The sequence below is a fragment of the Pseudomonas sp. McL0111 genome (assembly GCF_052567255.1).
On sequence record NZ_CP199585.1, the window covers coordinates 5,036,769 to 5,094,439 of the forward strand.

Here is a 57,671-nt window from a genome sequence, read left to right on the forward strand (position 1 = left end):
ATCGGCCATCACCCGCACCAGTCGCCCATCAGCGATGTACGGCGCAGCGCTCCACAACGGCGTGTGCAGCAAACCGCGCCCGGCCAGCGCACTGGCCAGCAGCAAGTCGTAATTGTCGCTGCGCAATCGTGGCGCCGAAGGTTGCGTCAGGCTCAGGCGTTGACCGTCACGCTCGGCCCACCAGAATTCGCGGCTGAGCAACGGATGCCGATACAACAGCCATTCATGTTGTTCGAGGGTTTGCGGCGTCACCGGAAAGCCCTTGCGCGCCAGATATTCCGGGCTGCCGCACAACGCCAGTCGATTGCTGCCGACCACCCGCGCGATCAGCCCCGGCAAGTTGTCGTGGCCCTCGCGCAACGCCAGGTCGTAGCCGCTTTCCAGCAGATTGACGAACTCGTCGCACAAATCCACTTGCAGGCTGATCTGCGGATACTGCTGTAAAAAACCGTCACACACCTGATCGAGAAACGCCCGCCCATACGCCAGCGGCGCGGTGATTTTCAGGCTGCCGCGCAGACCATGCTGCAGTTGCTCGACTTCCTCGCTGGCTTCATCCAGCCGTTGCAACACCTGCCGCGCGGTTTCCAGATACAGCCGACCGATTTCGGTCAGCAAAATCCGCCGCGTGCTGCGCTCGAACAGCCGCGCACCCAGCTCGGACTCCAGATGATTGACCGCTTTGGTCAACGCCGACGGGGTCTTGCCCAGTTGCTCGGCGGCGCGGCTGAAACTACCGAGCTGCGCGGTGACCACGAACATTTTCAGTGCACCCAGCTTGTCCATGCTTTTTCCATTCAGGCAAAAACGTTTTTCGTGAGGGAGGCGTTCTGTCAGGCGCTGACAGTCACTAATCTCGCCATCAGACGCAATAACAAGGAAATCTTCAATGAAAAGATTCATCCCGAGTCTGTTGGTAGTCGCTGTAAGTTTTGCCTCGATGGAAGCCATGGCCGCCACCGATCTGGTGCTGCTCAATGGCAAGATTTTTACTGCCGACCGCGCTCACCCCAAGGTTCAAGCCCTGGCCGTGGAGAACGGCAAGGTGCTGAAAGTCGGCACCGACGCGCAGATCAAAGCCTTGATCGGCCCCGGCACTCAAGTGATCGACCTCGGCGGCAAAGCGTTGATGCCCGGCCTGATCGACAGCCATTCCCACGCGATTTTCGGCGGACTGGAAATGGTCTCGGCGAACATGGAAGACGAAGTCGTCGCCCTCGACGAGCTGGAAAAACGCCTGCGTGCCTGGCGTGAAGACGGCAAGGCCAAACATGGCGACGTGCTGAGTATCGCCGGCATGAGCTCGGCATATTGGGCCCAGGCCGAGGCCTTGGGCAAAACCTTCAACAACGGCGAATGGGCCAGCGTGCCGGTGGTGTTTATCGGCAGCGACCACCACACGGCGTGGGCCAACAACACCATGCTCAAGCGCTCGGGCGTTGATGCAGCACTTCTGAAAAACCTGCCGGACGCTGAAAAAGACACCATCGGCAAACTGGCCAACGGCGAACCCAATGGCTTTGTAGTGGATGCAGGCTGGGATCGCGTCGCCTCGAAAATGCCGGTACCGAGCCCCGCCGACATGTTGAAAGCCGCGCAATCGGCGGTGCGTTACAACAACAGCCTGGGCATCACGGCGTGGATGGACCCCGCCGCCAACGCCGCGCCGGGCGAACCGGTATTCGCCCTCAAACCCACCGAGAAAACCGTCGGCGTGCTGCCGGCCTACAAGGCGCTGTCGGAAAGCGGCCAGATGAGCGTCCACGTTGCGGCGCTGCTGGTGGCCAATTCGAAAAGCGTGCCCGCCGACCTCGATACCCTCGACAAAGTGCGCCAGCAGTTTCAGGGCATTCCCAATCTGACGCTGCCGGGGATCAAGATCTTCGCCGACGGTGTGATTGAATTCCCGGCGCAGAGCGCAGCGATGATCGATCCGTACAGCAACTCGCACAAACAGGGCGAGTTGCTGATCGATCCGGCGCATTTCGGCGAACTGGTCAGCGCCATCGACCAGCGTGGCTGGCTGGTGCACATCCACGCCATCGGCGACCGCGCGGTGCGTGAATCACTGAACGGCATCGCTCAGGCGCGCAAGGATCGGCAGAGCGGCATTACCCACTCGATCACTCACCTGCAAATGGTCAATCCGAAAGAGTTCGCCCGGTTCAAACCGCTGAACGTGATCGCGTCGATGCAACTGCTGTGGGCCAGCGCCGATGACTACACCACCGACATGATCAAGCCTTACGTCAGCGCCCTCGCCTTCCGTTATCAATATCCGGCGCATTCGCTGCTCAAACAGGGCGCGACCATTGCCGGTGCCAGTGACTGGCCGGTGTCCTCGCCGAATCCGTTCAACGCCATGGCGCAGGCCATCACCCGCGTCGGCCCGCTGGGCGTGCTCAACGCCGATGAACGTCTGGACCGCGAGACCATGTTCTACGCCTACACCGTCAACGCGGCACGAACCATTGGTCTGGACAAGCAGATCGGTTCGCTGACACCGGGCAAACAGGCTGACTTCATCGTGGTCGACCGCGACGTGTTCAGCGTCGATAACAAAGCCCTGCACGACACCCAGGTCCTGCAAACCTGGTTCGGCGGCCGTCAGGTCTACACCGCCACCCAATAACAATAATGATCCCCTTGTGGGAGCGGGCTTGCTCGCGAAAGCGGTATGACATCCAGCAGTGATGTCGACTGATCCACCGCTATCGCGAGCAGGCTCACTCCTACAGTTTTTCTTTGTGCCCAATAAAAATCACAACAACGGGACTTCACATGAAAGCCTTGCCCCTGCTCGCCCTGACTTCCTTGAGTCTGCTGCCCTTGAGCAGCTACGCCGTGCCCTTGAACGATGACTTCTCGGTGGCGGTGGACTTGACCCTGGCCAGCGATTACCGCACTCGCGGCATCTCGCAGACCCTCAACGACCCCGCCGCACAAGCCGGTTTGACCCTGGCGCATAGCAGCGGTCTGTACATCGGCGCCTGGAGTTCCAACGTCGATTTCGGCGACGATCTGAAAACCCGTCAGGAAGTCGATTACTACGCCGGCTGGCTGTGGCAGGCGACCGAGGCGGTCAGTCTCGATCTGGGCTACATCAAATACGCCTACCCCAAGGAAAGTCAGTTCAACCAGAGCGAGGTCTACGGCATTCTCGGCGCCTACGGGGTGAAACTCGGCGCGTACTATTCCAGCGATGCGCCAGGCGAAGACAGCAAGCAAAGTTCGATGTACAGCTACATCGGTTATGAAACCGAACTGCCCTTCGAATCAGGGCTGAAACTGCGTTACGGCAATATGGATTTCAAGGACCCGCGCATGTACTCGTCGTCGGGTCACGGCGATGCGTCCTATCGCGAGTGGGAAATCAAAGTCACGCACAACCTGGCCGGGGTGGTGCTGGGGTTGAGCTACATCGATACCGACGTCTCAAAAACCGAGTGCCAGAGCAACTGGGGCTACAAGGATGTGTGCAGCGCGACGCTGGTGGCGAGCATCAACAAATCCTTCTAACCCACCACAATCCCTGGTAGGAGCTGCGGCACGCTGCGATCCTTTGATCTTGTTTTTTCAAGCAGAATCAAAAGATCGCAGCGTGCCGCAGCTCCTACAAGGGCCGCATTCGGATGCGGGTGATTGTTACTGGATGTTTACAGAATTTTTACTAACGTTCTTCTACAGTTACGCGCGTAATCGTGTGTGTTTTCTATCTCAGTAGAGGAACGTTTTGAATGGCTTTGGGCAAAGGACTGCATTTACCGTCCATCACTCCTACCCGACTGGTGCTGCTGTTTTCTTTGGCATTGGTGGCGTTGTACAACCTGGCGACCTGGAAGGCGCTCGGTACGTTGATCACCCTGCAAGGCGCGCACAAACTGGCGTTTTTTGCTTCCTTTGCACTGTTTCTGTGGGCCGCCATTACCCTGCTGCTGACGCTGGTGTCGTTCAAGTGGACGCTGAAACCGGCGCTGACCGTCGTCGCCCTGCTCTCGGCCTGCGCGGCGTATTTCATGAACGAATACGGGATCACCATCGATACAGTGATGATCCAGAACGTCTTCGAAACCAACCCGGCGGAAGCCACGGCGCTGTTCAGCGGCAAACTGCTGACTTACCTGCTGCTGCTCGGCGTGCTGCCGGCGGTGTTGATCTGGCGCTGGCCGGTGAGTTATCGACCGTTCTTTCGCGGATTGCTGAACAAGGTGCTGGTGATCATCGCCTGCGTGTTGGTGATTGCCGCTTCGGTGGCTGCGTTCTATTCCACCTACGCGCCGATCTTCCGTCAGGAAGACAAGCTCACCCACTTCATCAACCCGACCAACTACATCTACGCGATCAGCAAATACACCAAGCAGCGTCTGGGGATCAAAAAGCACTTCGTGGTGCAGGCCATCGGTGAAGACGCGGTGATGAGCGCCAAAGCCGCCAGCCGCGAGAAGAAATCGCTGATGGTCTTTGTGGTTGGCGAAACCGCCCGCGCCGATCACTTCTCGCTCAACGGTTATGAGCGCGAAACCAATCCCGAACTGAGCAAGCTCGATATTCTCAACTTCACCAAGGTGCATTCCTGCGGCACATCGACGGCGGTGTCGGTGCCGTGCATGTTCTCGATGTTCCCGCGTGAGGACTACAGCGACAAGAAAGGCAAAACCTACGAAGGCCTGCTCGACATCCTGCAACGGGCCGGCGTGCAAGTGCTGTGGCTGGACAACAACAGCGACTGCAAAGGCACCTGCCTGCGCGTGCCGCACCGTGATATCGCGAAGAATCAGCCGGGGCCGTTTTGCGACGGCAATAACTGCCTCGACGAGGCGCTGCTGGCCGATCTGCAGGCCTATATCGACAGCCTGAAAGGCCACGCGATCATCGTCCTGCACGCCGACGGCAGCCACGGCCCCGAGTATTACGAGCGCTATCCGCAAACGCTGGAGCGCTTCAAACCGATCTGCCACACCAATCAACTGGGCAGTTGCAGCCGTGATGAACTGGTGAATGTGTACGACAACACCATCCTCTATACCGACCATTTCCTGGCCAAGGTGATCGAGTTGCTCAAGCGCAATCAGGACAACCTCGACACTTCGATGGTCTACGTTTCCGATCATGGCGAATCACTGGGCGAAAACGGCCTGTACCTGCATGCCGCGCCGTATGCATTGGCGCCTGAGGCACAGACGCATGTGCCGATGGTGATGTGGTTTGGTGAAAGTACGTTGACCCATGAAGGGATTGATCGGAATTGTCTGCAAGACAAACGCGATGAGGCAGATCTGAGCCATGACAACCTGTTTCATTCGGTGTTGGGTTTGTTCGAAGTAAAAACCTCGCTGTATCAGCCGGAGCTGGACATCTTCCACGGCTGCCGCCCAGCCATGACCGCCGCGCAATAATCCAAACACCACCATCCCGAACTGTGGGAGCTAGCCTGCTAGCGAAAGCGGTATGTCAGGCAATACAGATGTCGACTGACAGGTTGCTATCGCTAGCAGGCTAGCTCCCACGGGGATTTTTGGTGGGTTCAGACAGTTAGGTCCGCCAGATAGGGCCACGGGTAGATCCCGCGTTCGTGGCCATCGCTGAATACCAGTTGCAGGCCATAACCCTGGGGGTTGAGCTCAATTATCCGCACTCGCTCATCAACCATCGGCGTCGAGCCACGCAGGCGAAATGCGCGGCACTGTGAGCACGGGCACTGACGGCGCAGTTCGGCGTGATTGAGTACCGATTCACGACCGTCCGGCCAGCTCAGGCGCAGGGTTTTCTCGCTTTGCGAGTTGGCGACCGATAGCGGGTTCATTGCAACTGACTCAGGGCGATGCGCACGGCTTTGCGCACTTCCGGATCGCCGTCATCTGCCGCAGCCTGCAACGCCGCTACTGCGCCGCGATCATTCAACTCACCCAAGGCCAGCGCCGCTTCCTTGCGCAGATTGCTGATGCGATGGCTCAGGGTTTCGATCAGCGCTTGCAATGACGGGGCGAAACGCAAACGACCGAGGCTGCGGGTGGCGCGCAAACGGACTTGCCAGTAATCATCTGCCAGTGCTTGGACCAGTGCCGGGCCCGCGTCGACATGGCCGACCTTGCCCAGCGTCGTCGCCGCTTCTTCGCGCACCTGCCATGCCGAATCCTGCAAAGCCTGCCGCAGCGCCGGCAGCACTTCGGCGCCGGACGCCAGACCCAGAGCACCGGTGGCGGCGCGACGCACTTCAGTGTCGGGGTCATCACTGGCCAGACGTGCCAGCGCCGGCAAGGCGTCGAGTTGCTTGAGCCAGCCAAGCACGCCGACAGCTTCGCGGCGCACGCTGGCATCGGTATCGTTCAACGCCAGCAGCGCAGCAGGCGCCGCATCGGCAAAGCGCAATTCACGCAAAGCCCGGAACGCAGCGATCCGCACCGCGACTTCGGCGTGCGCTGTCCACGGCAGAATCACCGCGCCCGCCGCTTCAGTCTTGAGCAGGCTTAGGCTCTGTGCGGCGGCGGCTTGTACCGCCGGGGCCGGATCAGTCAGGGCCTGACACAAAGCCTCGATCACCTGTCCGTCCTCCCAGGCCTCCAGCAACCGCGCCGCTTCGGCGCGAACTTCTTCGGCAGGATCATCCGTCAGGCGCTCTACCAGCCACAGCAAACCGTCCGGTTCTTCGAGGTCGGCCAGATCGATCAGGGCGATGCGCCGTACTCCAGCGTCCTCGGCAGTCAGGCGCGGTTGCAGGGCAAGAATCTCAGCGTTATCGGTCACAGCAAAAAATGAGGTCATAGGGCAAATCGCGGCAAAGGGTTTTCAGGAGGCAGGCCGAGCGGATTCAAGCGTGGCAGCGGCCGGTCGTTGTCGTGGCGCAGCAAGTCGAGGCAATGGCGTTTAAGGCGGGTGAACTCGGCGCTGGTGACCAGTTCGGTGGTGCGCGGACGTGGGAAATCCAGACGCAAGTCTTCGATGATTCGCCCCGGACGCGCACTCATCACCAGCAAGCGGTCGGCGAGAAACAGCGCCTCGTCGATGTCATGCGTGACGAACACCACGGTGGTGCGGATGCGCGTCCAGATGTCCAGCAGCAGTTCCTGCATGTTCAGTCGAGTCAGCGCATCCAGTGCGCCGAACGGTTCGTCCATCAGCAACAGGCGCGGACGATTGACCAGCACCCGGGCGATCTCTACCCGTTGCTGCATACCGCCGGAGAGCTGATCGGGCCAGCGTTCGGCAAAGCCGTCGAGACCGACCAGCGCGAGGATTTCATCAGCGGCGCGATGGCGTTCGGTCTTGCCTATACCGCGCATTTTCAGGCCGAATGCAACGTTGTCGCGCACCGTGCGCCACGGGAACAACGTGTGGTGCTGAAAGACCATGCCGCGCTGCGGTGACGGCCCGGACACTTCACTGCCATCAACCTTGAGGCTGCCGGCATGCGCTTGCAGATGACCGGCCAAGGCGCCGAGCAACGTCGATTTTCCGCAACCGGACGGGCCGAGAATGCACACGAACTGGCCCGGTTCGATCTGGCAATCCAGCGCTTGCAACGCTTCGAACGCTTGCTGGCCCTCGCCAAGCACGATGGACAATTGGCGGATATCGATCCGCCCTTCCGGGGTTTGCATCGCAGTCATCAGGCTTTTCCTCGTGGGCGATGCCACGGCGTGAACAGCCCGCCAAGGCGTTTGATCAATAGGCTGCTGCCCATGCCCAACACGCCGATCAGCAGCATGCCGACGACGATGTCGGCGTAGTTCTGAATGGTGTAGGACTCCCAGGTGTAGTAGCCGATGCCGAACTGGCCGGAGATCATTTCGGCGGTCACCAGACAGAACCACGAGGTGCCCATGCCGATGGCGAGGCCGGTGATGATGCTTGGCGCAGCGCCCGGCAGAATCACTTCCAGCAGAATCGCCCGCCGCCCTGCCCCGAGGCTTCTGGCCGAGGCGATCAGACGCGGGTCAACGCCTTCAACGCCGTGCACGGTGTTCAGCAGGATCGGGAACAGCGCACCGGTGAAGGTGATGAACACCATCGACAGCTCGGAGGACGGAAACATCAGGATCGCCAGTGGAATCCATGCCACGGCCGGGATCGGGCGCAGCACTTCCAGCGGCGGCAGCAGCAGGTCTTCGGCCCACTTCGAGCGGCCGATGGCCAGGCCCAGGGCGATGCCGATGATCAGTGCGGCAAGGTATCCGGCGAAGACCCGGCTGAGGCTGCTGGTCAGGTGCTGGGCGAGTTTGCCGGAGTCACCAAGGCCCAGCGCGGCTTCAATGACGGCCACGGGGGTGGGAACGTTGGCGAAGGTGACCAGGCCAAGGTTCCAGTGGTGGCTGGCGGCGAGTTGCCAGAACAGCAGGCAGAGCAGCAGCGAGGCTGTCCTTGATCCCCAACGTGTAATGGATGTGAGCATAGTTCTTCCTCAATACCAGAACCCTGTGGGAGCGGGCTTGCCCGCGATGAGGCTGGTACATCCAACATTTTTGCTGAATGTAAGTCCGCCATCGCGGGCAAGCCCGCTCCCACAGGGGAATATGGCGCGTTCAAAATCAGCGGGAGGCCACGGCCTGGGTCGTGGCGTCGGTGAAGTCGAAGACCTTGCCGCCCTGCGCCGCCGCATATTGCTGGGCCTGGCCCTTGAGCAGGAACGCACTCAACCGGCCCTTGGCATCACTGGCAAACCACGCCTGTTCCGCCAGCAACTTGATCCCGCTGTCCCCGGCCTGCGCATACACCGCACGAATGGTTTTGCCTTCCTGCTTGAGGCCGGCCAACGCGGTGAACGCCGATTCAGCCGAGGCGTACTGGCGCACCTTGTCCTCGCCACGCACCCAGATTTCAGCGACATGGCTGAAGTCGCTGATCGGCTTGCCGGTGGCCGCATCCACGGCTTTCAGAGGCGTTTGCGCGTAATCGGCCAGTTGCGCCGTGTAGTCCAGGTTGGAAGCCTTGAACGCCGCACGGATGTACTGATCGTCGATGAAGTTGTTCAAATCCAGTCCGCGATCGGCTTTCTTCAACAGCTTCAACGTATCGATAGCCGTGCCCACAGCCTGGCGGTATTCAGGTTTCCAGCTCAGATCGCGGGTCTGCACGCCGAGCGGGCCGTGGAACAGGTAATTGACCTCGGCATCAACGCCAGTGACTTTGGCGATCAGCTCGCTGTACTTCTCAGGTTCCGCCGCCAGCAATTGATTGGCCTCGATGCTCGCACGCAGATAGGCGACGACGATTTCCGGGTACTTTTTCGCGTAAGCCTGATCCACTAGCGCCCCATGAAAAGTCGGCGCATTGGCCTGGGCGCCGTCGTAGATCTTGCGAGCGAAACCACGGCTGGGAAACAGTTCGGCGAACGGCACGAAGTCGGCATGCGCGTCGATCTTGCCGGCCTGTAACGCCGAGCCGGCGACTTCGGGCGGCTGGGCGATAATGTTCACGTCCTTGAGCGGGTCCCAACCCTGCGCCGCCACCGCCCGCAACAACATGCCGTGCGCCGTGGAGGCGAACGGCACGGAAATGGTCTTGCCCTTGAGTTCGCTCAGCGACTGCACGCTCGACGCGCTCGGCACCACAATGCCGTTGCCGCTGCCCTTGATGCTGCCCGACAACACGCTGATAAACAGGCTGTGCTTGCCCGCCGTTTCAAACGCTACGCCGTTGAAGGCGCCGGGGAAATCGGCCATCGCACCGAAGTCGAGTTTGCCGGCGACCATCTCGTTGGTCAGCGGCGCGCCACTGGTGAAGTTTTTCCACTGGACGTCGTATTGGGCGTCTTTGTATTGGCCGTCGTGCGGGAGGTATTTGTCGAGCAGGCCGAGTTCACGGATCAACAGACCGCCAGCGGCGCAGTTGATGGTGGTGTCCTGGGTGCCGATGGCGATGCGGATGGTTTCGGCCGAGGCCGACAAACTGAACGATGCCAGTACCAGACCGGCGATTGCTGCACGCAACATGGTTGTTTCCCCTCGAATCATTTATTGGATGTTCGTCTCCGCCACGATCAGGGCGCGGTGGGAAACGAGGGGTGTCTTTGAATCCAGCGTCCGGGGTTCGCCGGATGGCTTTTCAAGTAGCCACAAATCCCTGTGGGAGCGAGCTTGCTCGCGAAAGCGTCCTGCCAGTCGACATCAATGCTGAATGAACCACCGCATTCGCGAGCAAGCTCGCTCCCACAGTGGGGTGGGTTTCAGCGCAGGAGATAGGGGATTTCGACTTTCACCGCGCCTGTCGGGCAATCCTTTTCACACGGCATGCAGTACCAGCATTCGTCGAACGCCATGTAGGCTTTTTGCGTGGCCGGATTGATCGCCAGCAAGTCCATCGGGCAGACGTCGACGCACACGGTGCAGCCCTTTTCGGCGATGCATTTGTCCTCGTCCACGGTGACCGGGGCGTTGGAGCGGAAGAAGATTTCCTGGGCTTGATAGGCCATGGTTCGGGCTCTCTGTCAGTGATGCATCACGCGGCGAAGGCGCCAACCCGCAAGCGGTCGTAGGCCTGCATTTCTTCGGCATCGAGCGGGATGATGTAGGGCTCGACGGCTTTCTTGAAACTGGTCATTTGACCGTCATCGCCCTTCTTCAAGTGGCAATGGCAGAACCATTCAGCGTCGTCGCGTTGCGGGTGATCGACGCGATAGTGGTACAAACCCCAGCGGCTTTCAGCGCGGAACAACGAGGCGCGGGCGGCCATTTCGGCGCAGTCGCGGATCACGCTGGTTTCCATGGCGCGCATCAGTTCGTGGGCGTTATTGGCTTTCATCTGATCAAGATCACGCTCGATATCGCTGAAGCGTTGCAGGCCGATCTGCATTTTCCTGGTCACTTTCGGCGGTTGCAGGTAGTCGTTCACGAAGCGTCGCAGCTTGTATTCGACTTGCGCGGGCGGCAGGCCGTGCTCGCGATCCAGTGGCGCGTAGACCCGGGCCTTTTCGGTTTCGACCTGCTTGGCATCCAGCGCGGAAAACTCGCGGCCAGCGACAAAATCAGCGGCGTTATGCCCGGCAAACCAGCCATAGGTGAACGCGCCGAGCATGTAGTTGTGCGGCACCGCCGCCATGTCTCCCGCCGAGTACAAGCCCTTCACCGAAGTCTCGGCGCGTTCGTTGACCCACACACCGGACGCCGAATGCCCGCTGCAAAAGCCGATTTCGGAGATGTGCATCTCGACCATCTGCGTGCGGTAATCGGTGCCACGATTGGCGTGAAACTGGCCACGGCTCGGGCGTTCGTTGCTGTGCAAAATCTCTTCGATGTTCTGGATGGTTTCCTCGGCCAAGTGATCGAGTTTGAGGAACACCGGGCCGTTGCCGCTTTCCAGCTCCTGGTGAAACTCCCACATCATCTGCCCGCTCCAGTAGTCGCACTCGATGAAGCGTTCGCCCTTGTTGTTGGCGGTGTAGCCACCCAAGGGGCCGGTGACGTAGGCGCAGGCCGGGCCGTTGTAATCCTTGATCAACGGGTTGATCTGGAAGCATTCGAGGTTCGCCAGTTCAGCCCCGGCGTGATAGGCCATGGCGTAGCCGTCGCCGGCATTGGTCGGATTTTCGTAGGTGCCCATCAGGTAACCCGAGGACGGCAAACCGAGGCGCCCGGCCGCGCCGCACGCCAGAATCACTGCCTTGGCCTTGATCACATGGAAATCGGCGGTGCGGCAATCAAAACCCATCACGCCGTTGACCGTGCCCTCCTCGTCGGTCAACAACCGCGTGCAGACCAACCGATTGGTGATGCTCACCCGAGCGCGTTTCAACTGACGATAAAGAACCTTTTTGATGTCGTGCCCTTCCGGCATCGGCAGCACGTAGGCGCCCATGTGATGGACTTTTTTCACCGCGTAATCGCCGGTTTCGTCCTTCTCGAACTTCACGCCCCAGCGGTCGAGTTGTTCGATGGTTTCGAAGCTGTGGGTCGCATAGGCATACACCGCCGCCTGATTGACGATGCCGTCGTTGGCGATGGTGATTTCCTTGGTGTACTGCTCCGGCGTCGAGTGCCCGGGAATGATCGCGTTGTTGAGGCCGTCCATGCCCATGCTGATCGCGCCGCTGCGTTTGACGTTGGCCTTGTCGACCAGCAACACGCGCAGATCGCGGTTCTTCTCTTTAGCCTTGATCGCCGCCATCGGGCCAGCGGTGCCACCGCCGATCACGACGATGTCGTATTCCTGTTCCAAGGTATTGCGGGTCATGTCACGCCCCTTTTTGCCGGTCGATCCGCAAGCGGTACTGGAACGCATCGCCACGGTAGTAAAGGTGTTCGAAGTCCAGCGGCTGGCCGTTCGCGTCGTGGGTCAGGCGTTCGATGCGCATGATCGGCGAGCCCGCCTCGACGTTCAGTGCCTGAGTCAGATCGCTGTCGGCGAGCACCGCATCGATAGCCAGATCAGCATGGCCGAGGGCGATGCCGCAGTCGTTTTCGAGGATCAGGAAGATGTCGCGGGTGACCAGATCAGCCTTCTCCAAACGCTCGCCGATGGCTTTGGGCAGGTAGGTGATTTCCAGCGAGATCGGCTCGCGATTGATCAACCGCACCCGTTTGATCTGCGCCACGATTTCACCTTCGGCGACTTGCAGACGCTCGGCGACGCGTTTGTCCGCTGCGATGAATTTGAAACTGCGCAGACGGTTGATCACCTCGTAACCGCGCCCGGTCATCGACTCGGCGAGGCCTTGCAGGCTGCTGACATTTTGAAAGGTTTTGGGTTTGGCGACGAAAGTGCCTTTGCCATGGATCTTGAAGATCAGCCCTTCTTTTTGCAGATCACCCAAGGCCTGGCGCACGGTGATGCGGCTGACTTTGAATAGCGTGCCAAGCTCGCTTTCCGAGGGCATCTGACTGTCTTGCGGGTATTCGCCGTCGAGAATCCGCGCACGCAGGACGTCGCGCAGTTGGGTGTGCAGCGGAACGCTGCTGAGGGAAAGAACGTTATCGGTCATCAGGGGATCACTTGTTATAACGAGTTATGACGTGATCTTAGAGACGTTATGACAAGTTTGAGAAATACCGAATGGGCATAACCTTAGACGCAGCTTGCGTCGGCTTTTGTGGCGAGGGGATTTATCCCCGTTGGGTTGCGAAGCAGCCCCAAACCCTGCCAATACAGCCCTTCTGAACTACCGGGTTGCCTGGATTTGCGACGGCTGCGCCGCCGAACGGGGATAAATCCCCTCGCCACAGGTTTTGGTCTGAAAGAGGGGGTTTTCAGTGACGCTTGAGAATCTGGTCCATCACCCAATCGGTTTTCAGTGCCTGTTCGGCCATCGCCGGATGCTGTGAATCACCACGGATGTGCGCATTCATGCCCAGTACGTGATGCCACTGAATGTGCTCGTGATGCGGGATTTCCAGACTGATGCTTTCATCCGCGTGCAGTTGCAACGGATGCTCATCAAACACTGAAAAACTGATGCGCCCGAGGCTGCCGATGATCTCGACCCGATCCTCGCGCCGATCCGCGACAAAGCTCCAGCAGCCCATTCCCAGCGCCCCGGAGGCAAACCGCCAACTGGCGCTGACCGCGTCTTCCGCCGCATACAACCCGGCCTGACGCGCAGTGAAGCCAGCAACTTCAACGATGTCGCCGAGCAGGTACTGGAACAGGTCGAAACCATGACTGGCCAGATCAGCGAAATAACCACCGCCCGCCACCGCCGGATCGGTACGCCAATTGTTGCTGCCGTCCAGATCCATCGGCGACGGCGCCTTGGTCAGCGTCCAGCTCAGGTGCCGCACCTCGCCGATACGCCCCTGCGCCAGCCACTGCCGCACTTGCTGGAAGCGCGGCAACGAACGGCGATAGTAGGAAACGAACAGGTGCAAACCGGCGTCGGCGAACGCCTGCTGCATCTCGCGACTTTGCCCGGCGTTGAGCGACATCGGTTTTTCCACGCAGCAATGCTTGCCGGCGGCGGCGACTTTCAGGCTGTAGGCGTGATGGCTGTCAGGCGGCGTGGCGATGTACACCGCGTCCACTTCAGGGTCGTTGATCAGCGCATCGACATCGGTGTAAACCCGGTCGATTCCGTGGCGCGCGGCGTAATCGGTCACCGCATCAAGACGTCGGCCCATCACTGCCACCAGCGCCGAACCGGGCGCCTTGTAGAAGGCCGGCCCACTCTTGCGCTCGGTGACGCTGCCACAACCGATCATGCCCCAACGGACCACGTTCATCGCCATTCCTTATGCGTTAACCCATGCGCAGAGCGCGCAGATCCAGGTGGCCGTCCTTCAGCGGCGGGCACCAGTAGTAGCCGCCAGTGATCGGCCGGCTGATGCGATACAAACCATCGGTGATGCCGTCTTCCAGACCGCTCATGCGCCGCAGTTGTGCTTCGAATGCATCGAGGGAGAAGCCGAACGCGAGGAACATCAGGCCCGCACGATCACCTTCGATCCATGGCATCGAACGACGCACGACGAACGCTTCAGGGGCGAAGCTTTCCTGCGCGGTGCGTTTGACGTGGGCGGAGATCGGCGCGTCGTCGATCTCTTCGTTGTCGCTCAGACGACGGCCCATGATGTTGTCTTTGTCTTCGGCGGACAGCGCATGGAAACCTTTGAGGTTGTGCTGCCATTGCTGGATCGCGGCAAAGCTGCCACCGACCAGACCTTCCGCGCCCTCACCCTGCAAGGCAGCGGCGATGGCGGCTTCATCGTGCGGGTTTTCGGTGCCGTCTTCGTAACCGGTCAGATCGTGGCCGTCCTTGTGGCGGAAGGCTTCCTGCATCTGCGCCAGACTGAATGCCGGCGCCAGAGCCGCCTCAAAGGCATTGCAGCGGTTGAGCAGGTCACCACGGTCGACGCCATGCAACCAGACCCACAGCGCGTGCTGGGTCGACGGGTTTTCCACGCCAACACCGGACATGGCCGGGAAGCTGCGCAGGCCTTCGATTTGCACGTTGAGGGCCTTGGCCAGGGATTTACCGAAACCGACCACCGCCGACTTGCCGTCCACCAGATTCAGCAGGTTGTCGATCGCTTGCGGCAGTGCTTCAACCGATTCAAGAGCGAAAAACAGATGACGTGCTTGTAGCGGAACGGGGGTGGCGAGAATGCCCGGCTGGTAATAACTCATGTGAACTCCTTGGGAAAGTGCGCGGAGTTTACCTGTAGCCAGACAGTTTGTGGGGTTGAAGCGTCTAAACCAATGCCGTCCCCTCACTGCGCCACGCACTCGGGCTCATCCCCGTCCAGCGTTTGAACGCCCGACGAAAACTGCGCACATCGCTGTAGCCGACTTCCTCGGTAATTCGCTCAATCGGCATGTCCGGGTTCGCCAGCAGGCTCATCGTCCGCGCCTGACGCACTTGTTCCAGCAGCACCTCAAACGTCAGTGCATGCTCAGTCAGGCGCCGGCGCAAGGTACGGCTGCTCATGTTCAGGTCGCCGGCAATCTTTTCGATGTGACTGCCGCAACTCAGATCCCGGGCAATCGCCCGCTCCACGGCCTGGATCAGGTCGAGTTTCTGATGCACTTGCGCCGCTTCCAGCTCCAGCAAGTTGACCGCCTGACGCAGCGCCAGCGAATTATGATTGGGCAGGTTGACGTCGAGCCAGCGCGCGTCGATCAGCATGCGGTTGTGCAGGCAGCCGAAGCGCACTTCGGTGCCAAGCAAACGATGATATTCACTCAGATAATCCGGCGCGGCATGCACGAAATCCACGGCAATCGGCATGAAATCGGCGCCGGCCAACGCCCGCCCATACACCAGCAGACTGGCGAAAAACTCTTCGACCGCAAACACCTGAACCTCGGCAAACGGCAGACGACATTCGGCATCAACATAGACCTGATCGCCCACCACATCGACGCTGGAGACCACGATCCCGCCGCAGGTGTGTTGATGGCGAATGCCCAAGGCAAACGCGTCGCGCAAGGTCTTGCACAGCGAGAGCACATGGCCGAGCAACCCCAACGTACCCAGCACGTTCTGCGCCCCGACCCACAAACCGAGCCCCTGATTGGGCAGCACTTTCAGCGCGCGCTGAATCATCGCCACGGCCTGACGATAGGAAATCCGCTGCGCCGGGTCCTGCAAATCGTCGAAGGTAAAACCCAGGCCACGGCACAGGCTTTCGGGCTGGATACCTTTGAGTTCAGCGACTTCGGCAAGGGTTTGCAGGAGAAACGGCGATACCAGCGCCAGTTCGTAGGTGGGATCGACGACTTTGATATTCATGGGGGTAGACATTCCGGAGCACGCTTGATTGTTATTTTTGTAACCGGTTATGTCCAAGGAAGTTAGCACAGGGTTTGCGGGCTGTCCGCAGAAGTCCCCCTATGTGTCCGCCAATACCCTGCCCCATTGGGCGCCAAGCGCTTATTTCTATAGTGCCGGGCGTTCTGCGTGCCGGCGTTGCGCCAAAAACACAATAATAATGAGGACGGATATGAACCCGAACCGCGCGACATTCCCCCTACGCCTGGCCCTGACAATGATGGGTTGCGCCGCATCCCTGCCGGCACTGGCGACCGAAGCTGGCGTCGACAATATCGGCCCCGGCACCGACGGTTTTTTCATGTTGCCGCTGGACGTCAACAGCCTTCCGGAGAACATGGTCGCGTTCAACCTCTACTACAACCATTACAAGTCGACCAAGCTCAACATCAGCTCGCTCGGCGGCAAAGTGCCAAATGTCGATATCGAGTCCACCGCGGTGATCCCGCGTCTGGACTACCTGAGCCCGGTGCGCGTGTTCGGCGGGCGGCTGGCCGGCTACATCGCCCAGCCGTGGCTGAAACAGGAAGTCTCGGTGTACGGCTTGAGTGACACCCGCGAAGGTATGGGCGATACCACCGTCGCACCGATCATTCTGTGGGACATGGGCAAGAACCTGACCCTCGGCGCCGCCCTCGAAGTCACGGTGCCCACTGGCGAATACGCCGTGGACCGGCTGGCCAACACCAGCAACAATTTCTACACCTACAAACCACTGTTCTCCTTCACCTGGCTGCCGACGGATAAAACCGAAGTGTCGATGAAGACCACCTACAGCTTCAACGCGAAGAACAAGGACACCGACTACAAGTCCGGGCAGATCTTCCACTTCGATTATTCGGCCAGCTACAAAATCACCGACGATTTGATGTTCGGTATCAACGGCTACTACCTGAAACAGACCACCGACGACAAACAATACGGGCATACCGTGCAGTTTGCCGGGCAAGATGTGGATGACGGCGTGCGTGGGCAGGTGTTCGCGATTGGTCCGGCGTTGCACCTGACTTTCCTCAAGTACGCCAGCGCGGAGATCCGCTGGGCCAAGGAATTCGACGTGGAAAACCGGCCGGAGGGCGACATGCTCTGGGCCAAGGTCAGCATCCCCTACGCCTTCTGACCCAAACCCGTAGGAGCTGCGGCACGCTGCGATCTTCTGACTTTTGTTTTTAAAGATCAAAAGATCGCAGCGTGCCGCAGCTCCTACAAGGGATTTGGTTGATAGCTACAACCTCGGTTGAAATTCCGAGCCGAGGCAAGGAAACGTCTGACAGCATTAATTTCGGCCATTCGGGATACTTCAGGCACTTCGTCTGCCAGTGACGACAGCGAGCCTTATCCCCCTTAGACTGCTTGGCATTGATCATGGAGGTCATTATGAGCGCCGAACTTTCACCCATCGTTTCAGACTTCGAAACCGACGAAGAGGCTGCGAGCTATGACCGTTGGTATCGCGCCAAAGTACAGGCCGCACTTGACGATCCGAGTCCAGGCATTCCTCACGATGAGGCCATGGTAATGCTCGATCAGATGATCGAAGAGAATCGCAAGAATCGACGCGCTGCCGGTTAAATGGAGCCAACAGGCTCTGGAAGAACTGGCTGACGTCATCAATTACATAGAACAGTACAACTTTCCTGCTGCAGTTTCGTTGCACCACAAGCTGGGAACGGCAGCACAAAAGATTTCTTCAATCCCTCATGGCTTTCGCCTCGGCCGAATATCCGGCACTCGCGAAATGGTGATTAACCCGAACTACCTGCTGGTTTATCAGGTTACCGATCACATCAGAATACTGACAGTGCTCCATGCTCGAAGGAAATACCCGTAACCTCTCCAGCCAAAAAAAGGGCGACCATAAGGCCGCCCAAACGTACTACACGAGAGTCTTTTACAGCGTCAGTTGCCCACGTTCCTCCTCGGTCAACTGCTGCTTCGCCTGTTCATCCAGCGCCCCGGCGCCCAACACCTGCACCGGGCTGTTCGGGTTGTAGCCTGGGGCCGGTGCGCGGCTGGCGCCATCGCGCGACGGCGCCAGTTGTTCACTGCCAAAACTCAACACCTGCACGGTGAACACCGACGCCTGATTCTGTCGCGATGCGGCTTGCTGCTGACGCGCCACATCTTCCGCCGCTTGCGTGGCCGAAGAGGCTGCCGAACTGGCCGAGGTGATTGCACCGGTATTCACCGCCGACACCACCGGCACCCCGCTCGCCTTGCCTTGCACCGAGATGTTGGCGGCGTTGACCACCGTCAGTGCAGCGATGTTGACGTTACCCGAGACACGAATCCCCGCCTCGCCCGCATCGATGGTGCCGAGCGGCGCGATCAGGTCGATGTCGCCCGGCGCGACTTCGGCAATCGGGTTGAGTGTGGCGATACCGGCACCCGTGCTTGGCACCGATGGCGACAACGTCACGTTGCCCCACTTGTCGTACACGCGTTTCGGCGGGGTGTAGACCACGGTGGTTTTCGAGCCACGACCGGCGTTGATATCGCCCTCGGCTGACCAGCCGAGAATCGAGCCGCCGAACGTGGTCATGATCCGGCTCTGGCCGAGCAGGATGCTGCCCTGCGAATACAGCTGAATGTTGCCCGAGCCCTGGGTGATGATCCCCGCCGTGGACGGTGGCGCTGCGCCTTCGATACCGAACACCTGACCACCGCCCGGCGTGAGCATCTGGATGTCGCCGCCGAACAGGGTCTTGACCCCGGCGCCGCCGTAAAGGGTGATATCGCCGTCATACCGCAGCTGATTACCGGCGACATCGGTCGTCGGAAACAAAGATGAAATGGCGTTGCGACCCCGCAGATAACTGCCCTTGCGTGGGCCGTCGACATCGTTGTACTCCAGACCACCGGCACGCAGTTCGGCGAAATACACCTGACGGGCAAATACCGCTTGCTCGACGTTTGGCAGCGCGGCAAAAAATGCTTGCGCCTGCTCGGCATCGCCGCTGAAGCCGTAGCCCAAGGTCAGCCAGCTCTGCAGTTCATCCAGGTAGGTTTTGGCGACTTTGCCCGGTTGGCCACTGAGCGCCAGATCCGGATTGGCAAGGTTCTGCGGATTCAGATAACGCGCGACGAATCGCAAATAATCCGGACCTTGCGCCCCCACACCCGCCTGCAACACCACGCTGGCGCCGGGCCGGTTGTCCCCCGCCACTATCGGCCCGAGGCTGGTGATACTGGAGCGATCTTCCATCAGGATGTTGCGCCCGGCATTGATGTCCAGCAGACCGGGGCCGGCGATGTCGAAGCTGCTGTAGAGGATGTCGCGTCCCGCCGAAACCCGCGACACATCGCGAGGATCGTTATGGATGAACAGGTTGCCAGAAGAGGTGATGGCTTCGTTGTTCCAGCCCATTTGCGTCGGTGCCGCCGTCGGCTGACCCAGGTTGGTGCCGGAAGCGACGATATCGCGCCCGGCCAGCATCCACACCGGCGCCGCGCCTTCATACCAGGTGCGCAACGAGGTATTGAAGTGCAAGGTTTCCCCGCTGCGAACTCCCACCAGATCACCCGTCAGTGCATAAAACCGCGCCGGCACCCGGGCACCGGTGGATGCCGAATAACTGTCGGCACCAAACGCGAACAACGGGTAACTGACATTCAGATTCGGCGCCACGCCATCGACGTTGTAATTGCTCATGACCGGCTGGCTGGAGCCAAACTGTGCGTAACCGCTGAACGCCGGCGCAAACGGTGTGGCAATGGCCGACAGGCTGGCACCCGACTGATTGATCGCGTAGCCGCCAGCGTAGATCGAATCGCCGGCCAGCAACTCGAGTTGTCCGGCATTCGAAGGCGCCAGCAACAGCGAGTAGCTGGTCGCCGGGGTGACACCACTGCCCTGACTGTACGCTGCCGAAGGGCCGGCATAGATCGAGCCCTGACCGGCGACCGCACGCAGGATGGACGGATAGACAAAACGTCCGTCGGAAGGTGAGGTATTGCGGTTGGCGACCGGCCCCTGTTCGTTGACTTCGGCCAGTTGGGTGCCCGGCGTCAGGTTGCCCCCCGCCGAGAACAGATCGATGGCCGTGTGTTCGGTCCACAACGAGAATCCGGCCAGTCCGCCGCCCGCGTGTTCGACGCCCTGCTGGTCAATGAACGGCGTGGAGTTTTGCAACCGCACGCGGCCCGGGTCCGTTGCGCCACCCAATACCAGATCGCCGCGAGTGTTCAGGCGCATGCCCGAGTCGCCGGGAATCAACACCAGACCGCCGGACGCACTGCCGAGGGTTGAGGTGAAGGCATCCAGCGCACGGGTTTCGCGAGGGTCCTGAAACACCGACGCGGCGCCGTATTGCAGATTGATTCCACCCAGGGCGCCGCCCGTGAGTTGCGCCGCACCGCGCAGGTTGATCAATGCGCCTTGCAAGTCGTGACGCGGATTGGCGCTGCCACTCTGCCCGGCCCGCGCTTGCAGTGACGGGTTGAGCGTACCGCCGATGCGAATGTCCATGTCGCCACCGCCGGTCAGTTGCAGACTGCCGTCATTGCCAACCCGACCCGTGCTGCCGACTGCCACGATCAAGCCCTGGCTGCGAGGATTGAGCTGTGTGTCGCCAAGCGCTTTGAGCATGCCGGCATCGCCACCGGCACGCAGGCTGACGTTGCCACCGCCGAGGGCGCCGAACCCGGTGAAGCCCACCAGATACGGTCCGGTATCGGTACTTTGATCGGCCAACGGTTGAGTCGCGTAGCTACCGAAGTTGATCCACCAGGCGGTCGGCACATCGCTGTTGCCGGAGCCCTGACGCCAGAGCCAGTTGCCCACCGAAACACTGGCAACCTGTTCGCGAAGGTCGGCCTGTGAATTGACGCCCCGCCGTCCCACGACATCCCCGGACACTGACCCACCGGCATTGATGGTCAGGTTGCCGCCAAGCTCTGGATACCAGGCTTGATACAGGCTTTCGCTACCGCCATTGACCCATTTTTCATAGTCGGCACCTTTGCTGCCGAGCACCGAACCGTCATCCGACAAACGTCCGCGAGGCTGGTTGTAGCGCGGATCGACATCGCGGGACTGGGTACCTGCGGTGTACACGCCGAACGGTGAATCCATGCTCAGATCACCGGCCGCGATCAGATCCAGGTCACCGGTACCGGTGCGCAATACGCTGAACATCTGCGAGTGTGGCGAAACGCTGATACCACCCTTGTTCGGCGTGCAGGACGCCGGGTCGGCATCACACCACCAGTTGTCGTCGGCGCTGACCGGCGTTCCCGGCGGCATGCCGGCCTGGTTGTCGACCGCCCACAAGAATTGGGCCGGCATCAGACAAACCCCGGGCGCGATATCGCACATGTACAGATCGTCGTCGCTGACCACGTCGCCCGGTGTATAGCCCCACGGGTTTTCCGCCCAGGTGGTCTCGAGTTTTTTCTCGGTCACGGTCAAACCGTAATGGGTATCGGCCAGACGCAGATTGCCCTCGGTGGTCAACGGTTTGACTGCACGATTGTCGGCGGCGTCCAGATCGGCCCCGGCCACTGCGCGCATCGACCACGACGCACTGCCCGACGGCAACATGCTCGCCACCGCCCAGTTACTGCCCTGTTGCGTGGTACTGGAATAGCCGCGCAGCTCGATGAATGCGCTGCCATCGGCCAACACCACGTTGGTCATCGACGGGATCAACGAGCCGCGCAACAACGCCAGCACGCCGCTCAACTTCACGCCCTCGGTGACGTTGTCAGCACCGATCGAGCCCGGCAACGGCACGCCTTTGGGCCAGAGCATCGCTTGCATGGCCGCAGCACTGTTCAAACGGGTGCCAGCGCCCAGTCGGCTGCCGGCGGGCACGATCAGGTTGTCCTTGAGCAAGGTGCCGGCGGCATACAACAGATTGCCCGAAGCATCATGTACCGCGCCCGACAACACGGTTCCCGCATTGAACGTGTAGTCGCTGGCCAAAACGCCTTCGCTTGGCAACAAGGTACCGCCAGCCAGCGTGGAAGCCTGGATCGGCAAGTCGTAATTGAGCGTGGTGCCGACCGGGAATTGTGTGCCTTCGGCAAGGCTGACACCGGCGCCGGGCACAGTCAGATCGCCGCCAAATGGCTGAACCCCCGGCAGCAGTTTCCAGCCGGCGTCGTCGACAGTTTCCGCTGGCGGGGCAAAACCGTCGTTGATGCTGCCGTAAATATCGAGGTTGCCGCCAGCACGAATGACCAGACTGCCAGCCTCGCCCGAGCCATACACCGAGGTCTTTTGCGTGTGTGGATTGAGGCTGGCATAACGGTAACGCGACAGATCGATATCACCCTCCACCAACAAGTCGCCATCGGCGGTTTTGCTGGCGATCTCAACCCCTGGGCGCAGATGGAACGCATCGGCGTAGGTCGAATTATTCAGACCGGCGAGTTTGCGTTGCAGCAGGTCAGCGTTACCCAGCGCCGCATTGATGAAGGTCTCGCTGTCGCCGCTGATACGCTCGAACATCGCCTGATCGATCACCTGATACGGCCGACCGCTGGCCGCTGGATCGACACCGTCGCGGGCATCGGTATAGCGCCGCATGCCATTCAGGCCGATTGAACGCGCCCCTTGAATGCTCAGCACGCCGCTGGCATCGATGGCGATGTCGTTTGCCCCGAGGCGCGGCGCATTCAGTTCCAGCGTGCCGCGTTGTACCCCGTCGTTCTGCCCCGGCAATTTGCCGATGGCGGCATCGGTGCCGTGGCGCAGGTCGATCCGTGCCCCGGAGGCCAGCGTCAGCAGGCCTTCACCGGAATTGAGTTCGACCATGGCGCGGTTCGGCGCGTCGATGATCTTGCCGTAACTGTCGACCCGCAACACGCGGCCATGGGCATCGAGCAGTGAGTTGCCGGCGAGGGTCAGGCCGTTTTTCGCAGACAGACGAATGTTGCCGACCCGCTCGCCACTGGCATCGATCAGACCGGTCACGGTCAGGCTGCCGTTGTCGACCGAGACATTGACTTCGCCGGCCTTGAGTCCGTCGCCGATCAGCAGATCACCCTGCTTGAGCTGGAAGCTGCGGCTGCCGAACACCTGACCGGCATTCAAGCGCTGATTGAGCGCGGCAAACTGCCCGTTCAACTCACCGCCCAATTGCTGTGCACGAATGTCTACGCCGCCGGCCTTGTACGGCACCAGCGTACCGCCGGCATCGTAGTAGCCGCTGCTGGCGCCAATAATCTCGCCTTGCAGATCAACCACCCCGGCACCTTCGGCCAGCGCCACGGCACTGAGATTGCCGGCCTGATTATTCTGCGCCGACAGGTCGATGCGCGAACCTGCCGCCTGACGAATATTGCCGTTGTTGCTGTACAGCGAAACATCGCCGCCCCAGCTGTACTTTTTCACGTCGTTGAACGGCAACGTGCGCCCGGCGAGATCCAGTTGCGCCTGACTGCCAAGGGTCAGATCGCCCTCGGACTTGACCAGCAACTTGCCGCTGGCCAGCGCAATACGGCTGTCGAGCACCACACTGCGGGCGTCGAGCGTCAGTTGCGCGCCCAGCGCATCGGCCACCGCCACCGCGCCAGCACCCGACAGGGTCAGATTATTGCCGGCCTTGAGCGTATTGACCGAGGCTGCTTCACCACTGAGCAAAGGCGTGCGCAAATTGAGATTGCCGCCGCTGTAGGCGTAACCCTTGACCGGGTCATAGACGCCCTGCTCCTGGTACACCGCGAGACTGCCTTTATGGTTGGCGGTGATGCGTTCGCTGGCCGTCAGGTTGACGTTGGCAAAGCCCAGCGCCAGCCGATCATTCTGATCCAGACCGCTCGCCTGCGGGTTCGGGCCATAACCGAATTCGATGCGCTGCGCCTGAATGTCCAGCGTGCCCTGTCCGGTACCGGCGCCATCGCTGACGACTGCGCCCGGTTTCTGCGGTGCGCCGTTCCAGATCAGATTGGCCGTGCGGATGGTCGCGACGTCGTCGGCTAAACCCTGTCCGTAAATCGCCGGAGTGGTCAGCACCAGACTCTGCAGTTTGTTTTGGCCGGTTTGCCGGTCCAGGGTATCGAGGGTCACGTTGCCGAAAAAGTTGAATGAATCGCGGGCCGTCAGGCTCAGGGTTTCCAGCGCCGGGGCACCATATTGCGTGTCGCCCTGCAGCAGACGGTCGAGCACGTTCTGGCTCAGAGTCAGGCCCGCCGGAACGCGATCACCCGCTGCCGCCAATGCATCGCTGCTGCCGGAGTTCACGGCGCCAACCGCCAGGGTCAGATGACGCGTACCGAAGCGCACCGCTTCTCCGAGTTCGAACTGCTTGTCGGTGGCCGCGGTGATGCTGCCCGCCGAGTACAGCACCGTCGGCTCTTTGCAAACCTGAGTCAGGCAGCCGCCAATATTGATACTGCCAGCGGCAAAACTGCTGCTGATCTCTGGAGCGAGAACGCTGGTCCAGCCGTTCGACGCCAGCAACAGACTGGCAGCGCCGGTCTGATAGATATAACCCGTCGAGGAATCGTAAGGCACATCGCCCCGGCCGAGGGTGTTGATCCCGGCGCCGGCTTCAACGGTGATCCCGCCGTCCTTGTTGTTGGTACGCAAGAGCACTTCCGGCGCCGACAGCACCGCGCCTTCACGCAAAGTGATGGAATTGGTCGCACCGAGAAACGAGATGATGTTGCCGGCCGAGCGATAGTCCACCGTCGGTTGCGCACCCAAGGTCAAACGGCCGGCATTCAGGCTGTTCAGCGTATCGGCATACAACGAAACACCGGTGAAGTCCGCTGTCCGCTGCTGCCCGGCGCCGAGGATTTCGAACTCCGAAGCCCCGCCACGCACCACCGCCCCACCTTTTCTGCCACCCGTTGCAGGCTGGAACAACACCTGACCATTGAAGTCGACGGCGACACGTTCGCCGCCCTGCAACAGTTCCAGGTTCAGGGTTTTCCCATCCATCGGCGCCAGTGCTCTCGGCACTCCGCGTCGGGCTGCATCGCTGTTGATGAACTGGGTGAAACTGGTTTCGTTGTACTGCGAATAGCGGCGCAAGACGTCGGCTGATGTCACGACAATCTGACTGGCGACACTGTCGCGCAGGCCAGTATTGGCAATCGACATCTGCCCGGCGCTGCTCCACGAACCATTGCGCATTTGCAGCGCGGTGCTCGTCAGGCTCTGCGGCGTCTGGCGATTGACCTCGACCCGGAACGCGCCGGGCAGCAAGGCGAAGGTCGATGGCAACAAGGTGTAAGTGCCTGGCGCCAGGCCCGGAACACCGGCACCGATGGTGATCTGTTGGCCGATACGCGGATCAACCGCGCCAGCCTCGCCAAGCATCGGCGCATAAGTGCTTTGGTTGCCGGGAACGATGGCATACACCGGGTTGCTGCTCAGCCCCGGCAAGCTGAAGGTGCCGTCGTTGGCATTGCGCACCAGCGGATTGAATCGGGCGTCCGTAGACCCACCGCGCCCGGACACAAAACCGGCGCCGCGCAAGTCGCCGCCGCCAGACAAATCGATCACTGCGCCGTTCTGCACGTCGACGTATTGCGATTTGAGCGTGACGCCTGCAGGACCGCCAGCGATCCCTTGCAACACCACTGACTTACCGTCGTAGCGATAGTCGATACCGTCAGTGGTGCCGCCATACGGCATGACCAGTCCCGCGCCGCTGACCGAGGTAACGCTGCCGGGCAACAGGTTCAGCTCGCGGGTCTTGGTGAAGATTTCATCGCCCAGACTGATGGCGCCGAGCGGCGCCCGAATCACCCCGCCCTGTTCGATTTTCCCGGCGATCAGCGACAGACTGCCGAACACCGAATAGGGCAGCGCCGCCGGAGCCGGACCATGCTGACCGACGCGCAGCGTGCGCACCGGGTCATCGGTGCCGCCCTGATAACCGACGCGCACTTCGGCAGCGGTATCGCTGGCCGGATAAATCTGCGCCGCCGTGAGGTTCAGGTCGCCCGCCGTCCACAACTGCGACTTCACCTGATTGTCGGTCGGTGCGAGAAAGCGCAAATCACCTCTGCTGTCGAGCGACACCCGATCAAAACCGCGACGACTGATGTCGGCGGCCGCTGCGTTGAGCTGCTGGATCGTGCCCTGCGCGCCGAACGACAGACTGTTGACCACGTCCAGCAAATCGGCGCTCGCATTGAACTGCGCGGCGGACAAATGCGTGGTCGGACTGTTGATGATCCGTGGGCGCAGGGAACCCGGAATGCTGAAATAATTGCCCACGCCGGAAAGACGGATGTAAGGCGCGGTCAGATTGATCTGCGCGTTATCTTTCGAACGCTCGGCCAGCGACAACGCGCCGGCATACAGATTGAGGCTCTGGTTCATGTGCAGATCGACATCGCCGTCAAACGACAGCAGACCGTTGCTGAGCAGGCCGAGATTGTCGAAACCGCCAGACATCAAACGCTCGGCGCTCAAGCGCGCACGACCATATTGCAGGTCCGTCGCCGACTCGCCCGGTTGCAGATCGGCCGGCAACAGCGCTTGCTCCGCTGACTGGCCAATGATCATTTCCCGAGGCAGGCGCACGTCGTTCTCAGCATTGTTCAAACGGTACAGCGGGGTTTCCAGTGCGATGTCCAGCTGACCACCCGCCGCGCCGACGCCCCCGGCAGCCGCCTGCAACTGGCCGTCGATGAACAGGCCGTTGTAGGAACTCAAACTGATCCGCCCGCCATCGCTGGCGACCCGGGTCGAACCTTGTCCGGCGATATCCAGCACGGCTTGAGCGCCACTGGCCTCCAGTCGCGCACCTTCGCGGATGATGACGTAGGCATCGGCAGCGGTCGCGGTGGCCTGCTTCGAATTGATTTCGCCACCGATGATGATGCTGCCGCCCTTGTCGACCTTGCCGTAGGTACGGCCCAAGGCATCCGTGGCAGTTGCCGCACGTCCGGCGACATCGAGTACGGCATGCTCGCCGATCCAGATCGAGCGGTCATGGGCCTGCGGATCGAAGTTTTGCGCGAACGTCGCCGGGTCGATCGAAGCGAACTGTTGCTGGCGGATATCAATGGTGCCGCCCCAGGCATTCAGTTGACCGTCAACGGTGATTTGTCCGCCACCACGCAGATCGATGCGCTGCCCCGGATCGACACTGATCCGCGTCTGTTGGCCGATGGTCAGCGTGCTGTTGGCAGGATCGATCAGATCAATCCTGCTCGCGCCGGCCTGCAGCAACAGGCTGGCGCCGCCGCGCTGAGTCAATTGGCCCTTGAGCGGATCTTCCTGATACAGCGCTGGCGTCCACAGTTCCAGCGCGGTGCACGGATCGCTGCCGCTGACCTGAGTTGTCGCCGATTCAGCGAAGCGATAAACCGGCATCGTCACATCGAGAACGCTGCCGTCGGCCACGTCCAGACCCTTCAGGCCGATCACGCTATACGCCGAGAAACCGTTGTCGAACAGGCTGGAAGCCAACTGCAAGGTTTGCTCGGCGGGTGCTTTATCGGATTCGCCGATCAACACTTTGTTGGCCTGAATCTTCAGGGCTCCGCCGCCGCTCACGCCATAACCGCGCACCTCGCCGTCGAGGGTCAGATGTGTGGCACCCGCCGCCGTATTGGCGTTGGATTCCAGCGTGAGATCGCCGCCCTTGCCGCCCCGGGTTTTGCCGTTCGCCAGTAGCGCACCACCAGAAGAAACATCCAGCAGGCTACCGGCGCTGACGTCGATGTCGCCACTGCTGCGGATCGAGATCAGGCCACCGTTCAGATAAGCCAGGCTTGCGCCATCTTGCGGGTTGGTGCCCAGATTGCTCCACACACCACGGGTGTCGAGTTGCACACCCTCACCCACCGTAACTTGCGTCGGCTTGCCGGTTTTTGCAGCCAGCAGCGTGTCAGTGCGCGAGTTTGTCAGCAGCTGATTGAGCACGTTGCCCAGCCGCAGACTGCCGCTGCGGGCGCTCAGATCGGCATTGACCTGCACATCCGGCGCGTAAAGCGTGATGTCGCCACCGGCATCCACTGCGAGCCTGTCGTTGACTTCAATCCGCTCTTTTGCCGATACCTTCACCGCGCCGAGCTGGAATCCATTGAGTTGATCGGCGTCGAGGAACAGCTTGCCCTGACGCGCTTCGGACACCGCCGTAGTCAAATCCAGATCATCGGCAGCGACCGGTCGTAAACCGCCAATCTGCACCTGATCGAACAACGGATTGAGGCTGTACAGCAAGCCGCCGGCCGAGGCGACATACGCAGGGTCATAACTGCCAACGATCAGTTGCGCACGGCGCGCCGCTGCGGTCTGGCTCTGCTCATAACCATCGAGCGTCGCACGTGGGGTCTGGGTCTGGCGCTCGCCCCGATAGACCTCGCCAAGCATCTGCCCATCGAGCACCGCGTTGCGGGTGGCTATCACCAGTTGCCCGGCATCGCGGCCCACGGTGTAACCCGACTCGCTACGTTTGGTCGGAGCAATCAGCGGGCTGTAGTAATAATTGGTCTGGCCCCAGCGTTTGCTGCTGTCTTCATAACCTTTGTACAAACCGCTGTAGAGGATGTCGCCCGGTGCTTTCGAGACTTCATAGAGTCGACCATCGGCGCCGCGCAGCCAGCTCTGGCGAATCTCGCCGCTCTGCACATCCAGGGTGCCGCCGGACAGATTGATCAGCGAGCCTTTCTCGGTCACCAGATCGTTGCCGGCAAAATTCACCGAACCGCCCTGGGCCATCCACTCGCCGACGCTATGGCCTTGAGTGCCGAGATAACCGCCGACTTCAAGCAAACCGCCAGCGGTGTACCAACGATCCGTGGCATAGCCATTGGTGCCGGCCGGCACATAGACCAACTCGCGCACGTCGACCCACACGTCATTGCTGTTGAGTGCGCCTTTCTCGCGGTTGACCGACGCATCGCGCTGCTCGTTGCCCTGCACGTTGATCTTGATGTTGTTGGATTCCATCGCGACTTTGACGCCGATGGCACCGGACACATCGATCATCGCGCCGTCACGCACCAGACTCCGGCGCCCCGCCGCCACGGCGACCTGGCCGCCCGTGGCCAGGGTGATCGAACCATTCTGGAACTCGACGCTGCCACCGCTTTGAATCTCGATGCGCGACTGGTCGCCACGCACGCGGTTGTTGGCGTTGACGCTGGCCAATGCCGCCTGGTGCTGGCTGTCGAGCGCGGTCAGATCGCTGCTGTCGAGCATGATCGCCGTGGCACTGCCCTCACCGAGGGTGACGCTGCCACGGCTGTCGCTGGCCGGATTGAGCAAGTGAATGGTGCCGCGTGTGGCCACCGAAGTGCTGGTCAGCAGTACGCCGTTTTGCTGCACGTCGTGCCCGGTCAGGGTGATGTCGCCGGTCGCGGCTTGAATCAAACCGCTGTTGCTGACTTTGCCGGTGCTGCCATCAGCCTTGAAGCCGGGAATCACTTCGTTGCCGAACGTCGTGGAGAAGCCGTTGCCTTCGGTGCCTGAGCCTTTGCGAATGTAAAACCGCTCGCCGGCGCCGAGCACGGTCTGGCCCTTGGCGGTGCTGATGCTGCCGTCGTTCTGCACCTCGTTGCCGAGCAGCAAGGCATAGCCGCCGGCATCGGTGGAGGTCGCCGGTTTGTGGGTTGTAATCGACGCGCCGCGCTCCACCAGCACCTTGCCGGCAGCATCGGTGAAGGTTGGCTGACTGCCCGTGCTGTCGAAGTACAAGCCACGGTCGCGGAACTGGATATCGGTGATGTTGGCCGCAGCCGCCACCAGGTTGCGCACGTTGACCTGGCTGGTGCCGCTGAACACGATGCCGTTGCGGTTGATCAGCATCACCGTGCCGTCACCCTTGATCTGGCCCTGAATCTGACTGGCCCGAGCGCTCGGATCATTGACTCGGTTGAGCACCGCCCAGTTCGACTGCTGGGCGAATTCGACGCTGGTGTTGCGGCCGACGTTGAAGGTTTCCCAGTTGAGAATCGCCTTGTCGGCGGTCTGTTCGATCTTCACCGTGGTCTTGCCATCGGCCTGCGTCTGCTGCGGCCCTTTCGCGTTCTGCCAACCCTGCGTGAGGCTGTTATCGACCTTCAACCCGCCCTCACCGAGGCCGTCCGGCACAAACTGCACCGTGCCCAACGCCGCCGTACGTCCGGCAGCCTGAGCCGCTTGCTGTGCGGCAATTGCGGCCACGGTGTTGTTCAGTGTCTGGATCGAGCGTTGCAGTTGCTGATTGGCTTTTTGCTGCTGGGCCAACGGCGGCGTCATGCCCGGCAAGCCGCCAGCGCCCGGACGTGACGCGGCGGTTTGCTGCGCGGCGCCCTTGGCGGCGAACCAGCCGGAGCTGAACGCGGTTTGCGCATGGGCACTGCCCGCCACCAGACACAACGCCACCGCCTGGGCCAGCGGCTTGAGCAGCCACAATGCCGGATCAACGGCATCACGCTTGAAGGACTGGACGTGGGTACGACGACGGGATGGGCGAGCGAGCATCACTACGAGATCCTTTTGATAGCCGCAGGTCGGCAACAATCTGCTGTTACGTCATAGGCGGTTGGCGAGAGCCGCGACCGAACGGATGTCACACAAACTTCATGTTTGCGGAGTAACGGCGCGCCAACGCAAAAAAAATGGCAGCCCCAAAAGGGGCTGCCATCGCTGTTGCCGAGTGAATCGATAGGCTTATGGACGACCGATGGCGTTGCACACGCTGGCGTTGTTGATGTCCAGTTTGTTGCCAGTGGTGTTGGTGACGAAGTTGGCAGTCACAGCGTTTTTCCAGTTGGTCGGAACGTTGCTGAAGCCGTGAGCAAGGGTCGCTGCAGCATTGCCTGGCACGCTGTAGTGAGTGGTCAGGAACGCTTTGACATCAGCGGCAACGCTCGCATCTGCGTAGCACTGGCCGAAGATGAAGTTGGTATAGGCGGAGATCGGGTAGCCGCTTGCCGGGTTGGCAACCACCGGAACCCACTGCTCAGGCTTGGCCGGGTTGGCTGGCAAGGTGGCGGTCGACAGTGCGGCAGTCACGTTGGCCTGGGTTGGCTGAATGCCGTTGACCCGGGAAACCAAAGCGTTGCTCGAAGCGTTCACGCCGTCCGGACCGACATAACCGATCGAACCGTCAACCAGGTTCACCGTCGGCGCTACGTTGGCAGTATCGGCAACACCGACCCAGTTCGATGGCAGCGCGGAACCGGCTGGCAGGCGAGCGCTGGTGAATGTCGAGTTGGTGGTGAACTTGGTTGGGCAGATCGAAGCCAGGTGACGGCTGAGGATCTCGGTGGTGCCGCTGGAAACGTTGCGATAAACAACACGGATATCGGTGTTGTCAGAAGTGCCCAGCAGAGTGCCCCACTTGGTGACAGTGCCCGAGAACACATCACACAGTTGCGCGCTGGTCAGGTTCAGCGTGGTCTGGCCAGTCTTCTTGTAAGGGATGGCTACCGAAGTGGCTACCGATGGCAACTGGATCAGCGGGCCGTATGCAGTGCCGAAGTTGGTGGTGTAAGTGCTCAACTCGCTGGCGCTGAGGATCGAGTCGCTACCGGCGAAGTGGACGCTGCCGGTGGTGTTGAACAGCGCCGAGTTGTTGGTCAGGAAAGCCGATTTGCCAGTGCCGCTACCGGTGCCCAGGTAGCTGAAGTTGGCTGGCAGGATGCTGTTGGCAGAACCTTTGTACAGAGCGGCAGGCAGAGTCGCGCCACCACCGGTAACGTTGGCGGCCATGGCCTGGGCGGAAGCCAGAGCGGCGACGGTCAGTGAGGCGGCGATCAGAGTGCGCTTGAACATGAAGAATCTCCTTTTCAACTAGGGTGTGAACACAGGTTTTCGGATGACTTGCATGACACTGGGAAGACTCACCGGGCTCTCGCTAGCGTTGGCCGTGGTTAAGTCGCACTGAGAAATTCGCAGGTTCCGGTGACAGATAAAGGAAAAAACCTCGGGAGCTGAAGGCTGATTTTCTTGGGATTTTCTCGGGTGCTTTTGGCGGTTTGCGTGGGCGCTGGGCGGTGCTTTTTCGGAGGATTGGCTACAGCCGTTGAAGGGCCGTTGCAGATGACAGAAAAGAGAACCCGAGGATGGGGGAAACGAGGGTCGGGTGATGCTGGAGTTTTTGAAAAATGCCTGAATTATTTATTGCCCTGACCGGCCTCTTCGCGGGCAAGCCCGCTCCCACAGTTATTTGTGTTGTGACTCAGATTGCATTAACAACACTGGCCCCTGTGGGAGCTGGTTCTCACAGGGACCGATGTTGTCAATGCAGTCACCTTCACAACACAGAAACCTGTGGGAGCGGGCTTGCCCGCGAAGAGGCCCTGGCAGACAACATCAATCCCGGCTATTGCACCAACTGGTTGATCTCGATGATCGGCAGCAACACCGCCATCACAATCACCAACACCACTGCGCCCATCACCACAATCATCAACGGCTCCAGCAACGCGGTCATGCCCATCGCCCGCCGCTCGATATCCCGCGACAAGGTCTGCGCCGCACGCTCCAGCATCGGCGGTAACGCACCGGTTTTCTCACCGCTGGCGATCAAATGAATCAACACCGGCGGAAACACGTTCTCGACCCGTAACGCCGCCGCCAGGTTAACGCCCTCACGCACCTTGGCCGTGGCATCGTTGACGCTCAGGCTCAGACGGTCGTTGGACAAGGTCTGCCGCGCCGCCTCCAGCGCGAGCAATAACGGCACACCAGCGCCGCCAAGAATCGCCAGCGTCGAAGCAAATCGCGCAGTGTTCAGCCCCAGCACGAACCGCCCGATCAAGGGCAACTTCAACACCCGATGATGCCAACTCAAACGCGCCGCCGGATTACGCAAATACAGGCGCCAACTCCAGAACGCCCCGGCCATGAGCGCCGCACACAACCAGCCCCAACCCCTTACGAAATCACTCGCCGCGAGCATCGCCAGCGTCAGCCCCGGCAGATCCTGTCGCGCCTGGGAAAACGCACTCACTACCTGCGGCACCACGTAACTGAGCAGGAAAATCACAATCCCGATCGACACCAGCCCGACCACGCCCGGATAGATAAACGCGGTGAGGATCTTGCCGCGCAGGTTGTTGCGCTCTTCGATGTAATCCGCCAGACGCTCCATCACCTGCGCCAGATCGCCGGACTCCTCGCCCGCCGCAATCAACGCCCGGTAAATCTCGGGAAAGTCCCGTGGACGCGCTGCCAGTGATTCTGCCAGGCGCATACCACTGCGCACATCAGCACGTACCGCGCTGAGGGTGTGGGCGATGTGTTTTTTCTCGGCTTGCTCGACCGTGGCACTTAATGCGGCCTCCAGCGGCAGACTGGCGCCAAGCAGACTCGCCAGTTGCCGTGTGGCCCAGGCCAGATCGTTGTCGGAAAGCCTGGCGCTGAACAGCCCGCCACCGCCATGTTGGGCGACATTGCTTTCCTTTTGCACCGATAACGCGGTCAACCCGCGACTGCGCAACACGCCAAACGCGGCGCCCTGGCTGTCGGCTTCCAGATGCCCAGATTCGATCTTGCCGGTGGCGTCGGCGGCTTCAAAACGATAGCGATTCATCAGGCGTCCCGTGTCACACGAAGGATTTCTTCGGGGGACGTGGCACCGCTGCGAATCCAGCGCTCACCGTCCTCACGCAGGCTGAACATCCCGGCCTTCTGCGCCGATGCGCGCAAGGCCTGCTCCCCTGCTCCTTGGTGAATCAAAGTGCGGATATCGTCATCGATGCAGAACAGCTCATGAATGCCAGTCCGCCCGCTGTAGCCAGTTTGATTGCAGGCTGCGCAGCCGACCGGGCGCCAGGTGCCGGGGGTCGCAGGATCTTCCTGTTTGCACTGATTGCACAGACGCCGCACCAGCCGTTGCGCGAGAACACCGAGCATTGAGGACGCCAGCAGAAACGGTTCGACGCCCATGTCGATCAAGCGGTTGACCGCCGACACCGCGTCATTGGTGTGCAGCGTCGCCAGCACCAGGTGACCGGTCAGCGAGGCTTGCACGGCGATTTGCGCGGTTTCCAGATCGCGGATTTCACCGATCATGATGATGTCCGGGTCCTGCCGCAGAATCGCTCGCAATGCCAAGGCGAACGTCATGTCGATCTTCGCGTTGACCTGAATCTGGCTGATCCCCGGCAGGTCATATTCCACCGGGTCTTCCACGGTAAGAATGTTGCTGGTGCTCGCATCGAGTCGCGCCAGCGCCGCGTAGAGGCTGGTGGTTTTGCCGCTGCCGGTGGGCCCGGTGACCAGCACGATGCCGTGGGGCTGGCGAATCAGATGATCGAGTTTGGCCAGCACCTGCGCGTCCATGCCCAGGGTTTCCAGATGCAGGCGCCCGGCCTGTTTGTCGAGCAACCGCATGACCACACGCTCGCCGTGGCCGGTGGGCACGGTCGAGACGCGAATATCGATCGGCCGCCCGGCAACCCGCAGCGCAATGCGCCCGTCCTGCGGCAGGCGCTTTTCGGCGATATCGAGCTGCGCCATGATCTTGATCCGCGACACCAGCGCGCCGTGCAACGCCTTGCGTGGCGAAACCACGTCGCGCAGGGTGCCATCGACCCGGTAGCGCACCACCGAATGGGTTTCGAACGGCTCGATGTGAATATCACTGGCTTCGTCGCGCGCGGCCTGGGTCAGCAAGGCGTTGATCATACGGATGACTGGCGCGCCGTCCTGGGTGTCGAGCAGGTCGGTGATCTCCGGCATGTCCTGCATCAAGCGGTCGAGATCGACCTCGTTTTCGGCAGCGCCGACCACCGCCGCCGCACTGCCGGTGTCGGCATAGGCTGCGGCGAGCAGACCATCGAGTTCATCATCACGCACCCGCGAAAGCCGCGCCTCGCCGAACTGCCGGCGCACCTCACTGATCGACCAGCCCGGCGTCGACGGGCACACCGTCAGCACCCCATCGCACAACAGAATGCGCTGGGCCTTGGCCCAGGCGTAGGGCAAAGAACTCATGAAATCGCCCTCGCCGATTGAGTGCAATTTCCTGTGGCCCTGAGGCTACCTGTGGCACAGAGGTCTCTTGTGGCACTGAGATTTCCTGTGGCGAGGGGATTTATCCCCGTTGGGTTGCGAAGCAGCCCCAAAACCTGCGACCTGAATATTCCTGATACACCGCGTGCGCCGGAGTTACGACTGCTGCGCAGCCGAACGGGGATAAATCCCCTCGCCACAGGGAAACGGTTTGTTAGAGAGTCCATGAAATCGCCCTCGCCGATTGGGTGCAATGTCCTGTGGCAATGAGGCTGTCTGTGGCACTGAGATTTCCTGTGGTGAGGGGATTTATCCCCGTTGGGTTGCGAAGCAGCCCCAAAATTTGCGACCCAAATACTCCTGATACACCGCGTGCGCTGGGGTTACGACTGCTGCGCAGCCGAGCGGGGATAAATCCCCTCGCCACAGGGAAACTGTCGACCACAAGGGTGTATTTCATAGCGGCGAGCCTGGCTGGATCGGTACGGCTTTGATCGTTGCTCGCGGCCCTGATGCTGGCACGCCCTGCGCTGCATTCGGCAACTGCGGTGCCTGCATGTCCGGCATCGCCCAGCTGCGCTCCGGTTGCAAACCACCTTGGGCGCGGCGCATGAAGTCGTAGCGGTTCAGGGTGATGCTGCGCCCAGCGTCGCTGTCGCGAATGATGTAGGGGCGCAGGAATACCATCAGGTTGGTCTTGGTGATCGCCCGGCGTTCATTACGAAACAATGCGCCGATCCCCGGAAGACTTCCCAGCCACGGCACCGCATCATTGCTCTGGCTGTAGCCATCCTGCAGCAATCCACCGAGCACCATGATCTGCCCGTCGTCCAACAAAATACTGGTGTCGATTGCACGTTTGTTGGTGACAATACCCGCAGCCGTCGCACTGTTCGATGCGCGTTCATCGATGCTGCTGACTTCCTGATAGATATCGAGCTTGACCGTGCCGCCCTCGGAAATCTGCGGGCGGACATTGAGCTTCAAGCCCACCTCTTCACGGGTCACAGTCTGGAACGGATTGTTGCTGGTACCACCGCCGCCAGTGACGTAACTGCCGCTGACAAACGGGATGGTCTGGCCGACAAAAATACTCGCGGCTTCGTTATCAAGGGTCAGAAGATTTGGCGTCGACAACACGTTGGTGCCGCCCTTGCTCTTCAAGGCCCGAGCCAGCACTTTCAGATCGAGAATCTTTCCGATGCCAGGGATATCGACGGTGCCGTTGACGTAGCCCAGGTTCAACCCCTGCGGCAGCACATCGAGGCTGGTTTTACCGTTGAGGTTAAGCCCCGAACCACCCAAATTCGCCCCACCAATCACGCCTTTGCCGCCAAGATTGCCGGTCTGCCACTGCACACCAAACTCGCTGGCATCGTCCTCGCCGACTTCGACGATCAAACTCTCAATCACCACTTGCGCTCGACGCTGATCAAGCAGATCAATCACTTCACGCAGGTTGCGATACAACGGGTCCGGTGCGGAAATCAGCAAGGTGTTGGTGGTCGCATCGGCCTGAATCGTCACACCGCCCGCGCTGAACGCAACGTTCTGCTCAGTGGCCTGACTACCGGCGCTGCTGGTCGCAGTGCTGCCCTGCGCGTAACTGCCACCCGTGCTGCCATTGCTCGAAGTGGTCGATGTGTTGCCGCTGGTTTGCGTACCGCTCTGGTTACTCGAACCGCCATTGTTGCCACTGCTGCCCATCGCACTGAGCACCGAACGCGCACTGTCGCTGGTGCCACTGTCGCTTTCACCGGTCAGCAATCCACGCAGCGCCTGGGCCAGTTTTGCCGCTTGGGCGTTGCGCAGATAAACCACATGCAAGTTGCTCGGATTGCTCTGCGCGTTGTCGAGTTTATAGATCAGATTACGCGCCAGCTCCGTACGTTCGGGGCTGCCGGCACGGATGATGATGCTGTTGGAGCGCGGATCACCGATCACCGCGATTTTCTGCGTCGGGTCATTGCCCGGTGCATCAAGCAATTCCGCAACCATCGGCGCGATGTCAGCGGCGATGCCGTTCTGGATCGGCACCACGTCGGTATCGATGGCGCTCGGCGTGTCGATCCCCTGAATCAGTTGCGCGACACGGGTCAGGTTTTCCGCGTAATCGGTGATGACGATCGTGTTGTTGCCGGGGTAGGCGTTGATCGGATTGTTCGGCGAAACAATCGGGCGCAGCACCGGGATCAGGTTGACCGCGTTCTCGTATTGCAGGCGAAAGGTGCGGGTGAGCATGCCGTTACCGGCCGGTTTGTCGGCGCTGTAAATCGGCCCGCCGAGCAGTTTCGCATCGGCCTCCGGCACCACCTGCGCCACACCACCGACATCAACCACGCTGAAACCCTGCATGCGCAATGCCGCCAACAACATGTCGTAAGCCTGACGCGCCGGCACCTGACCTTCGGAGACCAGCGTCAGGTTGCCTTTGACCCGAGGATCGACCAGAAACTGCTGCCCGGTGGACCGCGACAGCGCGCGCACCACCGCTTGAATGTCAGCCTCGACGAAATTCAGCGTCACCGGTTGCTCGCCCAGCGGATTGCTCGGCAGCGTCGTCCCGCGCGCGGTGCCGCCGCTGCGTCCACGCTCGCTGATGTTGTGCAGTTGCTTTGGCGCAGGTCGCGCCTGGGCCTGCGCCCGCTCGCGGTCGAGCACTGCGTCGCCGCTGCGCTGGGTGTTGGCCAACGGTCGGCCGAGTTCGCTGTCGACCAGCAACGGCGGCTGGTTCTGCGGTGTGCTGTTGTTGCTGCACGCGCTCAACGCCATCAGCAGCATCGGCAGTGCCATGCGTGCCGGTTTGGATCGTGACCCCTTCATGAAGCTTCCTTAGCGCCCAGCGCCTGATCCATGCGAACGGTGCCCGACAGAGTGCCGGCGGTGACATCGGTGTTGCCCTCGTCTACGCGTTGCAAACGGGCTTCAATCACTTGCAATGAAAATTGCCCCGGACTGCTGAGCAGCCAGTCGAGTACCGCGTCGGCAGGCGCCGCGTCGAAACTCAACTGCCATGCACCGGCGTCTGCGGCCTGTAACTGGTAATGCCCGGCGAGACCGCTGGCCTGCAAGGTTTGCTCAAGCGACTGCTGAACACTTTGGCCACTCGGGCGCACGCTGACCTCGCGCAGCAGCACTTCGAGGGCTTCGGCCTGAGCCCGCAACTTCGGCGTCTCGACCTGCCACAAGGCGATTTTTTTCAGCGGTGGCTGGATCAACGCCACCCACACCAGCACCCCACCCAACAACAACGCCATGCCGCCGACCATGCGTTTTTCCCGCAGCGCCAGTGCCTGCCAACGCACCTGCAACTGGCCGCTGGTGCGTTGCCAGCGGGCACGGTAAATCGCCAGCGATGCCTTATTCATCCTCTGCCTCGCTGTTGTCTTCGCTTTCGTTGGCGCTGACTTCGCCGACCGGACGCAACGTCCAGCCTTCGTCATCAGCGGTGACACTGATGCCGGCCTGGCTCAGGCTGCTTTGCCAATCCTTGTCCTTGTCATTGCTACCGCGTCGAGCCTCGGCCAGCAGACTCAACTGCAACGTGCCGTCGGCAAACGCCAGACGTTGCACGCTGCCGGCCATGAACGGCATGCCGCTGCCAGCCTGCAACACCATGCGATTGAAGCGTTGCCCGGGATCATCCGCCGCACCTTGCTGACGCGCCGCTAATTGCTGGCGAGCCTGTTGCAAAGGATTGAGCACCACCGGCAATTCGGGGAACGCCTGTTTTACGCGCTGATTCATTTGCGCCTTGAGTTGCTGGCCCTGACTCGCTTCGCGGGCGGCGTACAGATTCAACCCGATCACCCACACCGCCAGCGCCAATACGCAGCAACCCAGCGCCCTGCCCCAGCCGCGATGCTCGCTGCCCGGCTGCTGAACCGCACCGTGCAAACCCCAACCCGGCAGCGGACCGGTCCAACGCTGCTCGGTACTCATCGGCAATTCCGCATCCGGCGGAGGCGTAGCGCCGATCCAGTGCAGCACCGTCCCGGGCTCCATTTGCCAATCATCCACGCCGTCGTCATACAGCGGCTGCACCCGCGCCGCTTGCAGACTTTCGCGTAGCAACAAATGACCGTCGTGCAAACAGGCAACCGTGCCGGGCAGCACCGGCAGGCTATACGGCGCCGGGTACAGACCACGCAGAGTCAGCCCGCTCTGGCGCAACAACTGACCGAGATCCTGCAAGCGCTGGCGGGACACCCAGGCAATCTGCACCCGCCCCGCCTCATCACGCGGGCTGTGAGCGATGTGCATGTCAGCGCTGTCGCCGAGCATCAACGCCTGCGCCGCGCATTGCACTGCCGCTGCGATTTTGTTCGCCGGCAATGGCGGCAAATCGATGCTCGCCAACAGACTGTCGAGCGGATGCAAAAAGCAGATCAGCGCTAGCGGCTTCGGCATCTGCCCCAACTGCACCAACGTCAGATTCTGCTCACGGCTGACCTGCCCCTGACGATCCAGCCAGGCACAGCTCACTTCGCTGTCGAGGCTCAATTGCGCCAGCGGCGGCAGACTCACGCGCAACTGGCTCATACGCCCACCCGCGACCAGATCACCTGCGGCAACCGATCCTCACTGCGATGCAACAACGCATCAAGACTGACCCGCCGCTGCTCGCGCCGAGCCTCGCCACGCAGGCGAAACCAGTCACTGGTGATGCCAACCTTGATGCTGGCCATCTCCAGTTGCGGCAGTCGCAAGCGGTTGACGAAATCGCCACGATTGATAAACCAGCGCCCGGCATCGCGTTCGGCGATCAGCGCCGTGGCGCGCTCCAGCGACAAGCCCGGCACATACGCCGCCAGCACCGGAGCGCTGGCGGCGTTGCCGTTGAGCCAGGTAGTCGCCGGAATCACCGTCACGTACGGCGCCATTTTCGCGATCAGCGCATCACTGACGCCATCGACACTGCGCAAATCATCGATGCTGCGCAGCATCGGCAAGCTCGGCTTCTGCGGTTTTCGCTCAGCATCTGGCGAGGTGGCACGGCCACTGTCGAATGCGTTTTTATGCGACGACTTGTCCGCGATCTGCGGATTCAACAGGTACGGATACGAAGCAATGACCCGCTGACTGATGCGCTGACTCAACCCGCCGCTGACCCCGATCAGCTCGCACAAACGCCGAAACGCCTGCACCTGCGCCTCATCAATACGCTCGTTGGCCACCAGATTGCGCAGGTTGAACTTGGCCTGCTCATCCTCCAGCCGCCCATCAAAACCCTGCGCATTCAAGCGCTGCGCCCAAGGCTGATCGAGCCGGGTCAACGGATCACGCTGACGCCCGTCCCACAGCAACTGACGACTGAGTTCCAGACCACCGTGCAACACCCAGCGGCCCTGCACCCGCAACTGTTCGGCCTCAAGGCTTCGAGTCGAAATGCTCTGGCGAGTCAGCATGCCGGCAGCGATCACCGCCACCACCGCAGCAATCAGCAGCGCACTGATGATCGCCATCCCCTGTTGTTTCGCCGGCATGGGCGAATGGCTGTTCATGGCGGCCTTACAGTTGCCAGGAACCGATATCGGCATTCACGCCGTCGCCGTCAGGCTGACCGTCGGCACCGAGGGAAAAGATGTCCACTTCGCCGTTGGCGCCGGGGTTCAGGTATTGATAAGGACGGCCCCACGGATCGTTCGGCAGACGCTCCAGATACGAACGCCAATTGCTGTTCTTCGCATCCGCCGGGCGCTCGACCAGCACTTTCAAACCCTGAGTCATGCTCGGATAAGTGCCGTGATCGAGGCGATACAACTTCAAGGCCTGCATCAAACCACCGATGTCCTGCTTGGCCGCCGTGGCCCGCGCCTGATCCGGCCGGTCGAGCACTTTCGGCACCACCATTGCCGCAAGAATCCCCAGAATCACCACCACCACCATGATCTCGATCAGGGTAAAACCCTGCTGCCCACGGGGCACACGCGGCGGGTGATTGAGCTGTTTGCACGGTGCGATATCCATCTAGACATTCCCTTGGCTTGATCCGATTCGACGCGCAGTGTTGCAAGAAGATATGTCAGGGATGTTGAAAATCCTCGGGTGTTTCAGTCGTCAAGCGGTCAAGCGCGGGCGTTAGCGTCAAAGGCTTTCCGCCCCCCGAGAACCTGATGCGAACGCCTGCCCGTGAAGCTGGATTCACCCTGATTGAAGTGCTGGTGGCATTGACGATCATCGCCGTGGCGATGTCAGCGGCCGTGCGCGTGTCGGGGTTGATGACGCAGAGCAGCGGCTTGCTGCGGGACCGTTCGATTGCGTTGTTGGCGGCGCAAAGCCGCATGGCGGAGTTGCGGCTGGAAGGGAAATTGCCGATGGGCATGAAAGCGCAGGAGTGTGATCAGGGGCGGTTGTTGTTGCGCTGCGAGCAAGTCATTGCCAACGGCCCAAGTGGACTGCTCAAGATTGGCATCCAAGTATTCGACCGCAACCAGGACGCCCCGCCACTGGCCAGACTAGAAACCCTACTAAGCCGACAACTGTAGGAGCTGTTGAAGGCTGCGATCTTTTGACCTTGACGTCCAGGATCACTGCCAGCCCACCCCCCACAAGTTTCAGCGCCCTACACAATATCTGTGAACAACCTGAAACCCTGTGGGAGCGGGCTTGCCCGCGAATACGTCAGAACAGACACCCAATCAATCACCAGGTGATCCCGTCACAGCCATCAACCCGGCAATTGCAAATTATCCAGAGCCCGATTCACCGCCAGCTCCCCGAGCATGATCAACTGCGCAATCCCCAACAACGCCCGACGCTGCGCCGGGGGCAACAGGCTGGCGACGTCCTGAGCGATGGTTTTAGCCGAAGCGAGTGTTTCGCTGGCATCGGCCAGCAGTTCTTCGTTTTTGGTGTCTGCGGTGACGGCATACATCCCGCGGGTTTTACGTGGCGGCGGGGTGGAACCGGGCGGACAGAGGTAATGGTCGAGCGCGCGCTCGGCGGCATCGTGGAGTTTTCTGGAATCGATGGATTCGTAGGGGGAAAACGAGTCGATTTCGGGTGGGTTGGGTGTTGGTTTGATCATGGTGAAGCTCCTTGATGATTGGAGCCGCCACCGTTCGCGGTCAAACAAACAGGGTGGCAGCTGTACGCGGGTTGACCGACCGGACATCAAGGACTCCGGCACACCCGAAGGTGTCCCACGCACAGCCACCGCGACATGATTTCAGACAATACCTGAACACGTGCAGAACGCTGGCGCGCCTTGATGTTGGGCGGACGGTCAAATCCGATCACTGATTCGTCAGCGACCCGACCACAATAGAACTCACCCTCAAGGCACACAAGCCGGCGGATTCTGGCGTAGCTGTAGGCAAAGGCGCAAGGGTGTGTAGCCTGAGTGAGTGTCTGGAGATTTCTTTTTAAACGTTGGTGTTTATCGAGGCCTGATTCCGTCGTCTCCGCGTTAAATAGATCCGCCCCCTTATCACTTCAGCGTTCAACCGCTATATCGTGTGACGACATGGCTTGTTGCCATCAATCACGTGTAGGATTGTTTCGACGCCCGGCCATTTGTACATCGGGTATCCAATACTTCGCATGGAGGCGTGTCAATGCCAAAAGCAGCCCCGATGGTCCCAGCATCCGGCAACATCAAGCTTCGATTCATCGAGCTTTGTCAGTTTCGTAGGCTGGGTAAAGTTCAAGTGGACATTGACCAAAGCACCACTATTTTGGTCGGTGCTAACAACAGCGGAAAGACTTCGATTCTTGCTGCCCTGCGTCACTTCCTTGCAGATGGATCCCCCTTTGGTGCTTTCGACATCAGCCTGTCGCAGTGGCCGAAACTGCGAGAGCTTGGCAAGGCTTGGGAATCGCTTACTGAAGACCCCTCAACGGTAGATGGGTCAGAAGATCAGTGGGATAAGCAGCTTCAGATACTTCTTGGGGCCATGCCTACCTTGGACCTGTGGTTCGATGCCGAGGCTGGAATGTACCACTATGTCGCACCATTTCTTTCCAAGCTCAGTTGGAAGGGCGGCGCAGTCGGCGTTCGCCTCAAGCTCGAGCCCGCAGCGAGCATTGATGAGATCAAGCAACTGGCCTGGACTTATCACATTGCGCGTTCGCCAATAAAAGATATGGGGGCAGATTCGCTTGCGTGGCCTATCGACCTTCTTGATTTCTGGCTACGAGAACCATCGAAGCTCGGCCAAGTTCGCGCATACAAGCTAGACGCTGAAAACAACCCGTTGACGAGTTTCTCAACCTACGAGACTCAGGCACTTGCAGATGCTTGTCCAATTGAACGCAAGTACCTGTCGAGATTGATTCGTGTTGATTTTGTCGCCGCTCAACGTGGACTTGGAAGCGAAGAAGCAGATTCACGCTCTGCCTCGGGACCACATCGGGTCGGCATGTTTTCTAACCAACTTCTCAAGTTTGCCAGACAGCACTTGAACGTCGCCAGCACCGGACACGGTCACCGCGCAGATCTTATCAAGGCTGTCGCTGAGGCGCAGAGAGAGCTAGACAAGAAGATTCATGACGCCATTGCAGACTCCGTTGAGGAAGTGAAGGAGCTGGGCTATCCAGGACTGCATGATCCTCAGGAGATTCGCTTTCGTACCCGCATCCAAACAGCGGACCTGCTTGACCATGGAACCGCTGTCCAATACAGCATGCAAAAAGAATCACTTGAAGAACTTCTACCTGAGTACTCTATCGGACTCGGATATCAAAATCTCCAGTCCCTCAGCTATCAGTTGGTTTCCTTCAAAGCAGCCCGACTCAAGCCTGAAAAAGGTTCTCCTGCCCCCGTTCATCTGGTAATGATCGAAGAGCCTGAAGCGCACCTCCACGTTCAAGTTCAGCGGATTTTTCCGGGAAAGGCGCACAACCTCATCAGTCCGAATGACAAGGACGCGTCGGGACTCAAAAGTCAATTACTCATCAGTACTCATTCAAGTCATCTTGCCCACGCTGAAAGCTTTGACCGGCTCCGATACGTGCGCCGTATCGCGAAGAGTGCGGAGAGTCCGATGCCGACGACTGAGGTAGTCAATCTTGGGCAGGTCTTTGGTAATGATAAAAAGACCCGCCAGTTTGCTGAACGCTACTTCCGCGTTCAGCACACGGACCTGTTGTTTGCTAACGCGGCTATTTTCGTAGAGGGCGTTGCGGAACGTATGCTTGTACCGCTCTTCATCGAGCGCGACTTCAATGCATTGAACAGCCGGTACGTGTCTTTTCTTGACATCGGGGGAAGTCATGCCCATCGGCTCAAACCGCTCGTTGAGAAGCTTCGAATTCCTACAGTCATCATTACCGACATAGACCCAGCCGAGGAAAAAGACGGAAAGCTGACGAAGAGTGGCGACCCGACCAAAAAACTCGTCGCGGTTGCGAACATGGGACAAGTAGGTCTGCACTGTGGCAATCCAACTCTTCGTGGCTGGCATCCTAAGCTGCAGCAACTTGATGATTTCAAGAGCCCCACAGACGCCCAGTTGGTCTGGACTGAGATTGCAGATTGCGTTGTGCGATTCGCTTGGCAATTACCTATATCCGAAGCGGACGGCAACTGGCCTAGCACTTTTGAAGACTCACTCGTCCTTACGAACATTCCCTGGTTCAAGGAACTGATGAATGAGAAGGTTGATGAGGAAGGTGCGGAAGTTGAAGTGCCCACGGGGGCACTTGCATCAGTCGCAAAGAAAGTTGCCGAGGCCACAAGTGCCTCAGAGCTGTTAGGCGCGCTTCATACCTTGATGCACAGTTCGTTTAATAAAGGTGACTTTGCTGCAAGCATTTTCGAGAGGGTTTCCTCGGGTGAGCCGGTCGTATGTCCAAAATACATTGCTGATGCATTAGCTTGGCTGCAGACGCAATTAGAGCCAGGCCAGGAGTCTAGGCGATGAGTGAGGCTCCCATTTTTACTGACAACAATATCGATGCTGGAGTTGTCGAAGAAATCTGCGGCTATCTCACTGAGAATCCAGCGCGCAGCTACTTCCTTTTCGCCGGCGCCGGGTCAGGGAAGACACGTACGCTAGTAGAAGTGTTGCGGCGGATGACTGGTGTCGTAGAACATGAGAAAGGCGGTCAGCTCGCTCGGCGTCTGCGGATGCATGGACGCTCGATACGTGTGGTGACATATACGAAAAATGCGGTCTCAGTCATCAAGAGTCGCCTCGGAGATAACGATTTGGTGGGTGTTTCTACCATCCATGCGTTCTGCTGGGAGCTCATCAGCGGGTTCAATGATGACATTCGCACGGCGCTCATAGCACTCAAGGAAGCTCAACTTCAAAAGGAAACGGCTGAAGCGTTAGAGAAACCGAGAGGAATCACGCCGGCAAAACAGCGGGACCTAGATGAAATCAAGGATGACATTGCGGCGTTCAGAGCTACGGATGTGTTTCTTTACCACCCGGATCGCGAGACGTATGGCCCCGGTGCACTTGCTCATCAGCACGTCCTTGACGCAACTGCTTGGCTCCTCAGGGAAAGACCTACGCTCCAGATCATCCTCAAAGACCGGCACCCCATCGTACTCATCGATGAATCACAGGATACGACGAAGAGGATGCTGGATGTTTTGATGGAGCTTGCGGAGCCAAGGGGGAGAGGTCTTACTCTCGGCTTGCTTGGTGATCACAGGCAACGCATCTACCAGGACGGGCACATTGACCTACCAAGTTTGGTACCGTCGAACTGGGCGACGCCGGAACTGCAAATGAACCATCGTAGCCAGCGCCGAGTTGTCACCCTCATAAACAAAATATGGGGCGCGAAGCTTGAGGGTCGGACTCAGCCTGCAAACGGAGTGGAACAGCAGCATCGAAATGAAAAAACGGGTGGGATTGTCCGGATTTTCGTCGGTGACACGTCGCGTTCCTCGGACGATAAGGTGCTCGGTGAACGTTGGTGCGCAGAGCAGATGCTAGAAGCGAGCGGATCTGTAGCCTGGGGCCAGAGCGGGTATCAGACGCTCGCTTTGGAGCACAAACTTGTCGCAACGCGAGGCTCGTTTCTCGATGTTTACAGTGCTATGGCTCTACTTGATCCGAATGCTGCTGCGCCTACAGGAAGCGGCGAAAACAAAGGCCCCGCTGCCGTACAGGTTCTATTTAATGAACTAGCCCAACTAGAGGCGTGTGCTGATGCTGAAAATGTTGTTGATGAGTTCAGGGCCACAGAAGTTTTCAGGCGTTTCGGTCGTCTAGATCAGATGCCAGAGAACCCGGAAGAGAGAGCAAGCCATACCAACGAGATGCTTAAAGCCATTGAGAGTTTCGCCGCCGCCTGTGCTAATCCAGTTGCAACAATAGAAGACGTGCTTGAGCCAGTCCTGCGGGCGAATCTATTTGATATTGATCATCGCCTAATGGAGGCTTATATGGACAAGTCGCCGCCTCCTCCGACTCCGGGAAGAGGCGAAGACGAATCCAAACAAGACCGGATGCGTCGCGGCTGGTGCGCTCTGTTCGCTTGCCCTTGGAATCAGTTGCAAAAGTATCGCACCTACCTAGCTGGGAATTCGTTGCTAGCTACACACCAAGTAGTTAAAGGCTCTGAGTTCTTGCATGTCATGGTAGTGATGGACGACAAGCTAGCTGGTAGCAATCAGATCTCCTACGACAAAATTTTTGGTGGTGCGGGGCTCAGTAAAACTGACAGGGAAAACATAGGAAAGGGTAAGGAAACGGCTATCGACCGTACGTTGCGCCTGCTGTACGTCACTTGCAGTCGAGCTAAAGAATCGCTGGCCCTTGTGCTTTGGTCGTCTGATCCCACAGCGGCCCTCGCCCGAATTGAAACTAGCGGCTGGTTTGTTGATGAGGAGTTTGAAGCAATTCAATTTGAGACTAGCTGAGGTCACGAGTGTCCTTGGATTGTTGCGTCTGGCTAATACGATTTGTTCGGACGAGTGACAGCTTTTGGTGGAAAGCGGATATTAAAGGCCGTCCGCTTCTTGCCAAAAGTGACCACGAATACTCTTTGCTGCCTGCTCTCTTCTACGGAGGCACTTGAACTGGTACCCGACTAAACGGCAAAAAAATCACTGACTTCAAACCCTGCAAATCATGGCCTCGTCAGCCTAGGCAACACCGGCCCTTCCGGCAACCTATCCAGCACCAGCCGCCGCTGTTCCCCACCCTGCTCAATCACCACCCCATCCCCCTCCACCGCCAACAACTTCACCCCCGGGCTAACCCGCTCCCCCTGCAAAAAACTCCTCGGCGGCCCATCGTTCAAACTCAGAATCGCCACCGCCCCCCGACTCCCCGCCATCACCCCGCTCACCTTGATATCCACCGGCGCCGTCTGATTGGAAAACCACTGCAACGCCGGGCTGTCACTGCGTGCCGCGAGCAATTGCGGGGCGGCTGCCGGGGTATGCGATTCGGCGGACGTCAGCAGCAGCGATGACCACGTCGCCACGCCGGCCAGCGCCGCGAGCATTGCGGCGGCCTGAATCATTTGCGGTGGGGAAAAGCGTGCGGTGAATCTCATGGGCTGAATCTCCTTTTTATCCCTGTTTGCAGCCTACACGGCAATTCTCACGGTTTTATTTCACACGCCTTACATGTTCGCCGTGCAGCATGAGCAGGACGCAAAGGAGCGCGCATCCGATGAACGTGGACAAGCAGCACGGTTTCACCCTGATTGAGTTGATGGTGGTGCTGGTGATTATCGGCATCGCCAGTGCGGCGATCAGCCTGAGCATCAAGCCCGATCCGTTGCAGTTGCTGCGCAAGGACGCCGACCGCGTGGCGCAATTGCTGCAAGTGGCGCAGGCCGAAGCGCGGGCGGATGGTCGGCCGATTGTCTGGCTGAGTGATGCCAAGGGGTTTCGGTTCAGCCGTCGGAGTGACAGCGGCAAGGGTTTCGAGCATTTCAGCGATGACGGGCAATTGCGTCCGCGCACCTGGCAGAGTCCGAAAATCGATGTGCGCGTGGAACCGAAACAGAAAGTCGTGTTGAACGCCGAGTGGATCAACCCGCCGTTGCAGTTGACCTTGTCCGATGGGCTCAATCGTCTAAGCGTGCTGCGTGACGCCACTGGCCGGATCAGTGTGCAATGAAGAACCAACAAGGGTTTACGCTGATTGAGGTGATGGTCGCGATTTTGTTGATGGCGGTGGTGAGTCTGATTGCCTGGCGCGGGCTGGACAGTGTGACTCGGGCTGACAGTCATTTGCAGGCTAGCGGCGAGCAGAGTGACAGTTTGTTGCGGACGCTGAATCAGTTGCAGCGCGATGTTGATATGCGGGCGGGGGTTGAGTTGAGTGAGCCGAGGAAAGTTGGGGTTGATGATGAGGCTCCCAGTGCTCCGCCTGCGATCACTGTGCGTAGTAGTGACAGCAAGGGATTTCGTTTGGACATTATTCGTAGCGCTGCGGATCAGCCTGGGGCTTTGCAGCGGGTGCGATGGTGGGTCAAGGGCGACACTTTGTATCGTGCGGTTGCTGCGGCGCGGAGTCGTTATCCGTTGCCGGCGCCGACTGGCGGGGTTGCGGTGCTGAATGATGTGAGTGATGTGCAGGTGCGGGTTTGGGAGGTGGATAAGGGCTGGCGGCAGTTGAGTGGTAATCGGCGGGAGGAGCCGTTGGGGTTGGAGATTCGCCTGACGCGGCAGACGGCGCAGGGGGTGGAGAAATATCGGCAGGTGGTTGGGCCGTTGGACTGAGAGCTGACTGTTTTCTGGGTATGAGAATACCGGTTAGAGATTGGTTGACTGGCAGGCCGTCATCGCTGGCAAGCCAGGCTCCCACAGTTGGATTGGGGGCAGTCAGGTGGAGTTTGGTTGGCTGGTGGAGCGCCATCGCCAGCAGGCTAGCTCCCACAGTTGGATTGGGGCAGGCAGTTAGAGATTGGTTGTCTGGTGGGGCGCCATCGCCAGCAGGCTGGCTCCCACAGTTGGATTGGGGGTAGGCAGTTGGAGTTTGTCGGCTATCAGGCCGCCACGTGCCGCTTCGCTCCACCACCACTCAACAGGATGAGCGTTAGCTCGGCTGCAGCTTTTGATCTGAAGGTCCGTCGGCAGGCTGAGTGGAGGGATTTATCCGGGGGTGGGCGCGCAGCGCCGTTTGGCGCAGCCAAATGCATCGAGAGGAGGTGCAGCGCAGCAAACCGTAGGCGATGCCCCCGGATGAATCCCGGAGCGAAGGAACCCCGAGCCCCAGCGAGCGGGCCGAACGTCAGGACAAAGCCTTTTGGGTTACCTTTTCGGCGTTTGGAAAAGGTGACCCGCCGTCAGGGCGGAACCCTAAGCAGCCATCACCGCAGCAACGGATAAGCCCCCAAAATCAGCCAAAACGCCAAGATCAAAAGATCGCAGCGTGCCGCAGCTCCCACAGTTGGATTGGGGCAGGCAGTTGGAGACTGGTCGGCTGTCAGGCCGCCACGTGCCGCTTCGCTCCACCACCACTCAACAGGATGAGCGTTAGCTCGGCTGCAGCTTTTGATCTGAAGGTCCGTCGGCAGGCTGAGTGGAGGGATTTATCCGGGGGTGGGCGCGCAGCGCCGTTTGGCGCAGCCAAATGCATCGAGAGGAGGTGCAGCGCAGCAAACCGTAGGCGATGCCCCCGGATGAATCCCGGAGCGAAGGAACCCCGAGCCCCAGCGAGCGGGCCGAACGTCAGGATAAAGCCTTTTGGGTTACCTTTTCGGCGTTTGGAAAAGGTGACCCGCCGTAAGGGCGGAACCCTAAGCAGCCATCACCGCAGCAACGGATAAGCCCCCCAAAATCCGCCAAAACGCCACAATGCCCAAGATCAAAAGATCGCAGCGTGCCGCAGCTCCAACGGAGGATTAGCTGAGAACGACAACCCCACCAGGCAACTCGGTGCATTTAACGCCGTAGGCATCGCGGATCAGCAGTGCGACGCCCGCGAGTTGGTCGAGACTAAACCGCGCCTGCACCCGCCGCTGACCCAGCTCACGATTAAGCAACAACAACATCCCCGGCCGATAGCGATTAATCTCATCAATCATCTGACTCAACGTCGCGCCATTAAACACCAACACCTGCTGCCGCCAATTCATCACCGCCGCCGTATCAACACTCTGCACACTGCCAATCTGCCGCGCGTCATAAGTCAATTGCTGCCCCGCCTCAAGACGCAGACTACGGCCATCAACACTCACATCAACCGAACCATCCAGACACGTCACACAAACCTGCTGATCGGTATTACGCAGATTGAACCGCGCCTGACTCGCCCGCAGCCAACCACTGCCAGCCTGCATCGCCAGCGGAATCCGCGCGGTCTGCACCTCAACTTCCCCACTGAGCAATTCAAAACCCTGCACACCATCATCCGCCGAACGCTGATTGATCCGGGTCTGCGTGTTCAGCTCCAGGCTCACACCATCCGCCGGCTCGACGCGCCGCTGCTGCCCGACCTCGGTAATGTAATCAGCGCCAAGCCCTTCAAAGCCACCCGGAATCGTCCCGCGCACCAAAAGAAACGCTGCCGACGCCGCAATCGCCCCACCGAGAAACGCCCGACGCCCGAACCTGCGCGGCGCCTGCAAACGTTCAGCGGCCGGTTGCAGCAGATGCCACATGGCTTTGCATTCCTCGAAAGCGTGCGCGTGCTCGGGGCTTTGCGCACACCATTGGCGCAGCGCCCGGGCGTCGGCGACCGTGGCACGTCCGGAGGTCAGCAAGATCAACCAATCACGGGCTTCGCTTTGCAGACGCTCGGCAGCCGTTGGCTCGGCAGGTGTCAGTCGAAAGATGTTCAAACGCGCAGATTCTCAGCGAATTAATCGGGCTTCTTTTCTCAAGACGGTTTTCCGGCGCCGCGACCGAACCGCTGAAACACTTTTCTTTCCAGCCGGGCGGCGCAATGCCCCAGCGCGGCTTTGATTTCTTTCTCGACCATGCGCGTGGAAATGCCGAAGCGTTGCGAGATTTCCAGATGCGGCGCTTCCTCCAGCCGCGCCGCGATGAAGATCCTGCGACGACGCGCTGGCAGCTCATAAAGGGCACTGAGCAATGACTGGATTTCCTTCTGCCCGCCGACCACCCGCGCCGGGTCGAGGGCCTCGTCGCCGATCTGCAACAGCTCTTCGACTTCACTGCCGGTGAGCAGACGTGCATCGGCCTGACGTCGGTCGGCGGCGATGTTCAGCGCCATGCGATAGAGGTAGGCATTCGGCCGCGCAATGTTCGGCGGCGTCTCCATGCGGTCGACCCGCAGGTAGGTTTCGTGCAGCACGTCGTTGGCCAGATCCTCCGAGCCGAGACGGCGACGCAGGCGCACCCGAAAGTCCTCGTAGGACGTCAGGAACAGATTGACCATCGAACCCGGTCCGGTGTCTTTCATCCCCCGGAAACTCCTTCCCACTGATTGCATTCCATGCGTTTCCCTGACGATTCCGGTAACAACAGCAACGTGACCGGCTGACGCAAGGCACTGGGCGTCGGCCGGTCGATTCGAAGATTGCGAAAACTGTCCACCAGCGCCGCGTCACGCCGCACGTCGCCGGTCGAGGTGACCAAACGGTTGTGCTGCACCACGCCATCGCGCCCGACCCAAACCTGCAACACCGCCCGATAACTGCCCGGACGGGTCAGCGGCGAACGGCACAGATTGCGTTCAATCGCCGTCTGCACCGCCGTCGCGTAATTACGACTGACCGCGATGCTGGCAGCGGTCGGTTTTTCCATCGGCGTGGGCACGTCCTCGACCTGCGCCACCTGCAAGGTGAACGCATCGTCGCGGGCGTACTTGGCCATCAGGCCGCTGCCGCCGAGCAAATGACGCAAGGCCTGGCCGGCGGTGTATTCGCCGTCCACTGCCAACGAGCGACGGCCGCGACTCAACTGACTGTCGACCAGCACCGCCATGCCGGTGGCGCGGCTGAACTGATCCAGCGCTGCCGACAGTTCCTGCGCCGGGATGTGCAACGTCATGCGCAACTGCGACGGCACGGCATCAGCCATGGCATTGCGTGCCACCAAAACAAGCAGCAGCCCCAGGCACCCCTGACGCACAAGACTCGCTGAACGCTGAATACCGTCCCTGGCTCTGCCTCGATGCACGACTGACGTACCCCTGAAAACCGTCATCCTGATGGCTGTTTATGACTCTGGTGTGACGGGCGGTGCAAAAAAACCATCACGGGAATTGCGCAAGGCTTGCACTAGACTCAATCACTAGAGCGGCCCACTCGGGCCGGCCAGGAGGCCTGTATGAAATCACTGTGGAGAATCGCCCTTGGCGGACTGCTGTTGAGCGCGCTCACGGCCGCTTACGCCGAAGAACCGCTGGGTTGCGTGGAAGTGACTGTCGGCGGTTACAAGGCGCCGAATTACGACTGTCTGAGCCAGCAGATGGGCAACAACCCTGAAGGCGCGGCCGCCGAGCAAAAGAATCAGGAAGCGCTGAATGTGCCAGTGAACAAACGCCAGCCCAATCAGGTAGGCCTGGCGACGCCTGCCGCGACCAGCACGCGGATGGGCAACACCTTCGGCACCTCGGTAAAACCGCAGCGCCCACCAGCCAACACGGGAACCTCTCCACTCATCAATAAATGACTCACCCACCTGCAGGGAGGGAACTCACACACCCGTGGCGAGGGGATTTATCCCCTCGCCACGAGGATGGTGTGAACTTTAGTCGCTTGGGGTTTGGCGGAAGCTTACTGCCAGGCGATTCCAGCTGTTGATGGTGGTCACGGCCATGGTCAGGTCGACCAGTTCGCCTTCGTTGAATTGCTCGCGGGCCTGCCGGTAAACCTCGTCCGGGACATGGCTTTCCGCCAACAGCGTCACCGCCTCCGCCCACGCCAGCGCCGCGCGTTCGCGTGGGTTGAAGAAGCCGCTGTCGCGCCAGACCACAATCGCATACAGCCGCCGATCACTCTCCCCGGCCCGCCGTGCATCCACCGAGTGCATGTCGGTGCAGAACGCGCAGCCGTTGAGTTGCGAGGCGCGAATTTTGATCAGTTGCAGCAATGGCGCCTCGATGCTCAGGTTGCTGGTCAACGCCTCCATGGCGATCATCGCTTTCATGGCTTTGGGCGATGCGCTGTAGTAATCCAGGCGCGGGGACATGGGCGGTTCTCATGGGACTTAGATTGATTATCACGTTAAGCGCTGATAAGCCGACGTTACAGCCCCAATTCCACGGAAAAGCGCTACTCCACTGATTCCCGGACACACACAAATCCTGTGGGAGCTGGCTTGCCAGCGATGACGGTGTATCTGCCGACATTGATTCTGGATCTGGTGGCCCCATCGCGGGCAAGCCCGAGCCCACAGGGATTGCGCCAATTTTTGGTATTTGTACTGCGCAACTACTGCCCCACAACCAAACGGGAGTAATCTGGCCGACACTTCAACTGCCCTCGGAGCGCCGCGTCGGTATGGAACTTCATGTCGTGATCAACGGCCGCAAGGATCTCGCCGGTCAGTTGTACCAACAACTGCGTGGCGCCATCGAATCCGGGCGCCTGACCGCCGGCACCCAGTTGCCGCCCAGCCGTTTGCTCGCCGAACAACTGGGCATCTCGCGCAAGACCATCTCCGATACCTACGCGCAACTGACCTACGAAAACTTCCTCACCGGAGTGATCGGCAAAGGCACCTACGTCAATGCGCGTCCGGCGCAGACCCAGCGCAAACAGTCGCATTCGGAACTGGCCAGCGCCGAGGTGATCGAGAGCTGGCGCAGCCTGCCGGTGTTCCTGCGGCACCCGACGCTGCAAGGCTCGTTGCGTTATGACTTCATCGGCGGCGCCACCAGCAAGGGGCAGTTTCCGCACGATGACTGGCGGCGCTGTGTTTCGCACGCGATGCGGCAAATGGCGGCGTCCAAGGGTTTCTACAGCGTGCCCGAAGGCTTGCCGGCGTTGCGTAATGCGATTGCCCGGCACATCGCGTTTTCCCGGGGGATCAACTGTCAGGACGAAGACATTGTGGTGTGCAACGGCGCGCAACAGGCGCTGGACCTGATCACTCGCGTATTGATACGCCCCGGCAGTCTGGTGGCCATGGAAGACCCGGGTTATCCGCCGGCGCGGCTGCTGTTCGGCACTCACGGCGCGACGGTGGTCGGGATTCCGGTGGATGCCGAGGGGATTCAAGTCGAGCACATTCCCGAGTGCACGCGACTGATTTACGTGACGCCGTCGCACCAGTTCCCACTGGGCATGCCGATGAGTCAGGCGCGCCGCGAGGCCTTGCTGGCCCGTGCCCACGAGTTGGGCGCGATCATCATTGAGGATGACTACGACAGCGAATTCCGCTACGAAGGCCGTCCGACGGATTCGCTGCACAGTCTCGACCTACGCGGCATCGTCGCCTACGTCGGCACCTTCTCGAAAACCCTGTTGCCCGAGCTGCGTCTGGGCTACGCGATCCTGCCGCCAGCGATTCTCGAAGCGGTGATCCGCGCCAAGCAACTCACCGACCTGCACGCCTCGACCCTGCCGCAATGGGCGCTGGCCAAGTTCATTGCCGAAGGTTGTCTGCTCAAACACATCCGCCGCTGCCACGCGATCTACGCCCAGCGCCGTGAGCGGATTCTGGCGCGCATGGCCACTGACCTGTCGCCGTGGCTTGACGCTGTGCCGTCCGCCGCCGGTTTCCACATGGCGGTGCTGTGCAAGGTGCCGATTGATCTGCCGCTGGTGATCGAACTGGCGAAAAAGGTCGAGGTCGGGCTGTATGAGATCGGTGGCTTTTATTACCAGCAACCGGCGAAAAGCGGTTTGTACTTCGGTTTCGGCGCAATCGAGACGCTGGACATCGACATCGCGCTGGACCGCTTGCGCGACATTCTGCAGCAGGTCGCCTGAGCATTGGTCTAACCAACTAACCGCTGATTGGTTATTGGTGATCGCGGGGTGCAGGCCTATTCTGCACAGGCGTTATCCCTCAGTGAGCAGGATTCGTCCGGCCTGATTCAGGAGTGTGAGCAATGTCCCACGAAGTGATCAACACCGTACAGGTGCAGGCTGCCGCCGGCCGTTCGGAAGAACTCGGCAAGCAGTTGCAGAAGATCGTCGAAACCCTGCGCGAGATGCCAGGCTGCGACTCCTATATGGTCGACCGCTGCCCCGAGGACAGCCACCGCTGGACGGTGAGCGCGCACTGGCAGTCGGAAGCGGCAATGCAGGCGCACTTCTCCCGGCCCGAGGCGCAGGGGTTTATCGACCTGATTGATAGCCGACTGGCCAATAGCGTCGATTTCAACAGCTTCCCTATCGTGTAAAGCGCCCCTGTGGCGAGGGAGCTTGCTGCCGCTCGGCTGCGCAGCAGACGCCAATCCGGTCAACGTGATATTTCGGTTAGCCTGTTTTTGGGTGCGCTGCGCACCCCAGCGGGAGCAAGCTCCCTCGCCACAATTGTTTTTGATTGGTCACCTGATCTTCCAGAATATTGGCCGTTTGAATGCCCCGCCTCGCGGACTACTGTGGTCACCGACATCCCCTATTCCTCAGGTGACCACCATGAAAATCCTGCACGCCCTCACCGCTGCCCTCGCCCTGACCGTATGCGCCTCGGCCTTCGCCCACGATCCTTCGGAGAAAGTCACGATCCTGCAGGATCAGGCCCTGAAAAACGTGCCGGGCAAAAAAGCCATGATGATCGAAGTCGATTACAAACCAGGCCAGTCCTCCATCGCGCACAAACACGACGGCACTGCGATGGCCTATGTGCTCGAAGGCGAAGTCATCTCCCAGGTCAAAGGCGAACAGGCGATCACCTACAAGAAAGGCCAGTTCTGGTACGAGCCGGCCGGCTCCGCGCACCTGGTGTCGAAAAACGCCAGTCAGACCAAACCTGCCAAGCTGCTGGTGTTCATGGTGCTGTCACCGGACGAGCAAGTGTTGATCCCCCTGAAAAACTGATGACTGTTTAACCAGCCATAAATAAAAAGGCGCAAATCGGTGATTTGCGCCTTTTTATTTCCCGGCGCAATTAACAACTTTCGGTTACAGCAAATAAAACTATGGCGCGGGTTATAACTCGCCAAATTGTCAGCTTGCTAACAGCTTCGCGGGTTTAGTCTGAATTTACTGCCGACCATAAGCGGCAACTCCGACTTTCCGATTGAAGTTAATTCGCAGGAGAGACACCATGAAACTTGCGTTAGCCAGTACGTTGGCGTTATCGGTTTTAGCCTTGTCGGCCTGTTCAGTACCCACCGCGCCAAAAGCGGTGTCGTCACTCGACAGCCTCTTCACCCAGCCGGTGGGACGCAGCAGCGCCGCTCAGGTTAAAAGCGGTCCCGGCGTTTCGCTGGGCATCGTCTACAGCCCGAGCACCGAGACCAATCGTGAATACCTGCGCGACTATCAAGCCAACGCCGGCACCGGTTTCGGCCAGAGCCTGCTGGTGCAGCCGATCCACGACGCCTATGTCGCCACCTCCAAACCGGACATGGCAGTGGATTGGGTCAAGGCCTCGCTACAACGTCAGTTCGGCTCGGTCACGGTGTATCCGGACATGCAGAGCATGAGTGCGGCACACCCGGATGTGGTGGCGATTGTTGATACCCACAGCCAGTTGATGACCTCGCGCAGTTCCGACATCAAGGCGGATGTGAGCGCGGATTTTTATGATGCGAAGTTTAACTATATCGGGACCGCCAAAGGTTCGGATGCGAAAGAATTGACGCCAGTCTGGGCGGACTTCAAGCGTTCGGAGGAGATTGTTTCGGATATTAATCAGCAGGAAGATGTGCAAGTTCGGGCGTTGCAAAAGTTTGACCAGTCGCTCGGTAATTTATTGACCAGGTCGTCAGCTAAAGTGTCGATGCTTGATACTAATCAACAGTCTAAGGTGTATTGATAGTTAGGGCCTCATCGCTGGCAAGCCAGCTCCCACAGTTTTTGTGGTGTTCGCAATACCTGTGGGAGCTGGCTTGCCAGCGATAGGGCCAGATCAGACGACAAAAAACCCTCAGCCACAAAAAAGCCCCGGCATCTCTCGATACCGGGGCTTTTTCATTCAACGCTCAATCAGACAGTGGCTGGCACTACCGCTTGACCGCTCAACGCCAGGTCCAGCAGTTCGCGGTTGGCGACTGCGTACATGGCGTAATCGGTGCCGCTCGCTGCACGGATCTCGACCAGCATCGCGCGCCAGCGTTCGATCATGCCTTCGTGCTGTTCCATCCACAGCGCCAGACGTGCTTCCACGTCCTGAGTGCCGTCGCCCTGTTGCAGGACGGAGATGGTGATCGCACGTTGCTGCCAATCGACATCATCACGGAACGCTTCACGGGCCAGAGCCTGCCAGTTGTTTTCAACCGGCAGAGCGCTGATCTGTTGCAGGTACCAGGTGATGTCCAGCGCACTGCCCACGGCGAAGTAGGCCTTGGCCACTTCTGCCGGGTCCTGGCCAGTGACGTCGGAGGCTTCGATGATCGGCAGCAGGGTGTACAGGTGCGAGGTGCCCGCAACCATACGCGCCAGCAGTTCCGGAACACCGGCTTCAACGTAGGCCTGATAACGGGCCTGCCAGGTTTCACGGATCGGACCGATCAGCAGTTCGTCGAGCTTGAGGCCCAACTCCTTCAGATGCGGACCGAAGTGCGCGACGTCACGGGCAGCATTCTGCTCGTTACGGCGAGCGCGCAGGAACCAGCGCGTAGCGCGACGGCCCAGACGCATCAGTTCGTCCATCAGCTCCAGTTGTAC

General features: G+C 60.0%; 44 protein-coding genes and 1 pseudogene (2 of these 45 cut by a window edge). 17 read left to right on the forward strand and 28 right to left on the reverse strand.

Features of this window, described 5'->3' with window-relative positions; translation table 11 throughout:
- On the reverse strand, window positions 1-786 hold the 5' portion of the coding sequence (locus ACTWLJ_RS22795) for a LysR substrate-binding domain-containing protein (RefSeq protein WP_445178549.1). It extends 132 nt beyond the left edge of the window; only the first 786 of its 918 coding nucleotides appear in the window; the start codon lies at window positions 784-786; its stop codon lies beyond the left edge, outside the window.
- Between the two features lie 103 nt (window positions 787-889).
- Here ACTWLJ_RS22795 and ACTWLJ_RS22800 point away from each other — a divergent pair, with 103 nt between their 5' ends.
- The 3 genes from ACTWLJ_RS22800 (at window position 890) to ACTWLJ_RS22810 (ending at window position 5,396) form a co-directional block, all read left to right on the forward strand.
- Window positions 890-2,632, forward strand: coding sequence for an amidohydrolase (locus tag ACTWLJ_RS22800; protein ID WP_445178550.1), 1,743 nt, complete (start codon window positions 890-892; stop codon window positions 2,630-2,632).
- Window positions 2,633-2,781: 149 nt separating this feature from the next.
- Window positions 2,782-3,519, forward strand: a complete 738-nt coding sequence (locus ACTWLJ_RS22805; RefSeq protein WP_445178551.1) for a TorF family putative porin — start codon at window positions 2,782-2,784, stop codon at window positions 3,517-3,519.
- 218 nt (window positions 3,520-3,737) lie between these two features.
- Entirely contained in the window at window positions 3,738-5,396 is a 1,659-nt protein-coding gene (locus tag ACTWLJ_RS22810; RefSeq protein WP_445178552.1) for a phosphoethanolamine transferase, read from the forward strand.
- A gap of 128 nt (window positions 5,397-5,524) precedes the next feature.
- Here ACTWLJ_RS22810 and ACTWLJ_RS22815 read toward each other — a convergent pair whose 3' ends face one another.
- The 5 genes from ACTWLJ_RS22815 to ACTWLJ_RS22835 all read right to left on the reverse strand — a co-directional run bounded on the left by ACTWLJ_RS22815 (window position 5,525) and on the right by ACTWLJ_RS22835 (window position 9,929).
- Entirely contained in the window at window positions 5,525-5,803 is a 279-nt protein-coding gene (locus ACTWLJ_RS22815) for a DUF971 domain-containing protein (RefSeq protein ID WP_445178553.1), read from the reverse strand.
- A complete protein-coding gene (locus ACTWLJ_RS22820) occupies window positions 5,800-6,762 on the reverse strand; it encodes a HEAT repeat domain-containing protein (RefSeq protein ID WP_445178554.1) in 963 nt (320 codons plus the stop codon). Before ACTWLJ_RS22820 ends, ACTWLJ_RS22815 begins: the two co-directional genes overlap by 4 nt.
- Window positions 6,759-7,607, reverse strand: coding sequence for an ABC transporter ATP-binding protein (locus ACTWLJ_RS22825; RefSeq protein WP_445178555.1), 849 nt, complete (start codon window positions 7,605-7,607; stop codon window positions 6,759-6,761). Before ACTWLJ_RS22825 ends, ACTWLJ_RS22820 begins: the two co-directional genes overlap by 4 nt.
- On the reverse strand, window positions 7,607-8,389 hold the full coding sequence (locus tag ACTWLJ_RS22830) for an ABC transporter permease (protein ID WP_445178556.1): 783 nt from the start codon (window positions 8,387-8,389) through the stop codon (window positions 7,607-7,609). Before ACTWLJ_RS22830 ends, ACTWLJ_RS22825 begins: the two co-directional genes overlap by 1 nt.
- 136 nt (window positions 8,390-8,525) lie before the next feature.
- Window positions 8,526-9,929: an ABC transporter substrate-binding protein gene (locus ACTWLJ_RS22835; RefSeq protein ID WP_445178557.1), complete on the reverse strand. Its 1,404-nt coding sequence runs from the start codon at window positions 9,927-9,929 to the stop codon at window positions 8,526-8,528.
- A 126-nt stretch (window positions 9,930-10,055) separates the two neighbouring features.
- Between ACTWLJ_RS22835 and ACTWLJ_RS22840 the strand changes: the two are divergent.
- A pseudogene (locus ACTWLJ_RS22840) lies at window positions 10,056-10,160 on the forward strand (metal ABC transporter ATP-binding protein); the annotation flags it as partial.
- 2 nt (window positions 10,161-10,162) lie between these two features.
- Here the strand turns inward: ACTWLJ_RS22840 and ACTWLJ_RS22845 are convergent.
- The 6 genes from ACTWLJ_RS22845 to ACTWLJ_RS22870 all read right to left on the reverse strand — a co-directional run bounded on the left by ACTWLJ_RS22845 (window position 10,163) and on the right by ACTWLJ_RS22870 (window position 16,156).
- Window positions 10,163-10,408, reverse strand: a complete 246-nt coding sequence (locus ACTWLJ_RS22845; RefSeq protein WP_007959413.1) for a 4Fe-4S dicluster domain-containing protein — start codon at window positions 10,406-10,408, stop codon at window positions 10,163-10,165.
- A gap of 26 nt (window positions 10,409-10,434) precedes the next feature.
- Window positions 10,435-12,165: a fumarate reductase/succinate dehydrogenase flavoprotein subunit gene (locus tag ACTWLJ_RS22850; protein WP_445178558.1), complete on the reverse strand. Its 1,731-nt coding sequence runs from the start codon at window positions 12,163-12,165 to the stop codon at window positions 10,435-10,437.
- Window position 12,166: 1 nt separating this feature from the next.
- Window positions 12,167-12,913, reverse strand: coding sequence for a GntR family transcriptional regulator (locus ACTWLJ_RS22855; RefSeq protein ID WP_445178559.1), 747 nt, complete (start codon window positions 12,911-12,913; stop codon window positions 12,167-12,169).
- 265 nt (window positions 12,914-13,178) lie between these two features.
- Window positions 13,179-14,147, reverse strand: a complete 969-nt coding sequence (locus tag ACTWLJ_RS22860; protein WP_445178560.1) for a Gfo/Idh/MocA family protein — start codon at window positions 14,145-14,147, stop codon at window positions 13,179-13,181.
- Window positions 14,148-14,163: 16 nt separating this feature from the next.
- Window positions 14,164-15,051, reverse strand: coding sequence for a Dyp-type peroxidase (locus ACTWLJ_RS22865; RefSeq protein ID WP_445178561.1), 888 nt, complete (start codon window positions 15,049-15,051; stop codon window positions 14,164-14,166).
- Window positions 15,052-15,115: 64 nt separating this feature from the next.
- Window positions 15,116-16,156: an AraC family transcriptional regulator gene (locus ACTWLJ_RS22870; RefSeq protein WP_445178562.1), complete on the reverse strand. Its 1,041-nt coding sequence runs from the start codon at window positions 16,154-16,156 to the stop codon at window positions 15,116-15,118.
- Window positions 16,157-16,367: 211 nt separating this feature from the next.
- On the opposite strand from ACTWLJ_RS22870, the gene ACTWLJ_RS22875 reads away from it, so the two are divergent.
- From ACTWLJ_RS22875 to ACTWLJ_RS22885, 3 genes are all read left to right on the forward strand, one after another.
- Window positions 16,368-17,315: a SphA family protein gene (locus ACTWLJ_RS22875; protein ID WP_445178563.1), complete on the forward strand. Its 948-nt coding sequence runs from the start codon at window positions 16,368-16,370 to the stop codon at window positions 17,313-17,315.
- A gap of 257 nt (window positions 17,316-17,572) precedes the next feature.
- The gene (gene relB, locus ACTWLJ_RS22880) at window positions 17,573-17,767 is read left to right on the forward strand and encodes a type II toxin-antitoxin system RelB family antitoxin (RefSeq protein WP_401209282.1); all 195 of its coding nucleotides are present in this window, start codon (window positions 17,573-17,575) and stop codon (window positions 17,765-17,767) included.
- Between the two features lie 46 nt (window positions 17,768-17,813).
- Window positions 17,814-18,026 (forward strand): type II toxin-antitoxin system RelE/ParE family toxin, encoded by a 213-nt coding sequence (locus ACTWLJ_RS22885; protein WP_445181405.1) that lies wholly within the window; start codon window positions 17,814-17,816, stop codon window positions 18,024-18,026.
- Between the two features lie 60 nt (window positions 18,027-18,086).
- Here ACTWLJ_RS22885 and ACTWLJ_RS22890 read toward each other — a convergent pair whose 3' ends face one another.
- The 9 genes from ACTWLJ_RS22890 to gspG all read right to left on the reverse strand — a co-directional run bounded on the left by ACTWLJ_RS22890 (window position 18,087) and on the right by gspG (window position 41,024).
- On the reverse strand, window positions 18,087-30,572 hold the full coding sequence (locus ACTWLJ_RS22890) for a filamentous haemagglutinin family protein (protein WP_445178564.1): 12,486 nt from the start codon (window positions 30,570-30,572) through the stop codon (window positions 18,087-18,089).
- Window positions 30,573-30,761: 189 nt separating this feature from the next.
- On the reverse strand, window positions 30,762-31,868 hold the full coding sequence (locus ACTWLJ_RS22895) for a substrate-binding domain-containing protein (protein ID WP_445178565.1): 1,107 nt from the start codon (window positions 31,866-31,868) through the stop codon (window positions 30,762-30,764).
- Window positions 31,869-32,418: 550 nt separating this feature from the next.
- Window positions 32,419-33,630: a type II secretion system inner membrane protein GspF gene (gene gspF / locus ACTWLJ_RS22900; RefSeq protein ID WP_445178566.1), complete on the reverse strand. Its 1,212-nt coding sequence runs from the start codon at window positions 33,628-33,630 to the stop codon at window positions 32,419-32,421.
- Window positions 33,630-35,036 (reverse strand): type II secretion system ATPase GspE, encoded by a 1,407-nt coding sequence (gene gspE, locus ACTWLJ_RS22905; RefSeq protein ID WP_445178567.1) that lies wholly within the window; start codon window positions 35,034-35,036, stop codon window positions 33,630-33,632. The genes gspF and gspE overlap by 1 nt, the downstream gene beginning before the upstream one ends.
- Before the next feature lie 474 nt (window positions 35,037-35,510).
- A complete protein-coding gene (gspD, locus tag ACTWLJ_RS22910; protein WP_445178568.1) occupies window positions 35,511-37,877 on the reverse strand; it encodes a type II secretion system secretin GspD in 2,367 nt (788 codons plus the stop codon).
- Window positions 37,874-38,422: a type II secretion system protein GspM gene (gene gspM / locus ACTWLJ_RS22915; RefSeq protein ID WP_445178569.1), complete on the reverse strand. Its 549-nt coding sequence runs from the start codon at window positions 38,420-38,422 to the stop codon at window positions 37,874-37,876. The genes gspD and gspM overlap by 4 nt, the downstream gene beginning before the upstream one ends.
- Entirely contained in the window at window positions 38,415-39,596 is a 1,182-nt protein-coding gene (gene gspL / locus ACTWLJ_RS22920) for a type II secretion system protein GspL (protein ID WP_445178570.1), read from the reverse strand. Before gspL ends, gspM begins: the two co-directional genes overlap by 8 nt.
- Window positions 39,593-40,558: a type II secretion system minor pseudopilin GspK gene (gene gspK, locus ACTWLJ_RS22925; protein WP_445178571.1), complete on the reverse strand. Its 966-nt coding sequence runs from the start codon at window positions 40,556-40,558 to the stop codon at window positions 39,593-39,595. Before gspK ends, gspL begins: the two co-directional genes overlap by 4 nt.
- Window positions 40,559-40,565: 7 nt before the next feature.
- Window positions 40,566-41,024 carry a type II secretion system major pseudopilin GspG gene (gene gspG, locus ACTWLJ_RS22930; protein WP_401212435.1) on the reverse strand — a complete coding sequence of 153 codons (459 nt, stop codon included), beginning with the start codon at window positions 41,022-41,024 and terminating at the stop codon, window positions 40,566-40,568.
- 146 nt (window positions 41,025-41,170) lie between these two features.
- Between gspG and gspI the strand changes: the two genes are divergently transcribed.
- Complete coding sequence (gspI, locus tag ACTWLJ_RS22935; protein ID WP_445178572.1) at window positions 41,171-41,542, forward strand: type II secretion system minor pseudopilin GspI; 372 nt, start codon at window positions 41,171-41,173, stop codon at window positions 41,540-41,542.
- A 182-nt stretch (window positions 41,543-41,724) separates the two neighbouring features.
- Here gspI and ACTWLJ_RS22940 read toward each other — a convergent pair whose 3' ends face one another.
- Entirely contained in the window at window positions 41,725-42,084 is a 360-nt protein-coding gene (locus tag ACTWLJ_RS22940; RefSeq protein ID WP_401212441.1) for a DUF6124 family protein, read from the reverse strand.
- A 529-nt stretch (window positions 42,085-42,613) separates the two neighbouring features.
- Here ACTWLJ_RS22940 and ACTWLJ_RS22945 point away from each other — a divergent pair.
- Together ACTWLJ_RS22945 and ACTWLJ_RS22950 are read left to right on the forward strand one after the other, a co-directional pair.
- A complete protein-coding gene (locus ACTWLJ_RS22945) occupies window positions 42,614-44,920 on the forward strand; it encodes an AAA family ATPase (RefSeq protein ID WP_445178573.1) in 2,307 nt (768 codons plus the stop codon).
- A complete protein-coding gene (locus ACTWLJ_RS22950) occupies window positions 44,917-46,878 on the forward strand; it encodes a UvrD-helicase domain-containing protein (RefSeq protein ID WP_445178574.1) in 1,962 nt (653 codons plus the stop codon). The genes ACTWLJ_RS22945 and ACTWLJ_RS22950 overlap by 4 nt, the downstream gene beginning before the upstream one ends.
- Before the next feature lie 209 nt (window positions 46,879-47,087).
- Here ACTWLJ_RS22950 and ACTWLJ_RS22955 read toward each other — a convergent pair whose 3' ends face one another.
- Window positions 47,088-47,519, reverse strand: a complete 432-nt coding sequence (locus ACTWLJ_RS22955; protein ID WP_445178575.1) for a type II secretion system protein N — start codon at window positions 47,517-47,519, stop codon at window positions 47,088-47,090.
- 119 nt (window positions 47,520-47,638) lie between these two features.
- Between ACTWLJ_RS22955 and ACTWLJ_RS22960 the strand changes: the two genes are divergently transcribed.
- Together ACTWLJ_RS22960 and ACTWLJ_RS22965 are read left to right on the forward strand one after the other, a co-directional pair.
- Window positions 47,639-48,091 carry a GspH/FimT family pseudopilin gene (locus ACTWLJ_RS22960; RefSeq protein ID WP_401212459.1) on the forward strand — a complete coding sequence of 151 codons (453 nt, stop codon included), beginning with the start codon at window positions 47,639-47,641 and terminating at the stop codon, window positions 48,089-48,091.
- Window positions 48,088-48,696 carry a prepilin-type N-terminal cleavage/methylation domain-containing protein gene (locus tag ACTWLJ_RS22965; RefSeq protein ID WP_445178576.1) on the forward strand — a complete coding sequence of 203 codons (609 nt, stop codon included), beginning with the start codon at window positions 48,088-48,090 and terminating at the stop codon, window positions 48,694-48,696. Before ACTWLJ_RS22960 ends, ACTWLJ_RS22965 begins: the two co-directional genes overlap by 4 nt.
- 1,124 nt (window positions 48,697-49,820) lie before the next feature.
- Here the strand turns inward: ACTWLJ_RS22965 and ACTWLJ_RS22970 are convergent.
- From ACTWLJ_RS22970 to ACTWLJ_RS22980, 3 genes are read right to left on the reverse strand one after another with little or no spacing between them, the layout of a single operon-like run.
- A complete protein-coding gene (locus ACTWLJ_RS22970) occupies window positions 49,821-50,759 on the reverse strand; it encodes a FecR family protein (RefSeq protein ID WP_445178577.1) in 939 nt (312 codons plus the stop codon).
- Between the two features lie 38 nt (window positions 50,760-50,797).
- Complete coding sequence (locus ACTWLJ_RS22975; RefSeq protein WP_445178578.1) at window positions 50,798-51,343, reverse strand: sigma-70 family RNA polymerase sigma factor; 546 nt, start codon at window positions 51,341-51,343, stop codon at window positions 50,798-50,800.
- Window positions 51,340-51,963: an STN domain-containing protein gene (locus ACTWLJ_RS22980; protein ID WP_401212471.1), complete on the reverse strand. Its 624-nt coding sequence runs from the start codon at window positions 51,961-51,963 to the stop codon at window positions 51,340-51,342. Before ACTWLJ_RS22980 ends, ACTWLJ_RS22975 begins: the two co-directional genes overlap by 4 nt.
- Window positions 51,964-52,212: 249 nt before the next feature.
- Between ACTWLJ_RS22980 and ACTWLJ_RS22985 the strand changes: the two genes are divergently transcribed.
- The gene (locus ACTWLJ_RS22985; protein WP_445178579.1) at window positions 52,213-52,557 is read left to right on the forward strand and encodes a hypothetical protein; all 345 of its coding nucleotides are present in this window, start codon (window positions 52,213-52,215) and stop codon (window positions 52,555-52,557) included.
- Between the two features lie 78 nt (window positions 52,558-52,635).
- Here the strand turns inward: ACTWLJ_RS22985 and ACTWLJ_RS22990 are convergent, their stop codons facing one another.
- Window positions 52,636-53,076 (reverse strand): carboxymuconolactone decarboxylase family protein, encoded by a 441-nt coding sequence (locus tag ACTWLJ_RS22990; protein WP_445178580.1) that lies wholly within the window; start codon window positions 53,074-53,076, stop codon window positions 52,636-52,638.
- A gap of 311 nt (window positions 53,077-53,387) precedes the next feature.
- Between ACTWLJ_RS22990 and pdxR the strand changes: the two genes are divergently transcribed.
- The 4 genes from pdxR (at window position 53,388) to ACTWLJ_RS23010 (ending at window position 56,820) form a co-directional block, all read left to right on the forward strand.
- On the forward strand, window positions 53,388-54,821 hold the full coding sequence (gene pdxR / locus ACTWLJ_RS22995) for a MocR-like pyridoxine biosynthesis transcription factor PdxR (protein ID WP_445178581.1): 1,434 nt from the start codon (window positions 53,388-53,390) through the stop codon (window positions 54,819-54,821).
- A 122-nt stretch (window positions 54,822-54,943) separates the two neighbouring features.
- The gene (locus ACTWLJ_RS23000; protein ID WP_445178582.1) at window positions 54,944-55,237 is read left to right on the forward strand and encodes an antibiotic biosynthesis monooxygenase family protein; all 294 of its coding nucleotides are present in this window, start codon (window positions 54,944-54,946) and stop codon (window positions 55,235-55,237) included.
- A gap of 238 nt (window positions 55,238-55,475) precedes the next feature.
- The gene (locus ACTWLJ_RS23005) at window positions 55,476-55,877 is read left to right on the forward strand and encodes a cupin domain-containing protein (protein ID WP_445178583.1); all 402 of its coding nucleotides are present in this window, start codon (window positions 55,476-55,478) and stop codon (window positions 55,875-55,877) included.
- A gap of 229 nt (window positions 55,878-56,106) precedes the next feature.
- On the forward strand, window positions 56,107-56,820 hold the full coding sequence (locus tag ACTWLJ_RS23010) for an ATPase (RefSeq protein ID WP_445178584.1): 714 nt from the start codon (window positions 56,107-56,109) through the stop codon (window positions 56,818-56,820).
- Between the two features lie 170 nt (window positions 56,821-56,990).
- On the opposite strand, the gene ACTWLJ_RS23015 is transcribed toward ACTWLJ_RS23010, so the two are convergent.
- Window positions 56,991-57,671: the 3' portion of an NAD-glutamate dehydrogenase gene (locus ACTWLJ_RS23015; RefSeq protein ID WP_445178585.1), read on the reverse strand. 4,191 nt of this gene lie beyond the right edge of the window; the window shows 681 of its 4,872 coding nt (coding positions 4,192-4,872); the start codon falls outside the window, past its right edge; its stop codon occupies window positions 56,991-56,993.

What these genes read in the sequence shown, in the direction of transcription:
- ACTWLJ_RS22800 (WP_445178550.1), top strand. Translation starts at nt 890, where the DNA reads ATGAAAAGATTCATCCCGAGTCTGTTGGTAGTCGCTGTAAGTTTTGCC.
- ACTWLJ_RS22805 (WP_445178551.1), top strand. Translation starts at nt 2,782, where the DNA reads ATGAAAGCCTTGCCCCTGCTCGCCCTGACTTCCTTGAGTCTGCTGCCC.
- ACTWLJ_RS22810 (WP_445178552.1), top strand. Translation starts at nt 3,738, where the DNA reads ATGGCTTTGGGCAAAGGACTGCATTTACCGTCCATCACTCCTACCCGA.
- ACTWLJ_RS22815 (WP_445178553.1), bottom strand. Translation starts at nt 5,803, where the DNA reads ATGAACCCGCTATCGGTCGCCAACTCGCAAAGCGAGAAAACCCTGCGC.
- ACTWLJ_RS22820 (WP_445178554.1), bottom strand. Translation starts at nt 6,762, where the DNA reads ATGACCTCATTTTTTGCTGTGACCGATAACGCTGAGATTCTTGCCCTG.
- ACTWLJ_RS22825 (WP_445178555.1), bottom strand. Translation starts at nt 7,607, where the DNA reads ATGACTGCGATGCAAACCCCGGAAGGGCGGATCGATATCCGCCAATTG.
- ACTWLJ_RS22830 (WP_445178556.1), bottom strand. Translation starts at nt 8,389, where the DNA reads ATGCTCACATCCATTACACGTTGGGGATCAAGGACAGCCTCGCTGCTG.
- ACTWLJ_RS22835 (WP_445178557.1), bottom strand. Translation starts at nt 9,929, where the DNA reads ATGTTGCGTGCAGCAATCGCCGGTCTGGTACTGGCATCGTTCAGTTTG.
- ACTWLJ_RS22845 (WP_007959413.1), bottom strand. Translation starts at nt 10,408, where the DNA reads ATGGCCTATCAAGCCCAGGAAATCTTCTTCCGCTCCAACGCCCCGGTC.
- ACTWLJ_RS22850 (WP_445178558.1), bottom strand. Translation starts at nt 12,165, where the DNA reads ATGACCCGCAATACCTTGGAACAGGAATACGACATCGTCGTGATCGGC.
- ACTWLJ_RS22855 (WP_445178559.1), bottom strand. Translation starts at nt 12,913, where the DNA reads ATGACCGATAACGTTCTTTCCCTCAGCAGCGTTCCGCTGCACACCCAA.
- ACTWLJ_RS22860 (WP_445178560.1), bottom strand. Translation starts at nt 14,147, where the DNA reads ATGAACGTGGTCCGTTGGGGCATGATCGGTTGTGGCAGCGTCACCGAG.
- ACTWLJ_RS22865 (WP_445178561.1), bottom strand. Translation starts at nt 15,051, where the DNA reads ATGAGTTATTACCAGCCGGGCATTCTCGCCACCCCCGTTCCGCTACAA.
- ACTWLJ_RS22870 (WP_445178562.1), bottom strand. Translation starts at nt 16,156, where the DNA reads ATGAATATCAAAGTCGTCGATCCCACCTACGAACTGGCGCTGGTATCG.
- ACTWLJ_RS22875 (WP_445178563.1), top strand. Translation starts at nt 16,368, where the DNA reads ATGAACCCGAACCGCGCGACATTCCCCCTACGCCTGGCCCTGACAATG.
- relB (WP_401209282.1), top strand. Translation starts at nt 17,573, where the DNA reads ATGAGCGCCGAACTTTCACCCATCGTTTCAGACTTCGAAACCGACGAA.
- ACTWLJ_RS22890 (WP_445178564.1), bottom strand. Translation starts at nt 30,572, where the DNA reads ATGCTCGCTCGCCCATCCCGTCGTCGTACCCACGTCCAGTCCTTCAAG.
- ACTWLJ_RS22895 (WP_445178565.1), bottom strand. Translation starts at nt 31,868, where the DNA reads ATGTTCAAGCGCACTCTGATCGCCGCCTCACTGACCGTCGCCGCTCTG.
- gspF (WP_445178566.1), bottom strand. Translation starts at nt 33,630, where the DNA reads ATGAATCGCTATCGTTTTGAAGCCGCCGACGCCACCGGCAAGATCGAA.
- gspE (WP_445178567.1), bottom strand. Translation starts at nt 35,036, where the DNA reads ATGAGTTCTTTGCCCTACGCCTGGGCCAAGGCCCAGCGCATTCTGTTG.
- gspD (WP_445178568.1), bottom strand. Translation starts at nt 37,877, where the DNA reads ATGAAGGGGTCACGATCCAAACCGGCACGCATGGCACTGCCGATGCTG.
- gspM (WP_445178569.1), bottom strand. Translation starts at nt 38,422, where the DNA reads ATGAATAAGGCATCGCTGGCGATTTACCGTGCCCGCTGGCAACGCACC.
- gspL (WP_445178570.1), bottom strand. Translation starts at nt 39,596, where the DNA reads ATGAGCCAGTTGCGCGTGAGTCTGCCGCCGCTGGCGCAATTGAGCCTC.
- gspK (WP_445178571.1), bottom strand. Translation starts at nt 40,558, where the DNA reads ATGAACAGCCATTCGCCCATGCCGGCGAAACAACAGGGGATGGCGATC.
- gspG (WP_401212435.1), bottom strand. Translation starts at nt 41,024, where the DNA reads ATGGATATCGCACCGTGCAAACAGCTCAATCACCCGCCGCGTGTGCCC.
- gspI (WP_445178572.1), top strand. Translation starts at nt 41,171, where the DNA reads ATGCGAACGCCTGCCCGTGAAGCTGGATTCACCCTGATTGAAGTGCTG.
- ACTWLJ_RS22940 (WP_401212441.1), bottom strand. Translation starts at nt 42,084, where the DNA reads ATGATCAAACCAACACCCAACCCACCCGAAATCGACTCGTTTTCCCCC.
- ACTWLJ_RS22945 (WP_445178573.1), top strand. Translation starts at nt 42,614, where the DNA reads ATGCCAAAAGCAGCCCCGATGGTCCCAGCATCCGGCAACATCAAGCTT.
- ACTWLJ_RS22950 (WP_445178574.1), top strand. Translation starts at nt 44,917, where the DNA reads ATGAGTGAGGCTCCCATTTTTACTGACAACAATATCGATGCTGGAGTT.
- ACTWLJ_RS22955 (WP_445178575.1), bottom strand. Translation starts at nt 47,519, where the DNA reads ATGAGATTCACCGCACGCTTTTCCCCACCGCAAATGATTCAGGCCGCC.
- ACTWLJ_RS22960 (WP_401212459.1), top strand. Translation starts at nt 47,639, where the DNA reads ATGAACGTGGACAAGCAGCACGGTTTCACCCTGATTGAGTTGATGGTG.
- ACTWLJ_RS22965 (WP_445178576.1), top strand. Translation starts at nt 48,088, where the DNA reads ATGAAGAACCAACAAGGGTTTACGCTGATTGAGGTGATGGTCGCGATT.
- ACTWLJ_RS22975 (WP_445178578.1), bottom strand. Translation starts at nt 51,343, where the DNA reads ATGAAAGACACCGGACCGGGTTCGATGGTCAATCTGTTCCTGACGTCC.
- ACTWLJ_RS22980 (WP_401212471.1), bottom strand. Translation starts at nt 51,963, where the DNA reads ATGGCTGATGCCGTGCCGTCGCAGTTGCGCATGACGTTGCACATCCCG.
- ACTWLJ_RS22985 (WP_445178579.1), top strand. Translation starts at nt 52,213, where the DNA reads ATGAAATCACTGTGGAGAATCGCCCTTGGCGGACTGCTGTTGAGCGCG.
- ACTWLJ_RS22990 (WP_445178580.1), bottom strand. Translation starts at nt 53,076, where the DNA reads ATGTCCCCGCGCCTGGATTACTACAGCGCATCGCCCAAAGCCATGAAA.
- pdxR (WP_445178581.1), top strand. Translation starts at nt 53,388, where the DNA reads ATGGAACTTCATGTCGTGATCAACGGCCGCAAGGATCTCGCCGGTCAG.
- ACTWLJ_RS23000 (WP_445178582.1), top strand. Translation starts at nt 54,944, where the DNA reads ATGTCCCACGAAGTGATCAACACCGTACAGGTGCAGGCTGCCGCCGGC.
- ACTWLJ_RS23005 (WP_445178583.1), top strand. Translation starts at nt 55,476, where the DNA reads ATGAAAATCCTGCACGCCCTCACCGCTGCCCTCGCCCTGACCGTATGC.
- ACTWLJ_RS23010 (WP_445178584.1), top strand. Translation starts at nt 56,107, where the DNA reads ATGAAACTTGCGTTAGCCAGTACGTTGGCGTTATCGGTTTTAGCCTTG.